Origin of the sequence: Deinococcus apachensis DSM 19763, assembly GCF_000381345.1 — a bacterium.
Taxonomy (GTDB): Bacteria; Deinococcota; Deinococci; order Deinococcales; family Deinococcaceae; genus Deinococcus; species Deinococcus apachensis.
Window position 1 is genome coordinate 1 of record NZ_KB906415.1, and the last position, 55,535, is coordinate 55,535.

At 69.2% G+C, this 55,535-nt stretch carries 53 protein-coding genes, 2 tRNA genes, 2 other RNA genes and 1 pseudogene (1 of these 58 running past the window's edge); 34 read left to right on the forward strand and 24 right to left on the reverse strand.

Features of this window, described 5'->3' with window-relative positions; all coding sequences use genetic code 11:
- Positions 1-298: 298 nt before the first annotated feature.
- Positions 299-412 (forward strand): annotated as a pseudogene (locus tag F784_RS26380) (IS4 family transposase); the annotation flags it as partial.
- 718 nt (positions 413-1,130) lie between these two features.
- Here F784_RS26380 and F784_RS0118440 read toward each other — a convergent pair.
- Together F784_RS0118440 and F784_RS0118445 are read right to left on the reverse strand one after the other, a co-directional pair.
- Complete coding sequence (locus F784_RS0118440) at positions 1,131-1,760, reverse strand: Hint domain-containing protein (protein WP_019588205.1); 630 nt, start codon at positions 1,758-1,760, stop codon at positions 1,131-1,133.
- Between the two features lie 586 nt (positions 1,761-2,346).
- Entirely contained in the window at positions 2,347-5,748 is a 3,402-nt protein-coding gene (locus F784_RS0118445) for an ATP-binding protein (protein ID WP_019588206.1), read from the reverse strand.
- A gap of 330 nt (positions 5,749-6,078) precedes the next feature.
- Between F784_RS0118445 and F784_RS0118450 the strand changes: the two genes are divergently transcribed.
- Complete coding sequence (locus F784_RS0118450; RefSeq protein WP_026332581.1) at positions 6,079-6,867, forward strand: TIM barrel protein; 789 nt, start codon at positions 6,079-6,081, stop codon at positions 6,865-6,867.
- 183 nt (positions 6,868-7,050) lie between these two features.
- Here the strand turns inward: F784_RS0118450 and F784_RS0118455 are convergent, their stop codons facing one another.
- Complete coding sequence (locus F784_RS0118455; protein WP_019588208.1) at positions 7,051-7,503, reverse strand: hypothetical protein; 453 nt, start codon at positions 7,501-7,503, stop codon at positions 7,051-7,053.
- Positions 7,504-7,635: 132 nt separating this feature from the next.
- Here F784_RS0118455 and F784_RS0118460 point away from each other — a divergent pair, with 132 nt between their 5' ends.
- Together F784_RS0118460 and F784_RS0118465 are read left to right on the forward strand one after the other, a co-directional pair.
- On the forward strand, positions 7,636-7,842 hold the full coding sequence (locus tag F784_RS0118460; protein WP_169405709.1) for a helix-turn-helix domain-containing protein: 207 nt from the start codon (positions 7,636-7,638) through the stop codon (positions 7,840-7,842).
- A gap of 2 nt (positions 7,843-7,844) precedes the next feature.
- Positions 7,845-9,047, forward strand: a complete 1,203-nt coding sequence (locus F784_RS0118465) for a tyrosine-type recombinase/integrase (RefSeq protein ID WP_019588210.1) — start codon at positions 7,845-7,847, stop codon at positions 9,045-9,047.
- Positions 9,048-9,142: 95 nt separating this feature from the next.
- On the opposite strand, the gene F784_RS0118470 is transcribed toward F784_RS0118465, so the two are convergent.
- The 3 genes from F784_RS0118470 to ssrA form a co-directional block, all read right to left on the reverse strand.
- A tRNA-Leu gene (locus tag F784_RS0118470) sits at positions 9,143-9,228 on the reverse strand.
- Positions 9,229-9,296: 68 nt separating this feature from the next.
- On the reverse strand, positions 9,297-9,488 hold the full coding sequence (locus F784_RS0118475; protein WP_019588211.1) for a hypothetical protein: 192 nt from the start codon (positions 9,486-9,488) through the stop codon (positions 9,297-9,299).
- Positions 9,489-9,570: 82 nt separating this feature from the next.
- Positions 9,571-9,918: a transfer-messenger RNA gene (gene ssrA, locus F784_RS25565) on the reverse strand.
- Between the two features lie 135 nt (positions 9,919-10,053).
- Here ssrA and F784_RS26385 point away from each other — a divergent pair.
- The gene (locus F784_RS26385; protein ID WP_157465360.1) at positions 10,054-10,503 is read left to right on the forward strand and encodes a hypothetical protein; all 450 of its coding nucleotides are present in this window, start codon (positions 10,054-10,056) and stop codon (positions 10,501-10,503) included.
- A gap of 25 nt (positions 10,504-10,528) precedes the next feature.
- Here F784_RS26385 and F784_RS0118485 read toward each other — a convergent pair whose 3' ends face one another.
- The 6 genes from F784_RS0118485 to F784_RS0118510 all read right to left on the reverse strand — a co-directional run bounded on the left by F784_RS0118485 (position 10,529) and on the right by F784_RS0118510 (position 16,979).
- Positions 10,529-11,260 (reverse strand): PHP domain-containing protein, encoded by a 732-nt coding sequence (locus F784_RS0118485; protein ID WP_019588213.1) that lies wholly within the window; start codon positions 11,258-11,260, stop codon positions 10,529-10,531.
- Between the two features lie 2 nt (positions 11,261-11,262).
- Complete coding sequence (locus F784_RS0118490) at positions 11,263-12,207, reverse strand: diacylglycerol/lipid kinase family protein (protein WP_019588214.1); 945 nt, start codon at positions 12,205-12,207, stop codon at positions 11,263-11,265.
- 53 nt (positions 12,208-12,260) lie between these two features.
- Positions 12,261-13,184 carry an endonuclease/exonuclease/phosphatase family protein gene (locus F784_RS0118495; protein WP_026332582.1) on the reverse strand — a complete coding sequence of 308 codons (924 nt, stop codon included), beginning with the start codon at positions 13,182-13,184 and terminating at the stop codon, positions 12,261-12,263.
- Positions 13,185-13,216: 32 nt separating this feature from the next.
- Positions 13,217-14,278 carry a spore photoproduct lyase family protein gene (locus F784_RS0118500; protein ID WP_019588216.1) on the reverse strand — a complete coding sequence of 354 codons (1,062 nt, stop codon included), beginning with the start codon at positions 14,276-14,278 and terminating at the stop codon, positions 13,217-13,219.
- 124 nt (positions 14,279-14,402) lie between these two features.
- On the reverse strand, positions 14,403-16,112 hold the full coding sequence (hflX, locus tag F784_RS0118505; RefSeq protein ID WP_019588217.1) for a GTPase HflX: 1,710 nt from the start codon (positions 16,110-16,112) through the stop codon (positions 14,403-14,405).
- Positions 16,113-16,889: 777 nt separating this feature from the next.
- A tRNA-Ser gene (locus F784_RS0118510) sits at positions 16,890-16,979 on the reverse strand.
- Positions 16,980-17,073: 94 nt separating this feature from the next.
- On the opposite strand from F784_RS0118510, the gene murJ reads away from it, so the two are divergent.
- Positions 17,074-18,657 carry a murein biosynthesis integral membrane protein MurJ gene (murJ, locus tag F784_RS0118515; protein ID WP_083939274.1) on the forward strand — a complete coding sequence of 528 codons (1,584 nt, stop codon included), beginning with the start codon at positions 17,074-17,076 and terminating at the stop codon, positions 18,655-18,657.
- A 387-nt stretch (positions 18,658-19,044) separates the two neighbouring features.
- Here murJ and F784_RS0118520 read toward each other — a convergent pair whose 3' ends face one another.
- Complete coding sequence (locus tag F784_RS0118520) at positions 19,045-19,293, reverse strand: hypothetical protein (protein ID WP_019588219.1); 249 nt, start codon at positions 19,291-19,293, stop codon at positions 19,045-19,047.
- Between the two features lie 303 nt (positions 19,294-19,596).
- On the opposite strand from F784_RS0118520, the gene F784_RS0118525 reads away from it, so the two are divergent.
- Positions 19,597-20,106, forward strand: a complete 510-nt coding sequence (locus tag F784_RS0118525) for a hypothetical protein (protein ID WP_019588220.1) — start codon at positions 19,597-19,599, stop codon at positions 20,104-20,106.
- Between the two features lie 115 nt (positions 20,107-20,221).
- Here the strand turns inward: F784_RS0118525 and F784_RS26390 are convergent, their stop codons facing one another.
- Positions 20,222-20,464, reverse strand: a complete 243-nt coding sequence (locus tag F784_RS26390; RefSeq protein WP_157465362.1) for a hypothetical protein — start codon at positions 20,462-20,464, stop codon at positions 20,222-20,224.
- A 23-nt stretch (positions 20,465-20,487) separates the two neighbouring features.
- On the opposite strand from F784_RS26390, the gene F784_RS0118530 reads away from it, so the two are divergent.
- A complete protein-coding gene (locus F784_RS0118530) occupies positions 20,488-20,715 on the forward strand; it encodes a hypothetical protein (protein ID WP_019588221.1) in 228 nt (75 codons plus the stop codon).
- A 419-nt stretch (positions 20,716-21,134) separates the two neighbouring features.
- Here F784_RS0118530 and pilC read toward each other — a convergent pair whose 3' ends face one another.
- Positions 21,135-22,355, reverse strand: a complete 1,221-nt coding sequence (pilC, locus tag F784_RS0118535) for a type IV pilus assembly protein PilC (RefSeq protein ID WP_019588222.1) — start codon at positions 22,353-22,355, stop codon at positions 21,135-21,137.
- Positions 22,356-22,430: 75 nt separating this feature from the next.
- On the opposite strand from pilC, the gene F784_RS0118540 reads away from it, so the two are divergent.
- The 4 genes from F784_RS0118540 to gatA all read left to right on the forward strand — a co-directional run bounded on the left by F784_RS0118540 (position 22,431) and on the right by gatA (position 25,951).
- A complete protein-coding gene (locus F784_RS0118540; RefSeq protein ID WP_019588223.1) occupies positions 22,431-23,078 on the forward strand; it encodes an L-threonylcarbamoyladenylate synthase in 648 nt (215 codons plus the stop codon).
- Positions 23,075-23,605, forward strand: a complete 531-nt coding sequence (scpB, locus tag F784_RS0118545) for an SMC-Scp complex subunit ScpB (protein ID WP_019588224.1) — start codon at positions 23,075-23,077, stop codon at positions 23,603-23,605. The genes F784_RS0118540 and scpB overlap by 4 nt, the downstream gene beginning before the upstream one ends.
- Before the next feature lie 89 nt (positions 23,606-23,694).
- Positions 23,695-24,456 carry a DUF4388 domain-containing protein gene (locus F784_RS0118550; protein ID WP_019588225.1) on the forward strand — a complete coding sequence of 254 codons (762 nt, stop codon included), beginning with the start codon at positions 23,695-23,697 and terminating at the stop codon, positions 24,454-24,456.
- Between the two features lie 34 nt (positions 24,457-24,490).
- Positions 24,491-25,951: an Asp-tRNA(Asn)/Glu-tRNA(Gln) amidotransferase subunit GatA gene (gatA, locus tag F784_RS0118555; RefSeq protein ID WP_019588226.1), complete on the forward strand. Its 1,461-nt coding sequence runs from the start codon at positions 24,491-24,493 to the stop codon at positions 25,949-25,951.
- A 24-nt stretch (positions 25,952-25,975) separates the two neighbouring features.
- Here gatA and F784_RS0118560 read toward each other — a convergent pair whose 3' ends face one another.
- Complete coding sequence (locus F784_RS0118560; RefSeq protein ID WP_040383556.1) at positions 25,976-26,848, reverse strand: alpha/beta fold hydrolase; 873 nt, start codon at positions 26,846-26,848, stop codon at positions 25,976-25,978.
- 28 nt (positions 26,849-26,876) lie between these two features.
- The gene (gene truB / locus F784_RS0118565) at positions 26,877-27,809 is read right to left on the reverse strand and encodes a tRNA pseudouridine(55) synthase TruB (protein ID WP_019588228.1); all 933 of its coding nucleotides are present in this window, start codon (positions 27,807-27,809) and stop codon (positions 26,877-26,879) included.
- A gap of 78 nt (positions 27,810-27,887) precedes the next feature.
- On the opposite strand from truB, the gene F784_RS0118570 reads away from it, so the two are divergent.
- The 4 genes from F784_RS0118570 to rnpB all read left to right on the forward strand — a co-directional run bounded on the left by F784_RS0118570 (position 27,888) and on the right by rnpB (position 30,780).
- Positions 27,888-29,096, forward strand: coding sequence for an MFS transporter (locus tag F784_RS0118570; RefSeq protein WP_019588229.1), 1,209 nt, complete (start codon positions 27,888-27,890; stop codon positions 29,094-29,096).
- 64 nt (positions 29,097-29,160) lie between these two features.
- Positions 29,161-29,532 (forward strand): hypothetical protein, encoded by a 372-nt coding sequence (locus F784_RS0118575; protein WP_019588230.1) that lies wholly within the window; start codon positions 29,161-29,163, stop codon positions 29,530-29,532.
- Positions 29,529-30,299, forward strand: coding sequence for a pseudouridine synthase (locus F784_RS0118580; protein ID WP_019588231.1), 771 nt, complete (start codon positions 29,529-29,531; stop codon positions 30,297-30,299). Before F784_RS0118575 ends, F784_RS0118580 begins: the two co-directional genes overlap by 4 nt.
- Before the next feature lie 49 nt (positions 30,300-30,348).
- Positions 30,349-30,780: RNase P RNA component class A (rnpB, locus tag F784_RS24885), an RNA gene on the forward strand.
- Between the two features lie 93 nt (positions 30,781-30,873).
- On the opposite strand, the gene F784_RS0118585 is transcribed toward rnpB, so the two are convergent.
- A complete protein-coding gene (locus tag F784_RS0118585) occupies positions 30,874-31,227 on the reverse strand; it encodes a DUF423 domain-containing protein (RefSeq protein WP_019588232.1) in 354 nt (117 codons plus the stop codon).
- Positions 31,228-31,606: 379 nt separating this feature from the next.
- On the opposite strand from F784_RS0118585, the gene mraZ reads away from it, so the two are divergent.
- The 7 genes from mraZ to F784_RS0118625 all read left to right on the forward strand — a co-directional run bounded on the left by mraZ (position 31,607) and on the right by F784_RS0118625 (position 38,512).
- Entirely contained in the window at positions 31,607-32,035 is a 429-nt protein-coding gene (gene mraZ / locus F784_RS0118590) for a division/cell wall cluster transcriptional repressor MraZ (RefSeq protein ID WP_019588233.1), read from the forward strand.
- Between the two features lie 5 nt (positions 32,036-32,040).
- Positions 32,041-32,934, forward strand: coding sequence for a 16S rRNA (cytosine(1402)-N(4))-methyltransferase RsmH (rsmH, locus tag F784_RS0118595; RefSeq protein ID WP_019588234.1), 894 nt, complete (start codon positions 32,041-32,043; stop codon positions 32,932-32,934).
- A complete protein-coding gene (locus F784_RS0118600) occupies positions 32,931-33,290 on the forward strand; it encodes a hypothetical protein (protein ID WP_019588235.1) in 360 nt (119 codons plus the stop codon). The genes rsmH and F784_RS0118600 overlap by 4 nt, the downstream gene beginning before the upstream one ends.
- Positions 33,281-34,633: a peptidoglycan D,D-transpeptidase FtsI family protein gene (locus F784_RS0118605; protein WP_019588236.1), complete on the forward strand. Its 1,353-nt coding sequence runs from the start codon at positions 33,281-33,283 to the stop codon at positions 34,631-34,633. The genes F784_RS0118600 and F784_RS0118605 overlap by 10 nt, the downstream gene beginning before the upstream one ends.
- A 423-nt stretch (positions 34,634-35,056) precedes the next feature.
- Positions 35,057-35,875, forward strand: coding sequence for a hypothetical protein (locus F784_RS26675; RefSeq protein ID WP_169405710.1), 819 nt, complete (start codon positions 35,057-35,059; stop codon positions 35,873-35,875).
- Positions 35,876-36,151: 276 nt separating this feature from the next.
- Entirely contained in the window at positions 36,152-37,324 is a 1,173-nt protein-coding gene (locus F784_RS0118620) for an ABC transporter permease (protein WP_019588239.1), read from the forward strand.
- A 159-nt stretch (positions 37,325-37,483) separates the two neighbouring features.
- Positions 37,484-38,512 (forward strand): DUF4384 domain-containing protein, encoded by a 1,029-nt coding sequence (locus tag F784_RS0118625; protein ID WP_019588240.1) that lies wholly within the window; start codon positions 37,484-37,486, stop codon positions 38,510-38,512.
- 53 nt (positions 38,513-38,565) lie between these two features.
- Here the strand turns inward: F784_RS0118625 and F784_RS0118630 are convergent, their stop codons facing one another.
- Both F784_RS0118630 and F784_RS0118635 read right to left on the reverse strand, forming a co-directional pair.
- Positions 38,566-39,150, reverse strand: coding sequence for an NUDIX hydrolase (locus F784_RS0118630; protein ID WP_019588241.1), 585 nt, complete (start codon positions 39,148-39,150; stop codon positions 38,566-38,568).
- Positions 39,147-39,779, reverse strand: a complete 633-nt coding sequence (locus F784_RS0118635) for a MazG family protein (RefSeq protein WP_019588242.1) — start codon at positions 39,777-39,779, stop codon at positions 39,147-39,149. The genes F784_RS0118630 and F784_RS0118635 overlap by 4 nt, the downstream gene beginning before the upstream one ends.
- A 161-nt stretch (positions 39,780-39,940) precedes the next feature.
- Between F784_RS0118635 and F784_RS0118640 the strand changes: the two genes are divergently transcribed.
- The 8 genes from F784_RS0118640 to F784_RS0118675 all read left to right on the forward strand — a co-directional run bounded on the left by F784_RS0118640 (position 39,941) and on the right by F784_RS0118675 (position 48,846).
- Entirely contained in the window at positions 39,941-40,420 is a 480-nt protein-coding gene (locus F784_RS0118640; protein WP_019588243.1) for a hypothetical protein, read from the forward strand.
- 62 nt (positions 40,421-40,482) lie between these two features.
- Positions 40,483-41,205, forward strand: coding sequence for an SDR family oxidoreductase (locus F784_RS0118645; protein WP_026332584.1), 723 nt, complete (start codon positions 40,483-40,485; stop codon positions 41,203-41,205).
- A 135-nt stretch (positions 41,206-41,340) separates the two neighbouring features.
- The gene (locus F784_RS24875) at positions 41,341-41,967 is read left to right on the forward strand and encodes a TMEM175 family protein (protein WP_019588245.1); all 627 of its coding nucleotides are present in this window, start codon (positions 41,341-41,343) and stop codon (positions 41,965-41,967) included.
- Between the two features lie 30 nt (positions 41,968-41,997).
- Complete coding sequence (gene smpB, locus F784_RS0118655) at positions 41,998-42,429, forward strand: SsrA-binding protein SmpB (RefSeq protein ID WP_026332585.1); 432 nt, start codon at positions 41,998-42,000, stop codon at positions 42,427-42,429.
- Positions 42,426-43,805, forward strand: a complete 1,380-nt coding sequence (locus F784_RS0118660; RefSeq protein WP_019588247.1) for an N-acetylmuramoyl-L-alanine amidase — start codon at positions 42,426-42,428, stop codon at positions 43,803-43,805. The genes smpB and F784_RS0118660 overlap by 4 nt, the downstream gene beginning before the upstream one ends.
- A complete protein-coding gene (locus F784_RS0118665) occupies positions 43,802-44,344 on the forward strand; it encodes a GerMN domain-containing protein (RefSeq protein WP_019588248.1) in 543 nt (180 codons plus the stop codon). The genes F784_RS0118660 and F784_RS0118665 overlap by 4 nt, the downstream gene beginning before the upstream one ends.
- Before the next feature lie 12 nt (positions 44,345-44,356).
- Entirely contained in the window at positions 44,357-47,662 is a 3,306-nt protein-coding gene (locus F784_RS0118670) for an AAA family ATPase (protein WP_019588249.1), read from the forward strand.
- Complete coding sequence (locus F784_RS0118675; RefSeq protein WP_019588250.1) at positions 47,659-48,846, forward strand: MFS transporter; 1,188 nt, start codon at positions 47,659-47,661, stop codon at positions 48,844-48,846. Before F784_RS0118670 ends, F784_RS0118675 begins: the two co-directional genes overlap by 4 nt.
- A 9-nt stretch (positions 48,847-48,855) precedes the next feature.
- Here F784_RS0118675 and F784_RS0118680 read toward each other — a convergent pair whose 3' ends face one another.
- From F784_RS0118680 to F784_RS0118690, 3 genes are all read right to left on the reverse strand, one after another.
- Complete coding sequence (locus tag F784_RS0118680; protein WP_019588251.1) at positions 48,856-49,305, reverse strand: type I phosphoribosyltransferase; 450 nt, start codon at positions 49,303-49,305, stop codon at positions 48,856-48,858.
- Between the two features lie 106 nt (positions 49,306-49,411).
- Positions 49,412-52,144, reverse strand: a complete 2,733-nt coding sequence (locus F784_RS0118685; protein ID WP_019588252.1) for an AAA family ATPase — start codon at positions 52,142-52,144, stop codon at positions 49,412-49,414.
- The gene (locus F784_RS0118690) at positions 52,141-53,331 is read right to left on the reverse strand and encodes a metallophosphoesterase family protein (protein WP_040383564.1); all 1,191 of its coding nucleotides are present in this window, start codon (positions 53,329-53,331) and stop codon (positions 52,141-52,143) included. Before F784_RS0118690 ends, F784_RS0118685 begins: the two co-directional genes overlap by 4 nt.
- Here F784_RS0118690 and F784_RS0118695 point away from each other — a divergent pair.
- The 3 genes from F784_RS0118695 to F784_RS0118705 are packed head-to-tail and all read left to right on the forward strand — an operon-like array spanning position 53,330 to position 55,238.
- Positions 53,330-53,719, forward strand: coding sequence for a hypothetical protein (locus F784_RS0118695; protein WP_157465364.1), 390 nt, complete (start codon positions 53,330-53,332; stop codon positions 53,717-53,719). The two genes, F784_RS0118690 and F784_RS0118695, sit on opposite strands and share 2 nt — an antisense overlap.
- Positions 53,716-53,985, forward strand: a complete 270-nt coding sequence (locus tag F784_RS0118700) for a hypothetical protein (protein WP_019588255.1) — start codon at positions 53,716-53,718, stop codon at positions 53,983-53,985. The genes F784_RS0118695 and F784_RS0118700 overlap by 4 nt, the downstream gene beginning before the upstream one ends.
- A gap of 20 nt (positions 53,986-54,005) precedes the next feature.
- On the forward strand, positions 54,006-55,238 hold the full coding sequence (locus F784_RS0118705) for an MFS transporter (protein ID WP_019588256.1): 1,233 nt from the start codon (positions 54,006-54,008) through the stop codon (positions 55,236-55,238).
- Here the strand turns inward: F784_RS0118705 and F784_RS24880 are convergent.
- A protein-coding gene (locus F784_RS24880) for a helix-turn-helix domain-containing protein (protein WP_019588257.1) crosses the window boundary here: on the reverse strand, positions 55,210-55,535 show its 3' end. The gene runs 328 nt beyond the window's last position; the window shows 326 of its 654 coding nt (coding positions 329-654); its start codon lies beyond the right edge, outside the window; it ends in the stop codon at positions 55,210-55,212. The two genes, F784_RS0118705 and F784_RS24880, sit on opposite strands and share 29 nt — an antisense overlap.

Below are 55,535 nucleotides of genomic sequence, written 5' to 3' on the forward strand. Positions count from 1 at the left end.
TGGAGCGTGTTGGCGACGCTCAGGAGTTCTCCGGTGGGTCGGATGACGACATCCAGGCGAGCCTGACAAACGTCGATGCCGACGAACAGTTCTTCGGACATACGAACCTCCTGGGGACGGTCCAGTACAGCCCGGCCTTGCATACGAGGTGGACTCCGTCAACCGTTCGGGCTTGGACTGGGGGGCCAGCACGGTGACCCAGCTACAGGACGGTCTCGAAGATCGACGGTGTTTACGGCCTCCCGTGCTGCGTCCCGGTTCAGTTATAGCCCCGGCCTTATACAACGGTGTTTCTGCCATGAAACCACCGAGGAGCCGACCTCCTCACGATACGTTGCAGACCGTCTTGCGGTTTGCCTTTCCCCTGGATGCTCGCCGCCTGGCTGTTCTGGTTGCGCTGGTGTTGGCGATATATACGTGACCCTCGGTCAGTGACCAGAGGGCGGTCCCGTCGAGATGCTGAACCGCGAGCACCGCCCGCCACTTGCGTTCCTCCGGGTTCAGGTCAGCCCATGCACGGGCACTATCGAGCGCTCTACCCCGATAGGTGTCGAGAGTGAGCGTCATTTTAAAACTGGCCGTTTGAAGTAATAGTTCTGAATACTGTTCGCTGTTCCTTCTCCAACCACAGAAATAAGCTCCCACCCACTTTGCCCCAGGTAGTTGAAAATAGAGTTCATCTGTAGATCAGCTCGTTCGTTAGGAGAAAGTGGTTTGCCACGTAATACAAAGAGAAAGTCATCCATAGTCTGCGCAGTTTTATTATTCTTACTGTCGCTCCAATGGAAAATTCGAGCCGTAGAAAGCCGTAGAATCAGTAACAATAGTAGCTGTCCTATACTCCCACTTCTGAATATGCCCAACTTGACCGGTAGCAGTAGAGGCAAGAGCTAGGGTCAGGGCAGCAATCGTGACTAGTTTCACACCCCTATGCTAACATCAGTTAATGGGTCGTCAGCTTCGGTCTGTCACACCCGCTTCTCGTTTTCATCAATCCTCTGGCCACATCTACCCTGACAGACTCTCGTTGACGACCCATTAATGGGCTGTCAGGGCTCCTTCCCCTTCGGCCGTAGTTGCCGCCAATGGGAAGTGACAGACCCTTGTTGACAGCCCACTAGAGGCTCGCGTCAGTCTTGCTTGTCCTGCAGGGTCACTTGCAGCTTCATGTCACCCACCAGAATGCCATTGGCGAAATACGTGTGGGTGTACGTATTAGCCTTCGCGTTCCCCGAACTGGTACCGAGCAGCAAGTTGTACACCTTCCCGGTGTACTGCACCTTCGCAATACGCGTAACACGCGAAGGACCTGTGTCAGAGATCAGCACGTCGCCGACATGCAATGCGGAGAGCGTCACCACGCCGCGATTACGTGTGACAATGGGATGATCGTCCGTGCCAATCAGGCGATGCTGCTTGTCGTCCCGGACCTCATAGGCCTGCTGATCATTGCGGGAAGCGTACGTACGTACCACGTTCGCAGACACGAATGCCGGTGAAGTGCGAGCGCGTGTGCTGGCCAAGTGGTACTGTTCGTTGGCTTGTGCAGTTACACGAGCACCGATGCGGATGGATTGGATGCTGGCGCTGGTACCGTTTGCGAGGACGATCTGTGTACCTTCCGCAACGCACGCGTAGTACACGCCATTGTCTGGCGGATCAATGTAATGTCTTGCGCCGAGGGCCGGACCAGCCGTCAAGACCAGCAGGCTCAAAGTAACGGTCTTCTTCCCGAGGAGCGTCTGCTTGAATGCCTTCATAACCGCCTCCTTCTATGAATTCTGAGTGTGTGCGTGAACATCTCCTCCCGTGAGAGTGGTCGTCGAAGACTGGAGTGTTCTTGGTTGCTCATCAACTCGTCTCCAGTAGGCTTCTGCCTCAAGTTACAAACTGACCGCACGCAGTGAGGAGCGTCCCCAGCAGACCAGTCGTCAGGACGGCCGGAGCCTTGATGTTCCAGCAGGGGCTGACATGAGATTCCGACAGACTGACTCCTTGGCAAACGAGAAGGCGGGTAGACGCGGTGCCGGGACGTGCGGTGAACGGAGCTACATCACCTCTCCTTCCTGGTCGGTGGACGGCCTGGAACACGGGCGCTGCGCTAGGGACGCGCTGGCGGATCTGCTCGGGTTCTGCCCAGGAGCCCAGGGGCGCGCGGCATTGAGGATCGGCGCAGTGTAGGGCGAGGACGCCGCGGATCGCCACCGGGGAAGGACTTGTGCCTTGCTGCCGCTTCCCCGACCGATGTGCGCAGTGTGCACGGCGGGGCGTCTAGCAAGCGTCTAGCCGTGTAGGCACGAAAAAAGCTGCCGCGAGGCAGCTGTGACTTTCGGCGGCGCTCCTACTTCAGGACGAGCTGAGGACGTCTGAACTCACCGATCCCAGGACTTCCCGGCTGAAGGGAAGGTCGAGGTAGGCGGCGCGCAAGCCCTCGTCGGGGATGGCCTCCACTTTCCGCCGCAGGGCTGCACGGGCTTGCCCGGCGTACTGCGCCGCCTCGTCGGCGTGTCCGTGTGCCAGGGCCACCCGGGCGAGCGTCAGGAAGTAGCGGTCGTGGTCCTCGGGGCGCATCCGAGCGGGGTCGAGCGTGCCCAGCTCCCCCGCAACCTCGGTGGCGGCAGGCAGATCGCCGCTGCTGAGCAGGACGGAGGCAAGGTGACACAGGGCGAGCGTCAGCCCCGAGAGCAGTCTGTCCGCCCGGAACAGGGCCGCAGCCTCTTGCAGGGTGCGTTCCGCCGCCTCGTACTTTCCCAGGCCATGTTCCGCTACGCCTCGCCAGGCCAGGGCCCAGGGGCGGGCCCGGGCGTCCGACTCCTGTTCGGTCAGCGCCAGTCCCTGCTCGGCGAGGGTGCACGCCAGCGAGTACTCCCCCAGCGCGCAATGGGCCTGGGCCGCCGTAACCAGATAGACGGTGCGGTAGGTGTGGTCGCCCGTTTCCTGGGCCAGAGCATTCGCCCGGGCCAGCTTCTCCAGCCCGGCGCGGTAGTCCCCCAGGAACAGGTCGAGGCATCCCAGGTTGAAGAGGACAGCGGTCTCGCCCTGCTTGCGGCCTATCTGACGGTAGAGTTCGCCTGCCCGGACGTAATGAGCTTGCCCCTCGGCGTACCTCAGCAGGAGGATCGAGCTGCTGCCCAGATGCGTCTCAGCCGTCGCTTCAATGTTGCGGTCAAAGAGCGCCAGTGCGACCTCTCGGTGCCGCCGGGCGTACTCATACTGCGCCTCGTCGTCCTCGCGCGCTTCGGCCAGCATCAGGGCAATATCGTATGCGGTGGCCAGCTCCTGGGGGTTGCGGCTCGCCTCCGCCAGTTCCAGGGCCGAGTCGAGCCGGGCTTGGGCCGCGTCCAAGTGTCCGCGCTTAATCTCTACCAGGGCTTCGAGTTGCAAGCATGACAGCGCATCGTTCCGCCTCCCGAGTGCCTCAAAGGACGGCCGCGCTGCCCGCAGCGCCTGCATGGCGGCGTGCTGCTCTCCCCGAACGTAATGCCAGCGGCCCTTGAGCAGGGCGGCGCGCGCCGCCCACAACGGGGCGCCCTGCGCCAGCTCTTGAAGCTCCCGGATCAGTTCGGCCGCCCGCCCCGGTTCTCCCACCCGGCGGTGGTAGGGAATGCGGCGGAACAGTGCCTCCCGCCGCGCCTCCAGGCTCCCCCACTCCTGGGCGCACTGGGCGAGTGCGGCCAGATCGGCTTCCCACTCGCGCAACTCGCCGCTCCGCCTCGTCACCTCCTCGCGCAGCGCCAGCAGCTCGAAGCGACCCGGGACGTCGTGGGTGAAGGTCAGGGCCCGGTCGAGGAAGTGCAGCGCCTCGTCCGGCGCCCCCACCGCGACGGCCTCCCTCGCCGCCGCCAGGTAGTGCCCCGCCGCCCGCTCCCCCTCCCCGCCCAGGTCGAGATGCCGGGCCACGGCGGCGGCGCTCCCTGCCGGAAGCCGCTCCTCCAGCGTGAGCCCCGCCCGGCGGTGCAGCCTGCGCCGGACATTCGCGTCAATGCCCGCATACACGCTCTCCTGCACCAGCCCATGCACGAAGGCGAGGTGTCCCCCGAAGGCTTCGCGCAGGAAGCGCGCCGAGAGCAGGTCGTCCACGGCGGCGTAGAGTTCCCCCTCCGGCCAGCCGCTCACGTCGCCGAGGACGTCGACCACGAAGGTGGGGCCCAGCACGGCGGCCACATCCACCAGGGCGCGCGGCACTGGACCCAGGCGCTCCAGCCGAGCCCGCACCGTCTCGCCGAGGCCCCGCGGGAGACCCACCTCGCCTCCCCGGCGGGCCTCGAACGTCAGCTCGGTGAGGTACAGCGGTAATCCCTCGCTGCGGGCGGCGACGAGGCGGGCGAGGTCCCTGGGCAGGTCGCGCCCCACCGCGGCCAGGGCTGACTCCGGGTTCAGGCGCGCCAGGGCGAGGGACTGCGCGGCCTGTTCCTCCCGCAGACGCTGGCGCAGCGCCCGCAGCGGGTGGCCGGGGGCGAGGTCATCGCGGTGGGTGGCGAGCAGCAGGGTGCGGGCCGGGGCGGCGCGGGCCAGGAACTCCACCAACCCCAGTGACGCCTCGCTCGCCCAATGCAGGTCCTCGAGCACGAGGAGCACCGGGCGGGCCTGGCCCAGTGCGGCGAGCGCACCGGCGACGGCAGCGGCCAGCCGCTCGCGCTCCCGCTCGGGGGGCAGGGTGGGCAGCTCGGGCAGCCCCGGGTGACGCACGCGAATGGCCGGGATAAGGGTGGCGAGGGCGGGGAGCCAGTCCTCCGCGCCGGGCAGGTCCAGCAGCAGCGGCGCGGCCGTTCCCAGGGCATCCGCAAGCGCCTGGTGGGGCCGGGTTTCGGGCGAGGTCGTTCGGCCTACAAGGACCAGGGTCCCCTCCGCCTCGGCCTGCAAGGCGAGTTCGCGCGCCAGCCGGGTTTTGCCCACCCCGGCCTCGCCGCCCAGCAGCAGGGTCTGTCCGGGGCCGCTCCTCACCCGGCGCCAGGCATCCTTGAGCGCCCCGAGTTCCGCCTCGCGGCCCACCAGCGGCAGTTGCCAGGGGTCCCCGCGCTCGGGGGGAGTGGAGGGCACGAACAGGTCGAGGAGTTCGCCGCGCCGCAGGCGATCGTGCAGCGCCGCTGTCTCCGGCATTGGCGGGATACCCAGTTCCGCGTTGAGGACGGCGCGAAACTGCTCCAGCACACTGAGGGCGACCGCACGGTTGCCCCTCCCGGCGTGCAGGGTGGCGAGTTGCCGCACCATGTCCTCCCGCAGAGGATCGGCCGCGAGCAGCCGTTCCGCGTAGAAGATCGCCCGCGGGTAATCGAGTGCGGCCCGGTAGCGAGTGACGAGAGCGCTCAAGTTAACGAGATGACCGGCGCGCAGCCGTTCGCGCTCGTAAAACACCCACTCTTCATCCAGACCTTCGAGCAGGTCCCCCCGGTACAGGGCGGCGGCCTCCTCCAAGCGGTTCGGGTCGCGGCTGAGCGCTTCGAAGGCGTGGACGTCCAGCCAGCTCTCGCCCGCGTGCCAGCGGACGAAGGTGGGGTCAGCGCTGAACCACTCGCCCGGCGGCAGCGCCCCGCGCAGATAGTGCAGGTGACGGCGCAGGTTGGCGCGACCCTCACTCGTGGTCGCGTCCGGCCAGAGGGTCACCGCCAGCGCCTCCCGGCTGACAGGAGCGTCCCCCGACAGGGCGAGGGCTGCCAGGAGCGGCAAGGTCCGGGGTGGGGCGCGAAATGCGAGCGCCCGGCCGTCGTGGGTCAGGCGAAAGGAACCCAGCAGGTGGATCTGGAGCATGCTCGCCTCCGTGGGGCGCGGGGGGCAACGGATGAACCGAAGGGGAGCGCAAGACGTCTCCAGGGTACTCCTGGACGGTTGTCGCACCTCAACCTGGGCGCGGTCAATTTCTCCAGCAGGCGGCTGGACCGCCTCCCGCCAACCCCAAGACGCCGTGAACTAGTTGCCTCGCCGAATGAGGGGCGCACTCCCTGAGTAAAGGGTGACAGTGAGGGTGTGATGCTGCCCCAGTGTCAACCGAGCTAACAGCGGGTGAGGTCGCGGCCTGTCTGGGTGTCAAAGCGGGAATGCTGCGCCGGTATACCCTCGCGCTGGAGGCCTAGGAGAGTCATGAACCTATCCGTCTGTATTGAGATGATCTTCCAGGAAGAACACGACTTTACCCGGCGCATCTACAAGAGCGCTGCCGTGGGCCTGCCGAACGTCGAGATGTGGAGATGGCGCGACAAGAATCTGGACGCCATCGAGCGCGCTCTTGGCGAGACCGGGGGGCATCTCATGTGCTTCGTAAGTGAGCCGGGCGGGCGACTGGTGGACCCCGCCACGCACGCAGCCTTCCTGCAAGGTCTGCGCGACAGCATTCCGGTCGCCCGTCGCTTCGGGACACGTAGCCTGATCGTGCTCTCGGGGGACACCTTGGACGGCGTGCCGCGCGAGGAACAACACGCGGCGGTGCGGGACGCGCTCATCGCCGCCGCACCTATCGTGGAGGATGCGGGCATCACCCTCAACCTCGAACCGCTCAACACTCGCGTGGACCATATCGGGTATTTCCTGGACAGCACTGCCGAGGGACTCCAGATCGTCGAAGAGGTCGCTTCTCCAGGAGTCAAACTGCTGTACGACCTGTACCACTCCGTGGTGATGAACGAGGACCCCCGTGAGGTCCTGCAGGGTCGGATTGACCTTGTGGGGCACGTCCACCTCGCCGATCACCCGGGGAGGCATGAACCGGGCAGCGGAGATGCCCTATTAGAAACGTACCTGGCGTGGCTGCAGCAGCAGGGCTACGAGGGCTTCATCGGTCTGGAATATCTTCCGACCGGTGACAGCACTGCGGCACTGGAATCTACAAAGGTACTGGCAAGCCGCGCGTCTGCTGTCCTTCCTCAACATTGAGCCCCTATAGCCGTGGGACGACCCGCGCTTTCCTACTGCCCGTGGTATGCATTTCCCGTTTGCCAGTAATCGTTTTTCCTGCGCTGGGCGCAATCTTTTTACTGGCAGCCCACTTTTGCCAGAAATCGCGTTTGCCAGTAAAACCCGCCCTGTTAGGGGCGGGAGCTGTGAGGGCGCTGGACTTCAGGCGGCGGTGCTATGTGTGTGCTGCAAGAAGTGCCACACCAGCCGGGCTTCCTGTTGCGTGAGGGTGGCAAGGCTGAACACGGGTCGATCCAGCGCGACCCCCGCGAAGCCGTAGTGCTCCCCACTGGGGATACCGGCGTGGCTCATCAGGCGGTGAAGCTCGCACGCGCGGCGCTTCCCGATGGTGGGCACGATGCGCTGTTCGCTGAGCAGGGTGACGCGGCCCTCAGCCTTCGCCCAGTTGAGGAGGCTGACGGCTTCCACTTCGCTAACCTCGCAGCCGTTCACCTGGGCGACGATAGGGAGGAGCTGGCCGCGAGGGCTGCGCCCACCGGAGAGGGTGACAGTACGGGTTCCCAGGTAGACGCGGGCGCTGCTACCCTCGCCGTAGCTGCCGTACAGGGCAACTTCCCAGGTGCGGGTGATGGTGACGGGGCTGGTATCCTTCATGGTGCTTCCTTTCGACTGCTCGGGGGGAGTCAGATGGGGCGGCGCTCTTAGCGGGGATGCCGCCCTCTCTGCTGCTTGAAATATATCACTATCTGATTTATTATGTCAATGGGTGATATACGTATGATCGGAATGAACGAACAGGTACGGCAGGCTGTCAGGGAGCGCATGAAGGCCCAGGGCATCACGCAGGTTGAATTGGGCGACCGCATTGGTATGGCACAGCCGAACGTGCAGCGCCTCCTGGCTGGACGAGTGGGCGCCGTGCCGGAGAGCTGGCAGAAGGTACTCGACGAACTGGGGCTGGAGCTTGTGGCCGTGCCCAAGAAGGACGGCTGAGCATGGCGAAGCGGGCGAACGGAGAAGGCACCCTGAGCCGCCGCAAGGATAAGAACGGCAAGACAGTGGGTTGGCGCGCGGCGGTCACGGTCGGCACGAAGGCAGACGGTAAGCCCGACCGTGTATGGGTCAGTGGCAAGACTCAGGAGGAAGTGCGCGAGGGGATGCAGCGCGTTGTGAGCGAGCACAACAGCGGGATGCTTGCCAGAACGCAGGGCATCACGGCCGCCGCTTACTTGGATCAGTGGATAGACCATGTGCGCGGGCGGCTCAGGCCCAAGAGCGAGGCCGATTACCGGCGCGTGGTGGAGAAGCGCCTCAAGCCGAATCTGGGGAAGCTGGCCCTCGATAAGCTCAGGCCGCTGGACGTGGAGCGCCTGGTGCGGACAGTGCGCGACGAAGTAAGCGCGAGTGAGGCCAAGCGCACGCTGACCATTCTCAGCATGGCCCTTGGGCAGGCGGTGAAGTGGCAGATGTTGCCCCGCAACGTTGCCAAGGCCGTAGACGCCCCGAAGGTCGAGAAGAAGGAAATGATGGTATGGGAGCCGCGCGAGGTGGTGCGCTTCCTCGCCCATGCCCAGACTCACCGGCTGTACGCCTTCTTTCACCTCGCCCTGGAAACGGGAATGCGCTGTGGGGAGTTACAGGCGTTGCGCTGGGCGGACGTAACGGAGAGCAAGGCCCACGATCCCAGCGCAGGCGAGACGGTGCGGCGGGGGGTGGTGAACGTGCGGCAGACCGTGACGGAGCTGGGCGGCGTCATGACGTTCGGCCCGCCCAAGAGCCGCGCCTCAAAGCGCCGCATTCACATCACGGCGGGCACGCTCGACTTACTCGACGCCCACAAGCGGCGGCAGGCGGCGGAACGTGCCGCGCTGGGGGAGGGGTGGCAGGATACTGACCTCGTGTTCACGACGGAATTGGGAGCTGCGGTGGACAACGGGAGGCTGCACCGCGTCTTCAAGCCCCTTGCGGAGGGAGCGGAGGTGCAGCGCATCCGCATTCATGACCTCCGGCATACCGCGATCACGGCCATGATTCGGCGGGGCTACGGTCCTAAGCTAGTTGCTGACATTGCAGGCCATGCCGACCCCGCCTTTACTCTGCGCGAGTACGCCCACGTCTGGGAAGAAGAGCGCAGGGAATTCGCACCCAGCGCGGCTGAATTGTATGGCAGCTTGCCCCGGATAGTCGGCGTAAACTGAGTAGTTGTGACACGGTTGTGACAAAAGCGGAATCGCCTTATGGGGCGCAAGACAACAGGAATGAAAAAACCCCGCTCCAGTGCGGGGTTTCCTCCTGGTGCCGAGAGCGGGACTTGAACCCGCAAGGGCTAGGCCCGGCCGATTTTAAGTCGGATGCGTCTACCGATTCCGCCATCCCGGCCCGGGCGGAGTATAGCAGGCGGCTGGAACGGCGTTTCCCAGAAGGGGCGAGGTCAGTAAGGACTCTGCTTACGCCGACAGGCGCACGGCAGACCTCACGGTCCCCGGCGAATCGTCCGTTCCCTTGAGTTCCCGAACCTCGGCAAGAAGACCTTGAATGGTGGCCGCGTGGGTCTCCGTGGAGTGCCGCCCCTCCACGAAGCTATTCAGCGTGTCCGCAAAAGCCTTGAGGATCTCTTGCAGACGTTCTTCCTTGGACATGATGAAGGCTACTTCATCTTCCCTTACAAAAAGCGTACAGGGAGAGCAGATGAAAAAACCCCGCCTGTGGGGGCGGGGCAGGTGGTGGAGGTGGGCGGAGTCGAACCGCCGTCCAAGAGTCCGTTCAGCGTGCGTCTACGTGTGTATCCCGCTCTTTGATTGTCGGGTCTCGGGCCACCAGCGGGCGGGCTTCCCTTGACCTTAGTTCCATTTATTTTCGCCCGTGGCTACGGAACCTCACCGGGGCTAGCCTTCTTTTGGTTCAGTTCGCGCCGCGCCAAAGGCCGGGCTAGACGGTCACTGTCTCACTTAAGCAGCGAGAGAAAGGTTCTGGTTGCCAGTTAATGGCTTTGCCGTTTGTTTACGAGGCCAACGGCACCTCGACACGCAACAGCGCCTTCAGTTCCCCTGTCGAAACCGGGTCACCCCCAGCGGTAGAACACCGGATTTCTCCGGCGACCAAAAAGATAGCAGAAGGCGGCGGCGGGGATATTGAGCTGACGCACGATGTTGGCTCATCTCTCGGAGAGGCTCAGGAGTAGCCGACCGCAACTGATGTGGCAGATTGAACATCAGGAGAAAAATGCTGCCATCAGATCTGGAATTTGTCGGTGTGCTGCCCGAAGTCGAGGGTCGAGTTTTGAAGGGCTTCCGCATTGAGGGCATGATCCAGGACGGAGTTCAGGAAGGTCGCTGCCACATCGCGTACTGGCAAATGGAGGGCCAGTGGTGGCGGACGTTTGCGGAAGGGTATGCGCTTCACATCCGTGGTTGGGACGAGGAGCCCGCCTCGTGGGATGGTGGGCCTGAATGCCTCTACCCAGTGACAGAAGTCGCGCAGGCATGCTATGGAGTGCCCCTGCATCGGCTCGAGATATTTGTACTCAACGACTGTCCGGCGTTGCGACTGGTGCTGGAGGACGGCAGGGCTATCGAATGCTTTAGCGACGAGCAGGGCTTCTCTTGGAACTATGCAGTCCTGCGTTATCCAACTGGTTCGGCTAGTCCACTCTGAGCACGACCCTCTGGCAGCCCTGCGTCTACCCCTCTCGCCGGAACCGCCCGTTCAGCGTCCGCCACTGCTTGCGGCCGTAGGCGTAGACGGGATGCGTCCACTTTCCGGCGACGACGCCCTCCCGCAGCGCCGCCAGGAGGTCCGCGGGCGAGGAGATCACGCGGAAGGGCGTCTCCACCCACGCTTCGCCGACGTCGCGCAGGGTGTGGGCGTCGCTTCCGGCGCACACGGGGAGGTTCCGTTCCCGCGCCCAGGCCGCCGCCACCAGGTTCCAGTGGTGGCGGGACACGCGCGAGTTGAAGGTTTCGACGATGTCCACACTGTCCGCGATGCGGCGGGTGGCCTCGGGTTTCAGGCGGTAGCGCTTGAGGGGGTCGAAGCCGTGCTGGAGCATCACCAGGCCGCCCTGCGCCTTGATCTCGGCCACGGTCTCCTCGGGGGCGAGGCCGGGCGGGATGCGTTCCCGCAGGAAGAGGCCGATCAGCTCGCCCTCCGAGGTCGTGACCTCCTCGCCGGGGATGATGCTGAGGCGGTCGTCCAGCCCCAGGTCGATGACGATGCGCGCGAGTTCGGGGCCGCCGCGCTGCTGGTCGTGGTCGGTCACGGCGATCACGCGGGTGTTCGTGCGGAGCATCCAGGCGGGGATGTCGCGCAGCCGGGTGCGGCAGTCGTGGCTGACCTCGGTGTGGGTGTGAAGGTCTATCCGCATGACCTGCACGCCCTCGCGGAACACCAGGTTGTTGGGCAGGGGACGCATCCTCAACCCTCCTGACCTTTCGGCACGAGGACCGAGAGGGCCCCGGCCCAGACCTCTATCCGCACCGTTCCTGAACCTCCCGGCCGCGCGGGCCGCACCTCGCCGTCCACGTGGAAGGCCTGCCCGACGTAGGGAATCTCGATGCGGCGGGCGGGGTCGTTCTGAACGCTGGCGAGTTCCTCGAAGTTGTCGCGGGCGAGGGCGGCGACGTAGGCGAGCAGGCCCTCGCGGCCCCCGGCGTCCACCCGGATTACGTTCAATGCCCCGTCACCCGGGTCGGCGCTGGGGGCGAGCTTCAAGCGGGGTCCGGTCGCCCGCGTGTTCATCACCTCCGCGAGCATGCAGGCCATCTCCGGCTGGGGCTGTCCGTCCAGCTTAAGGGCCAGTCCCAGCGGGGTGAAGTTGCCCAGCGCCGTCGTCAGGGCCGCCAGCGCCCGCAGCGGGCTCTTGCCTCCCTCCGGATCGTACTCGGCCAGCACCTCGGCGAAGGCGCCGCAGCCGCACGCCTCCAGGAAGAGGTCCTCACCCCAGGGCGCCGTGACGCGGCCCAGGTCGAGGGGAATGGCCTTGCCCCCCACATAGTTCGCCAGCACGTCGAGCGGTTCGCCCTCGATGCCCAGCGTCCGCCCGATGTTGTTCGCCGTGCCCAGGGGAATGATGCCCAGCCGTACGCCCGCCCGGCCCGCGAGGTGCAGGGCCGCCGCCCGCACGGTGCCGTCGCCGCCCGCCACGAAGATGGTGCCGCGCACGTTCTGGAGGGCTGCCTGGAGGTCCGCCTCGTCGTCGGTCGCGCGGTAGACCGGGCGGTAGCCCTGCCGGTACAGCGCCTCCACCAGCAGGTCTGGGCTGGCCCTGGTGCTGCCGCCCGCCTTGCTGTTGTAGATCACGGTGGCGTCGGTCACGTCCGTGCCATTGACCGGGGGGGCAGGCGGGGAGTCGAGGGTCATATCAAGACTGTAGTCCTTCGTGCATTAAGCGCGACAGTAGGACAGTGGGGGATTCAGCGGTACTCGACGAGCAGGGGGCGGTGGTCGCTCCCGGAGTCCGGGAGCACCTGGGTGCGGGTGGGGGTTAGGCCACGGGCCAGGAGATGGTCGATTCGCAGGAACAGGCCGGGGAAGGTCCAGCCGGGGCCACGCCCGGCGAGGTTGTGGGCGTCCTGGCCGACGCAGCCCTGGATCTGGCGGTAGAGCCTGCCCCGCGGCGGGGTGTTGAGGTCGCCGCCGATCAGCACCGGGTCCGGCAAACGGGACACCAACTGACACAGCCACACCACCTGCCCCACCCGCAGCCAGTCGCTGTACCGCACGTCATCCCAGTTCCTTTCCAGCACGCTGGAGACGAACACGGGATCGAGGTGGACGTTCACCATCCGCAGCGTCTGCCCGCGCCACCGCACCCCGGTTTCCAGCACCGTTCGGCCGCTGCCGGGCAGGGGAAGCTCCCGATTCTCCAGCACCGGCAGACGGCTGAAGGTCAGCACCTTCTGTCCCGGCAAGGGGGTGTAGCCGGGAAGCCCGTTGCTGAGCGCCTCCCCGAAGCCCCGCGGCACGAAGTTCGCCTCCTGAAGCAGGATGATGTCCGGGTTGGCTGCCCGCAGGGCGCCCGCCACCTGATCCGCTGTTCCCAGCATTCCGTGGGCCACGTTCCAGGTCACGACCCGTAGTGAACCGCTCTCCTGCGGCCGGGCGTGCAGCAGCCCTGCCCCGCCCACCGCGAGCAGAGTTCCTACCAGCGCCACCCCCCGCCCCCGGCGCCGACACAGCGTCCAGGCCAGCACCAGCGGCGCGGGCAGCAGCCACACCAGCGGGGGCGCGTAGGCCAGGAGCAGCGTGGGCACTGTCCGCTCGCCGACGAGCTCGCCCAGCGCCCAGACGAGCGCGACCGCGAACAGGTACGACCAGGCGAGCCGGGAGCGCCACATCACCGCCAGTGTGTCATGCCCGGGCTCCCGGCTCAGAAGGCGTACCGCACCCGGCATTCGGGCAATTCCCGCGCCAGCAACTCGGTGAAGCGGGCCACCGCCTTGCCCTTGAAGCCGTGGCGGTAGCGGATGTTCTCGCCGCCGTACTCCGAGCGCTTGTTCTCCTGCCAGGCGGGGCGCCACAGCAGGTTCTCGGCTTTGGGATGCCAGCCCAGGTTGACCTCGTGCAGCGCGGCGTTGTGGGTCAGGAAGATCACTTCCGCCGCAAGCTGCGCCTTCGCCTGCTCGGAAAGCGAGTCCCGCACCTCCCGCAGCAATTCCGTGTAGTCCGCCGTCCAGCCCTCGTAGACCACCACGGGCGAGAAGTTGAGGTGGACCTCGTACCCCGCCTCCACGAACTCGTCGATCGCGGCGATACGTTCGCGGATGAGCGAGGTCCGCACGTCGAGCACCCGGGCGATGGGGCGCGGCATCAGCGAGAAGCGGATGCGGGTCTTGCCCTGCGGGTCGTACTCCAGCAGGTCGCGGTTCACGTACTTCGTGGCAAAGGACGCCTTGGCGTTGGGCAGCGTGCGGTACAGCGCCACGAGGTCGCGCACATTGTCCGACAGCAGCGCGTCCACGCTCAGGTCACTGTTCTCGCCGATGTCGTAGACCCAGAGGTGGGGGTCCACCTGGTTGGGCCCCGGCTTCGGTCCCAGCTTCTCCGCGTGACGGCGGAGGGCTTTGACGGCGTCCTCGATGTTCACAAAGGTCGTGATGGGGTTGGCGAAACCCTTGCGCCGGGGCACGTAGCAGTAAGCGCAGGCGAGGGCGCACCCATTGGCGAGGCCCGGCGCTATCCAGTCCGCACTCCGTCCGTTCTCGCGCAGGGTGAAGGTCTTGCGGACGCCCAGCACAAGCACCTGCCGCTTGATCCTCACCCAGTCCTTCACCAGCCCTGCGTTGCCGTGCAGTCCGGGAATGTTCCAGTGGGACGGCACCTCGGTCCGCTCGGCGTCGGGGAACCGCGCCAGAATCTCCCGGCCCCGGGCGTACTCCTGCGCCCCGGGCTCCAGATAGATGTGGCGGATGTCGAGCGGCGAGTGGGTCATGGCTGCAGTCAAGCGCGGAAGGCGGAGGAGGTCTGTAGGCTTTGCCCACCACGAAAAAGGAGTCCCCAGCACCAGGATGGGGACCCCTCGCTTTCTGACTGCTGAACGCTGACGGCTGACCGCCCTACCGGTATTCCGCCGCCCGCTCGCGCGCCTCTTCCCGCGAGGCGAATTCCTGGCGCTGCACCTGACCCACCGCATCGGCCAGCGCCTCCTTGAGTTCCGTCAGGCCGAGGCTCTTCAGGGCGCTTACGGGGATGCCGCCCGTGCGCTCCGCCTCGCGCTCCAGAACGTCGGGGTCGGCGGCCTCGGCCTTGTTCAGCGCGATTACGGTGGGCATCTCGCGGAAGCCCAGGTCCTCCAGAATGCGGTTCACCGCGTCTAGGCGGGTATCGGCCCCGGGTCCCGCCACATCCACCACGTGCAGGAGCACGTCCGCGTCGCCGATCTCCTCCAGCGTGGCGCGGAAGGCGCGGGTGAGATCTTTCGGCAGGTCGCGGATAAAACCCACCGTGTCGGTGAAGATGACCGGCCCGATGCCCTCGATGAAGCCCTGGCGGCTCGTCGGGCGCAGGGTGGCGAAGAGCTTGTTCTCGGCCAGCACCCGGCGCGGCTCCTCGGCGGCGTGGGTGAAGGCGTTGAGCAGGGTGGACTTGCCCGCGTTCGTGTACCCGACGATGGAGATCACGGGCACGTCGTTGCGGGCGCGGCCCTTGCGGCGCTCCTCGCGGCGGACGGCGACGCTCTCCAGTTGTTTCTCCAGGAACGAGAGGCGGTCGTTGATGCGGCGGCGGTCCAGCTCCAGCTTCGTCTCACCGGGGCCGCGCGTGCCGATGGCGCCACCCGCCGCGCTGCCCGCCGAGCCGCCGATGCGCGAGAGCTGCGCGCCCGCACCCAGCAGCCGCGGCTTCATGTACCGGAGCTGCGCGAGTTCGACCTGGAGGCGCGACTCGACGCCCTGCGCGTGCAGCGCGAAGATGTCGAGGATGAGCTGGGTGCGGTCCAGCACCTTGAGCCCCGTCGCCGCCTCAATCTCGCGCGCCTGGGCCGGGCCGAGTTCCTGCCCGAAGATCAGCAGGTCGGCGTCAAGGTGGTAGGCCTTGCTCGTGAGTTCTTCAAGCTTGCCCGCGCCCACCAGGGTCCCGGCCTTGAGGTGGCGGCGGTAGACGAGTTCCTTGTGAACGACCTCGGCGCCCGCCGTCCGTGCGAGTTCCGAGAGTTCCTCCAGTCGCTCCTCGGCGTCGAACTCGCCCTGGTCGATCTGCACCAAGATGGCGCGCTCACGGTCCTTCTTCGCCTCGCGGGTGCGGGCGGCGCGGGCGATTTCCTCCTCCAGCGCCGAAACCTGCGCACCCAGGTCGAAATCGTCGATCTGGAAGGACTGCACCGGGTCGAGGACGCGCCAGTCCTCCTCCTCGCCGACCGTGCCGGGAGGCGTGAGGTGCGCGGTGTGGACGAGGCCGGGCTGGCCCTCGTTCCGAACCTCAATGGCGCTGACCGCGTCCAGCCGCTTGAGGAACAGCGTGGAGAGGTCGCCCTTGCTCAATACCCCGCCGCGCGGGTGGGTATGGAGCAGGTGAAAGCCCGCCAGCCGGTGCTCGCCGAGACGAAGATCGGGCAGTTCGGCGCCCTTGGCATCCGCGACGGAGACCGAGATGACGCGTCCCCGGCGGTCGATCAGAACGCTGACCTCGCGCCGGATGTCGTCCGACAGCTCGGCGAGATTGCGCGCGAGTTCGGGCGACCCAATCCGCCCCGGCTCAATGCGGCGGCGGTACAGGTTCCCGAGGGCTTTCAGTTGAGCCGGGCGCAGGCCCGACGTGTTGCCATGCACTTTATCGATAGAGGGTCACTTCCTTCGAGGGGTTGTGAGAGGGGAGAAACATAGTCCAGGCCACCCGGAGAGGCTCCGCGCGGCAGTGGGGGAACGCCTTTGCATTGCCCCCAGCCTAAGTCGGAGCCGCGCAGAAGAGGTGTGCCTTTACTTAAGAAACTTGATCACAGTACGCTCGGTTTACCACAAAGGCGGCGCTGGGGCATCGGCCGGGTGGCGTAGCGGGGTAGGCAGGAGTGCTGTTGGAAGGGGTGGGGGTGGCGGCGAGCTGCGTTCGGCAGGGGCCTCCCTGGTTCTCCGTACACTGCTCCCATATGGGCTCCCGATGGCTGGCTCCAGCCTAAGAGGACTCTGACCCTCTGAGCGTATGATTCTCTCGGCCCTGCTCTTGCTTCTCGCGGCCGTGTGGCTCGCCCGGAGGGGGTTGCAAGCCGCGCCAGGCTCTCCTCGGCGCGTCCGCGCTGCAAGGTGGGCGGCGGGTCTGAGCATCGCGGGAGCAGCGCTCTTATTGCCTTCGTACGTGCTTGCCTTCGCGGTCGGCCTGGGAAACCTGCCTGACGGAGCGCTGGACTGGCCCAGCTTGCTCATCCCTGTGCCTCATAGCCTTCGGAGTGGTGGCCCTGGTCCTGGCCCGATCCGGATGGCAGCGCGGCCTGATCGTCGTCCTGGCCCCGCTGGCCGCGCTGCTCGTGGTGGCGGTGTGGGGGAGGCAATTGGGCCTGCAGGTGACTCCAAAAGGACTCCACCCCCGCCCATTTGGGTCAGGGGTGAAGCAGCTGGCGAAGAGGGTGGGATTCGAACCCACGGTAGCCTTGCGACTACTTCGGTTTTCGAGACCGACCCATTCAACCACTCTGGCACCTCTCCGCGTGTGGTTGCTTCCGGCGTGGCCGGTGGGCGCCCAGAAATATAGCACAGGGGCAGAGGCTTGGGGAGGGGGGAAGGCGCTAGAGTTGGGCGCGTGACCGTCCCGCCCGCCGCCCCTGATCCCGGCCTTTCACCGCAGGGCCCCGCTTCGCCTGCCCCGGCATCGGCCCCGCGCCGTTCCCTCCGGGCGAACACCCTGATCGTGATGGCGGGGACGCTAGGATCGCGGCTTTCGGGGATCGTGCGGGCGCAGGTCATGGCCCTGTTCGGAAACACATTGCTTGACGCCTTCCTGATCGCCGTGAGGGTCCCGAACCTGCTCCGGGAACTGCTGGCGGAGGGTGCCCTCGTCAACTCCTTCATCCCCGTGTACAAGACGCTGGATGACGTGGGGCGCAGGCAACTTGCCTCGGCCTTCAGCGGGGTGCTGATCGCCGTCAACCTGCTGCTGATGGCCCTGGGCATCCTGGCCGCGCCGTGGATCGTGGACCTGCTGCTGGCGGGCTCGCCGAACGTGGACCGGGCGCTGGCGGTCTATATGACGCAGCTCGTGATGCCGTTCCTGATGCTTATCAGCCTCGCGTCGGTGGCGATGGGCCTGCTGAACGCCGACGAACACTTCCGCGAGAGCAGCTTCGCCCCGGTCGCGTTCAACCTGGCGGGTATCGTGGTGCTGCTGCTGCTCCCGGACACGGCAACCTGGCTGGCCTTCGGGTGGCTGCTCGGCGGCGTGGCGCAGCTCGTCGTGCAACTCCCGGCGCTGCGGCGCTTCGGGCTCCTGCCCACCCCCGCCCTGCGCGGGCACCCTGCGCTCGGCCGGGTGCTGCGGCAGATGGCCCCCTTCACCCTGACGGCGGGTGCGCGGCAGTTCCTGAACCTGTACGTCACGCGCCTGCTCAGCAACGCCCAGCAGTTCCAGGCGGGCACCCAGTCCGGGTACTTCTATGCCGAGACGCTGTTCACCACCGTCAACGGCCTCTTCGTTGTCTCGCCCGCCCTCGCCCTCTTCCCGCGCTTCTCACAGTATGCCGCCGAGAAGAACTGGGCTGAGTTCCGGTCCCTCACCGTGCAGGCGATCCGTACCACTACCTTCCTGGCCGCACCCATGAGTGCCCTGCTCGTCGCGCTCGCGCCCTATGCGGTCAGCCTCTTCAACCTGCGCCCGGGCTTCGACGTGCCCCGCTTCCAGGCGGGGACGGGCATCCTGACCGGCTGGGCGCTCGCCCTCGTGCCCTGGGCGGTCGTGACCATCCTGCTGCGGACCTTCTACGCCCGCGAGCGGACGCGCGTGGCCGTCCTCGTCAGCGCGACGGGTTTCGTGGTGGAGGTGCTGCTTTACCACCTGCTGGTGCCCGGGTTCGGCCTGATCGGTTTCGGGCTGAGCACCACCGTGAGCGGTGTGCTGATGGCCTCTGCGCTGGGCTGGATGTATCAGCTCAAGCTCGGTTTTCCCACATTCGCCGTCCTCGCGCACCTGGGTCGGATCGTGCCGCTGGCCGTACTGGCCGGAGTGGTCGCCTGGCTCGTCTCGCGGGTGCTGCCCGCCCCCGGCTTCATCGTTCCCGGGGTGTTTGGGCTGTCGGTGGCGGGGGGTATTGGATTGGGCGTGTATCTCGTGGGTGCCCTCGTCCTGCGGCTGCCCGAGGTGGCGGGGGTGCTACGGCGGCTGAGGCGGTGAGAGCTGTCGACCTGACGGCCGGGCGGATTGTATGAGCGTGGGCGGAATCAGGCGGTCATCCGACAACGGTTACTGTCGATCCAACTGCAGCATGTCGGCGGGGCTTATCGGGCTGAGAATGTCATCCTATTGCCGAATCAGCGACAGGTGAGCGGCCCTTGTCCTTGCTGGAACGTGAAAAAGCCCTTCTCTTCGGAAGGCTTTGGGTGCTGCTGACTCCTCACTGGAGATTGACAAAGTTGTACAGCACGTAGATTGTTGACACCAGCCCCCGATGGACATCGTGTTCATCGGGGGATTTTTATTCATGTCACCACCCCTCTGCCGCGGATATTTGTCACCGCCCCAGGCTGATGCCCGCGCTCCGAGCAGAGTGGATGGTGCTGGTCACCTGCGCGGCCGCCGCCTTGCCCGGTCCGTCGGCTGGAGGATCGCCGCCTTTCCGACTTCCCGGGCGACCCGCCCCGCAGCCTCGCGGGCGGACGCGGGCCGCCGCAAGTTGTCCTGAAGCTGCTCCTCCTGAGTCTGGTTCCCCTCAGCCTCCTCACGGGTCGCCCCGGGGCGGCTCGGCTGGGCCACCAGGGCGTACAGCAGTTCGCGGACCACGATTCCGAGGTCCTTCAGAACCCGCCGCATAGCGCGAGTGTGGGGTGCCCGGCAAGGAGCCGGATGAGCGGGTGTCGGGGCTCGCGCTCACAGACACACTTCAGCGGCAGTCATTGAAGATGCCCGGCCTCCGCAAGGGACCCGCGGCCGCTCTGCGCGGGGCAGGCGGGCGCCCGGCGAGGCGGTGGCGGTGAGGCACGAACTGAAGGAACCGTGAGTTCTCGAACAACGCTTGCTGTGCCGGAACGCGCCCTCTGGCGTGACATTCTGCAGCTGCGAATAGGCGGACTCTCCGCTTTTCAGGGAGATCATCCCGCCACCGGAGGCAAGAAGATGACAGCGATTCAACGAACGGTCCAGGGTCTGAAGACGACCGCCCAGCGCCGTGATGGCCGCGCCGTGCGCGAGCTGGCCAGGGCGGCTGCCGCGCTCGCCGAGCAGCAAAAGGAGATCGGGAAGCAGCGCGCGGCGCTGCTCGAGCTTCAGCGTGAGCTCGCTGAGCTGAAAACGGCGCGCTCGGGGCGCGGCTTTCCCTGGGGCCTGCTGCTGCTCGCTGGCGGCGCGTACACCCTGTACCGCACGAACCCCGCGGTACGCAACCAGGTTCAGGAGCTCGCCCAGAAGGTGGGGTCGTCCGATATCACCTCGCAGGTGAAGTCGGCGGTGCAGACCACGCTGGGCGGCGCCGGGAACGCGGACCAGGCCGCGCCCCAGCGCGTGGTTGACGGCGTTCCCGAGCGCCCCCTGGCGGTGATTGAGCAGGTGGCGCACGACCTGACCGCTGACGACGTCGCCCATGCGCGCGAGGCGGGCCAGCGTGACGGCAGCGCTGAGCTGAGCTGAGTCCCACCCACCCCTGCCTCCCGGGCAACCGGGGGCAGGGGCAGCGTTTGCCGCGCGGCGCTGGCCAGAAAGCACAGGCACCTCCCGAAGAAGGCGCCCGTGAAGGGGGAGGGGCTCAGCTGGGCTGGCTGGGCCCTGCTCGCGCCGGGCCTCCTCGAGCGTCTGCCCGCCCTGAGCGCAGCCAGCCCGCGAAGTCCGTCTCGTGGTCGGGGTCCTCGCGCTTCCAGCGCGCCTGGTGCGCGTTGACCGCGGCGTCGTGCCGCTCAGCCTGGTGCAGCTTCTGGGCCGTGTGTTCTTTACGCCGCTGGTTTGCGGGCGCCGTCTTGCGGACCTGACGGCCCTGCTCTTCCTGGTGCACGTTGCGGGGATCGCGGCGCTGGCGTGGGGCCCTCGGAGCTGGGCGCCCTGGTGTTCGTCCTGCTTTACGGTGCCAGCAATGGGGCGATGACCATGGCGCGGGCGCTGCTGGTGGGCGAGGTATTCGGCGCGGAGCGCTACGGACAGGTGAACGGCTGGATTGCCATGTTGGTCGCGCTGGGGCTGGCGCTGATCGGCGCTGCAGGGTTGGTCCGGAGTGTTCCTGGAGCCCGGGTCGCCGATGGCCCCTGAGCCCGTGCGCGTCCCCAGGGGGTGGCGGCGGGAGCTTCAGAGAGAGGCGGGAAGGCCCTCCCGGAACTTTGGAGAACGCTGCCGAGAGCAGGGCAGTGTGCAAGAACGAAAGGCTCGCCCCGAAGCGGTCTTTTTCGGGCCCAACGTGGATATACATTGGCGTCCCCGAAACGGCCACACCCGGGGAGAAGATTGGCAATATACAGCGCACATTGCCAGACTTTCTTGAAGTGCTGTAAGACGATGATTTTCAGAGGCTATGAATCAAGATAGTTTGCCAGTTTCTGAAGCTGTTGCCTGAGCGCCAGACATTTCTCTCGTCTGGCATGCAAAAAGGAAAAGGAGCGCGGAAGGGCGCTCCTTTTCCTGCTGGCAATGAATGCTGGTTTTTGGCAAACTATCTCGGATTCCTACAAAACTTACTTGCTGAGCTGCCCGATGATGCTGAACATAGGCAGGAACATCCCCGCGACAATCGTGCCCACGATGCTGCCCAGGAACACGATCATCAGCGGCTCGATGGCGGCGGTCAGGCTGCTCACGGCCTCGTCCACCTCGCGGTCGTAGAAGTCGCCGACCTTGGCGAGCATGTTGTCGAGTGCGCCCGTCTCCTCGCCGATGGCGACCATGCTGACCACCATCGGGGGGAACACCCGGCTGGTGGCGAGGCTGGCGCTCATCTGGTCGCCCACCATCACCACGTTCTTGGCGTTCTCGATGGTGTCCTCCACAATCGCGTTGTTCGCGGTGCCCTTGGTGATCTCCAGGCTCTCGATGATGTTCACGCCGCTGCTGATCAGCAGGCCGAAGGTGCGGGCGAAGGAGCTGATCGCGCTTTTCTGTAGGAGGTTGCCGAACACGGGCAGGCGCAGCTTCACGTCGTCGATCACGTGGCGGCCCTGGGGCGTCTTGTAGTACCAGCGGTAGGCCACCACGATCAGGGCGACGAAGCCGATGATCAGCAGGCCCGAGTGCTTCAGGAAGTCCGAGACGGCCATCAACACGCGGGTGATCAGCGGGAGCGGCGCGTTGAGCTGCGCCAGAATGCCAGCGAACTGCGGCACGATGGTCGTCAGCAGGAAGTACGTAATGCCGATGGCGAACACGAGCACCACGACCGGATACGTCAGGGCGCTCTTGATCTTGCCGCGCAGGGTGAGTTCCTTTTCCTGGAAGGCGGCGATGCGCTCCAGAATGGCGTCCAGCGTCCCGCTCGTCTCGCCCGCGCGCACGAGGTTGATATACAGCCGGTTGAAGACCTTGGGGTGCTTGACGAGGGCCTCGCTCAGCGGCGTGCCGCTCTCCACGTCGGTGCGGACGGCTCGGATGATGGTCTGGAAGGCCTTGTTCTCGATCTGCTTTTGCAGGATCGCCAGCGCCTGCACGAGCGGCACACCCGCGTTGATCAGCGTGGCGAGCTGCTTGCTGAACACCGCGACCTGCTTCAGGTTGGGGGGCCGGTCGGTCAGGCCGGGGATCTTCACGTCGGCGTTCATGCCCGTCTTAGGAGGCTTGATCTCGACGATCAGCAGGTTCTTGGCGCGCAGGGCGTCGCGGACCTGACCGATGGTGTCGGCCTCCATCTGGGACTTCAGGACCTTTCCAGAGCGGTCCCGGACGCGATATTCGTAGACCGGCATAGGGCGAGTTATAGTCCGGTTCGTCTTGCGTTCTCCTTACATGGGCGGCGCGGGACCTGAACGGGTGAGGGGCGCATGAAGGAACAGTCACACAGCGCGGGACAGGTGGGGGGCGCGGTCGCGCGGGCTGCGGCCCTGCTCGCATCGGGGGACGTGGTGGGCTACCCCACCGAGACGGTCTGGGGTCTGGCCGCTCGCCCCGACCAGCCGGGGGCGGTGGCCCAGCTGTATGCCCTGAAGGGCCGTGACGGTGGAAAGCCCGTGCAGATCTCCTGCGTGGACGCGGAGACGGCGCGAGTTCTGGCCCGAGGGGGAATGGCCTTCGAGGCCCTGGCCCCGCTGTGGCCCGGCCCGCTGACGCTGGTGCTGCCCGCGAATGAGGCCTGTCCGCCCGCCCTGGCCCCCGGGGGATGGGTCGGCCTGCGGGTGCCGGACCATCCGGTCGCGCTCGCGCTGCTGCGGGCCTGCGGCGGCACGCTGGCGACCACCAGCCTCAACCCCAGTGGGCAACCCGCGGCCCGGACCCTCGCCGAGGCGCGGGCGTATGGTCTGGCCACGCTGCTCCTCCCCGACGGGGGCGTTCCGGCGCGGGGATTGGCGAGCACCGTCGTGCGGCTCGACCCGGATGGGGACCGGTTGGAGGTGCTGCGCGAGGGGGCGCTCCCCGAGGAAGTGCTGTGGGAGCGGCTGCGTACCCTGGGGGTTCTCGGAGGAGGAGCGTGACGCCCTCTCCCCAGGCGCTGATCGGGGCGGCTCTCCTCGCGGCCGGACGGCCCGTCACCCGGCGCGAGATCGCCGAAGTGCTGGGCCTGCCCGAGGAAGCTGCCGCCCGCGCCCTGACGGCCTTTGCCGACACCCTGAGTGCAGTGGGGCTGGGCTTCGAGGTGGAGGCCGTGGCGGGGGGCTACCGCCTGGTCGTGCCGCCCGCCCTCTCCGCCCACCTGGCTCCCCTGCTCGCGCCGCCCCCACTGCCCCCGCTGAGTGCCGCCGCGCTGGAAGTCCTCGCCGTGATCGCCTACCGCCAGCCCGTCACCCGCGCCGAGATCGAGGCGATGCGGGGCGGCAGCGCGGGCACGGTGGTCACCCTCCAGGAGCGCGAACTCGTGAAGGTCGTGGGCCGCAGCGACGCCGTGGGACAGCCACTGCTGTACGGCACCACCGAACGCTTTCTGCTGGAGTTCGGCCTGACGGGCCTGGACGACCTTCCGCCGCTGGAGGGCGCGGACTTCTCCCACCTGCTGCGCGGCTGAGGACCAGGCCTTGAGGCTTCGGTGGGGTGGCTTGCCCGCGGCGGGAGTCTGTGCCAGAAAGGAGAGGTAGCCTCCCCGGTGCCCCCACCATGACCCAGAGCACGACCAGCCTCGACCCCTTCGACCCCCTGGAGCTGCTGCGCCTGCTCGCCGAGCGCGGCAGCACCGGCGTCTTCGCGGTGACCCACCCGGCCGGGCTGTTCCAGGCGTGGCTGGAGGGGGGCCGGGTCCAGCACCTGCACTTCGGGTCCGAGCGGGGGGCGGAGGCCCTGGCCCGGCTGCTGGGCGATCCGGTCGGCCAGTTCCACTTCGAGGCGGGCCTGCGCTGCCCCGACCCCATGCTCGACACTTCCCTCGACGAACTCGTGCTGGAGGCGCTGGACGCCCTGCCGGAGGGCGGGCTCAAGTTCGGGGGTCCGGCGCAGTTCACCTCCCCGGAGCGGATAGGCCGCCTGAACTGGACACCCGCCGAGCGGGAGGTGCTGCGGCAGATCCGGGCCGGGCGACCCCTGTCGGAGCTCGCCGAGGACCCGCAGGCGCGGCGCCTGATCGTGAAGCTCTGCCGCATGCGGCTGCTCGCGCCGCGCGCCTCGCGGGTCGCGCGCCTGACCGTCGGGGTGTCGCGGCAGGGAGCGGGAGCGGCCCTGGTGGACCTCCAGATTCACGGCCGCTGGCAGTCGGGCGCGGCGCGGCCCCTGACCCAGGTCGCCGTGCGCCGCGAGGACGGCAGCGTGGTCACCCTCCCCGTGCGGGGCCAACCCGGTCTCGGCCCGCGCCTGCTGCTGCCGCCCGAGCTGCTGCTGCACACCGGGCTGCGCGGCGGGGAAAGCGTACTCGTGCGGCCGGGATAAAGGGGACGGGGGTCTCTTCGCTACACTGTCCGCCATGCCGGACGCCCCTTCCGCCGCCACCGACCTCGCCCGCGCCGTCCTGGCCGGGGAAACAACGCCGCAGGCGCTGCTGGACGCCGCCCGCGCCCGTGTGGAGGCGGCCCGCGACCTCAACATTCTGGTCAGCCTGAATGACCGGGCGGACGAGCAGGCGGGGCGGGTGCAGGCCCGGCTGGACACGGGGGAGACGTTGCCGCTGGCGGGGATTCCCGTCATCGTGAAGGACAACATCAACGTGACGGGCACCCGCACGACCTGCGGCAGCCGCATCCTGGCGAACTACGTCTCGCCCTACGACGCGACGGTGGTGGAGCGCCTGGCGGGTGCCGGGGCCGTGATCGTCGGCAAGGCGAACATGGACGAGTTCGCTATGGGGTCGAGCACCGAGACCAGCGCCTTCGGCCCCACCCTGAATCCCTGGGACCCGGGGCGGGTGCCGGGGGGAACCAGCGGCGGGAGTGCCGCCGCTGTCGCGGCGAACCTGACCCCGGTGGCCCTGGGCAGCGACACCGGCGGCAGTATCCGTCAGCCCGCCGCCTTCACGGGCGTTTATGGTCTGAAACCCACGTACGGGCGTGTCAGCCGCTACGGCCTCGTCGCCCATGCCAGCAGCCTCGACCAGATCGGCCCCTTCGCCCGCTCGGCGGCCGACCTCGCGCTGCTCATGAACGTGATCGCCGGGCACGACCCGCGCGACGCGACCAGCCTGGAAGCCCCCCCGGCCTTCCGCCCGGGCAGCCCGGACGACCTGCGGGGCCTGCGGATCGGCGTGATCCGCGAGAGCCTGCGCGGCAACACACCCGGGGTGGAGGCCGTGCTGAACGCGACCCTGGACGCCCTGCGCGGCGCCGGGGCGACCGTCACCGAGGCCAGCGTTCCCTCCGTCGAACACGCCATCGCCGCCTACTACCTGATCTCCATGCCCGAGGCGAGTTCCAACCTCGCCCGGTACGACGGCATGGTGTACGGCGAGCGTGTGCCCGCCCCCGACGTGGCGCACAGCATGACCCGGACCCGCGAGGAGGGTTTCGGCCCCGAGGTCAAGCGCCGTATCCTGCTGGGCACCTACGCCCTGTCGAGCGGCTACTACGACGCCTACTACTCCAAGGCGATGCGGGTGCGGCGCCTGATCGCGCAGGACTTCGCCCGGGCACTGGAGGGGGTGGATATGCTCGTCACCCCGACCAGCCCCTTCCCCGCCTTCCGCCGCGGCGAGAAGACGAGCGATCCCCTCGCCATGTACGCCGCCGACGTGGACACGGTGGCAATCAACCTCGCGGGCCTCCCGGCGCTCAGCGTGCCCGCCGGGTTCGAGACGGTGGGGGGCGTGAGGCTGCCCGTCGGGATTCAGTTCATCGCGCCCGCCCTTCAGGACGAACGCCTGGTGACGCTGGCAGGCGGGCTGGAGGGGATCGGGGCCGTGCGGGCGGAGCTGGCGCCTGGATACGGCGGCTGAGGCTCCCACTCTGCCCGGGGGTGATCAGGCCAGGGCGCGGCGCAGGAAGTCCCGGACCACTCTCAGAAAGGCCTCCGGTTCCTCGACGAATGGCATATGACCGCTGCGCTCGAAGATCTGGCCCTCCCCGCGCTGGACGCGGGCCGCGATGAGTTCGCCCGCTTCCGGCGGGCAGGTGCGGTCGTGCCGTCCGGCGAGGGCGAGCAGCCGCCCGGTCACCCGGTCCAGGCGGTCCTCGACCTCGATCCCGCCGTATCCGGCCACGCTGAACTGCCGCAGGACGTCGGGCGCGTAGCGGGGGGCGGCGGCCTCGACCCTCGCCTCGTACTCGGGGATGCGGGGGTCACGGGGATCGGCGAAGTGCCACGGCATCTGCTCGTGCATCAACCGGGCGAAGTCCGCCTCGGTCTCCACGTCCGCCTCGCTCGCCCAGGAGGCCTGCACCTGCTCGCGCAACTCGGGGGGCTCGAACGCCGCGAGGCGCCCCGGCAGCCCGTCCAGCCAGCGGGCGGAACCCAGGCCGCAGCAGACGACCGTGGCGGCGGCCTCGCCAGGCTGCTCGACCGCATGTTGCAGCGCCACAAAGGCTCCGAAGGAGTGCCCGAAGACGGCGTAGCGCCGGGCTCCGAGGGCGCGGGCGGCGGCGCTCACGTCGGCGGCCATCTGGGGGAGCGTCCACGTCGCCGGAGGCACGTCGCGGTCGCTGCGCCCCTGCGCCCGGCCGTCGAGCAGCACCAGCCGCACGGTGTCCGTCAGCGGGTCGAGGTAATCCGCGAACTCGGTGTGGTCCAGCCCCGGGCCCCCGTGCAGGACGATCAGCGGGGGCAGATCTTCCGAGCCACGCAGGACGGCGTGCAGCCAGGTATCCCCCACGTCAAGCCGACGGATTTCATCCATCCCGCCAGTGTAGGGGCCTTCGGAACCGTCACGCCCACGCCCGCACCACCCGCAGGGCCTCCCCGTCCCCATCCACCAAGGCGACGAGTTCCCCGCCCAGGGTGACGACGTGCCGTCCCACCGCCCCGGACCTCGGCCGCTTGCCCTGCCGCAACTCCCGCGCCAGCCGCTCGTCCGCCTCGATGCGCGGGAAATGGAGGGCGGCGAGGTCGGGAATGCCGGACGCCTCCGCCAGTTGCTCCATGCTCACGGCCTCGGCGAGGTCGTAGCGGCCCACCCGGGTGCGGACCAGTCCCGCGAGGTGAGCAGGGCCGCCCAGTGCCACCCCCACGTCCCGTGCGAGCGAGCGCAGGTACGTGCCGCTCCCCACGCTCGCCCGCACGAGCAGGGTGGGAAAGTCGCCCAGCGGCCCGGGGAGGGTGAAAGTCCGGCCGATTGGGTCCGGCCGCCAGCCCCCAGCACCGGGCGAGAAGGTCCGGGGAGCCTCCCGCACGCTGCCGTACACGCCCAGCAACTCCAGCGAGTGGATCACGACGTCCCGGGCGGGCAGGTCCAGTTCGCCCCCGGCCCGGGCGACGGCGTAGGCCCGCCTCCCACCGATCTGCACGGCGCTGTACTGCGGGGGAACCTGAAGCTGCGGTCCCAGAAATCCGGCCAGCACCGCCCTCACCTCTTCCTCTCGTGGCGGGGAGACGGGCACGACCTCCGCCAGGGGCCCCTCGGCGTCCAGGGTCGGCGTCCCCGCACCCAGGCTGATCCAGGCGAGGTAATCCTTGGCGTCGGCCTCCATGAACTGCACGAGCTTGGTGGAGTCGTCCACACACAGCACGAGCGCGCCGGTCGCCAGCGGGTCGAGCGTGCCCGTGTGGCCCACCCGTTTCGTGCCGCGGGCACGCCGGGCCCGGTTCACCACGTCGTGAGAGGTCAGACCCAGCGGTTTGTCCACGGCGATCACCGGCATAGGAGGGCAGGGTAGCAGGGGGCGGGGGAGTGTGCCGTCCCCCGTTTCGCGCCGGGAGGCAGCGGGCATACTCCCCGCATGACCCCGCTCTCGGTCCTGCGAACGCGCCCCCTGTTCGCGCGGCTGTGGCTGGGAGCGCTCGTGTCGGGCCTGGGGGACAACCTGAGCTGGCTGGCCCTGACGTGGTTCGTGCTGGAACGCACCGAGCGGGGCGCGGCGGTCGGGGCGCTGCTGCTGTGTTTCGCCCTGCCCGCCGTGGTCACCGGGCCGCTGTGGGGCCGGGCCCTCGACCGCTGGCAGCCGGGGCCGCTCATGCTGCTCGACACCCTGGCGCGGGCCGTGTTGATCGGCCTGATCCCCCTGCTCGACACCCTGGACATTCTTCAATGGTGGATGGTCCTGGTGATCGCCGCCCTGATGGGTGCCCTCGCCCCCGCGACGGGTGTGGGCGTGTGCCTCCTCATCCCCGCGCTGCTCGCCGACGAGGAGCTGGAGCCGGGCAACGCGGCCTACGGCCTCACCGGGCAGATTCCTACGGTCTTCGGCCCGGCGCTCGCGGGTCTGCTGGTCGCGGCCTGGGGGGCACCACGGGCCCTGCTGGTCGATGCCCTGACATTCCTCTTCATGGCCGGGGTGCTGCTGGGCCTGCCCCGGCTGCCGCGTGGGCACCACACGGCGAGCAGGCCGCAGGCGAACATCCGGCAGGGCTGGTCCCCGGTGGTGTGGGCGGTCCTGGGCCTGACCACCCTCTTTTCCTTCGTGTACGGCCCGCTGGAAGCGGCGCTGCCCGTGCTCGCCCGCGAGAGCCTGGGGACGGGCGCCCAGGGGTACGGGGCGCTGTGGTCCGCCCTGGGAGTGGGGATGGTGGTCGGGACCTTCCTGGTGGGCACGCTGGGCCGGGCATTCCCCGTGAGCCTGGTGCTCGTGGGCATCATGGCGCTGTGGGGGCTGGTGGTCATGGGATTGCCCCTCGCCTGCGGCGTTGGCCCCGCGCTCGCGGTCATGTTCGCGGGTGGGGTGATCTGGGGGCCCTACACGGCGCTCGAAACCACCCTGCTCCAGCGCAGCGTGCCCACGGGGCGACATGGGCGCCTCTTCGGGCTGCGGGCCATGCTGCTCGGTCCCGCCGCACCGCTGGGCACAGCCCTGGGCGGGCTGCTGCTGCTCGGTCTGAGCGCGGGGTGGGTGATCGCGCTCTCGGGCCTCGGGTGCCTGCTCGGCGCCTTCCTGGCCCTGCCCTGGCTGCGGCGGGGAGAGCTGGGGGCGGGTGCGGAACCGGTGGGCTAAGCCGCAGGTTCTCCTCCCAGGCTCTGCCGTGCCTGGCCCGCCGCCCGCGCGTACACTGCGGGGCGTGTTGCGCGCCGCCTTCTGGCTCACCGCCCTGGTGTTCCTGCCCGCCGGGCTGTTCCTGTATTTCCTGTCCCCGGAGGTGGCCTCCATCGTCGGCGTCTCCCCGCTGTGGCTGGCGCGGGCGGCGGGCGGGCTGCTCGTCGCCTGGGGCGCGTTCCTGGTGGCGGCGGGCCTTCGTCCAGACAGCTTGAGCGCTGTCGCCCTCGCGGGGGGCAACCTCCTCACCGCCGCCGCGCTCGTGCCGCCCGTCCTGCGCCTGGGGGACGCCCTGCCCGCCCCCGTGCGGACGGCCCTGCTCTCCCTGGCGGGCGTCCTGACCCTGACCGCCGTCCTGGGCATCCTGATCGCCCCCGCCCGCCGGAGCCGCCTGTGACCGGGGAGCGGGGTGGGGGAGAGCGCCTCCAGAAACGGCTCGCCCGCGCCGGGGTCGCCTCCCGCCGCGCCGCCGAGGAGCTGATCACCGCGGGTCGGGTGACGGTCAACGGCGAGGTCGCCACGCTGGGCCGCACGGTCCTGCCCACCGACGAGATCCGGGTGGACGGCTCGCTGGTCGAGACGGAGGCGCTGGAGAAGGTCACCTTCCTGCTGCACAAGCCCGCCGGGTTCGTCACCACCGCCCGCGACGAGTACGGCCGCCGCAACGTGCTCTCGGCCATGCCGCCGGTGCCCGGCCTGCACCCGGTGGGTCGGCTCGACAAGGACTCGGAGGGCCTGCTCCTCCTCACGACCGACGGGCAACTCACCCTGACGCTCACCCACCCCCGCTACGGCCACGAGAAGGCCTACCGCGCCTGGACCCACGGGGAGCCGACCGAGACGGAGCTGCGCGCCCTTGAGGACGGGATCGAACTCGACGACGGCCCCGCCCGCGCCCTGAGCGCTCGCCCCGCCCGCGGCGGCGCCTTCGTCACCCTTCAGGAGGGCCGCAATCGCCAGGTGCGCCGCATGCTGGACGCCCTGGGCTACCCGGTCACCCGCCTGCTGCGCTACCGGGTGGGCGGCCTATGGCTGGGCGACCTCGACCCCGGCGAGTACCGCGAGCTGACGGGGCGCGACCTCCACGCCCTGCTGAACCCGGCGCAGGTGCCCCGCCACGCCTGGGAGCGGGCCGAGCGGGAGACGCTGGGGCGGTGGGGGTAGGTGGGAAAGGGGCCATCTCTTTCCCCCACGCCTTTGCTAGACTGCCCCCGCGGGGAGGTCCACGGTCGCGCCCCACGGCTCCTCTTCGGGGCTGGGGGTGAGGAAAGTCCGGGCACCGCAGGGCAGGATGCCAGCTAACGGCTGGTCGGCGAGTCGAGCGCCCGCGTGAGCGCCACGTCAGGTGGGAGGCGGCGAAGCCGAAGGACAGTGCCACAGAAACCAGACCGCCACTCCCACACGGCCCCGGCGCGGGCGGGGGTGGTCAGGGTGAAACGGTGCGGTAAGAGCGCACCAGGCCCCCCGGAGACGGGGAGTGCTGGTAAACCCCATCCGGTGCAAGACCCGACAGCGCGGTAGGAACGGCCCGTTCCCGTGACCGCCAGGATGGTCGCTTGAGGCGCGCGGCGACGTGCGTCCCAGAGAGATGACCGTGCCCCACGCGAGTGGGCGACAGAACCCGGCTTATCGCCTCCCCGCACCAGGAACAGCCCGCCATCCCGAATAGAGGTGGCGGGTTTCGTCTGTCAGTGGTAGGCCGTGGGGAAAATCCCCCTTCCCACCCACCGCCCACCCCCTACGGCCTCCGGGCGTCGAGTGCGGCCACCACGAACCCGGCGATCAGCAGCAATCCGCCGATGGGCGTAATCGCGCCGAGCCACCACTGTCCGCTCAGCACCAGGAGGTAAAGGGTGCCGCTGAAGATAACCGCCCCGATGAGCAGGAGGGCCGGGGCGCGGCGCTGGGCAGGCTGCGTCCCAAGGGCGAGCAGCGCGAGGGCCGCATACATCTGATACCGCACGCCCGTCTCGAAGTTGGCGAGCAGGGCGGGGTCGAGGCGGGCGCGCAGGGCGTGGGCCCCGAAGGCACCCAGGGCCACGCCGAGCGCCGCGAGCACTGCTCCGGCCACTGTGGGGTGAAGGTTCCGCATGACGGCCAGCCTAGGGGTGGGGAAGTGGGGAATTGTCCCGGCCCGGGGTGGGAGAGAGCACCAGCTTCCCCCACCGCTCCCATCAGGAGCCGACTCTCGAAAAAGGGCGTCTGTAGGCCCACTTTTCCTGCTGCTACCTCTTGCGTCAGACCTGACCTGGCCCTCCCTCCGGGGGGCCCAGGTGGGGAAAGGGGAGAGCTCGGCGGGGCAAACGTGGGGAATTGTGGGAATCGGTGGTAAAAGGTGGGCGGGGCTGTTACACTCGCGCTAACAGCCCAGACCCGCGTCCACACGGCGCGGGTGGGCTGCTACATATGTCTGCCTTTCCGGCCCGCCCAGACGCGGGGCGGTGGGGGAGTCATGTGGGGAAGAGGAGCGTTTGCCGTTCGGAGAGTACCCCTACACCATAGACGACAAGGGCCGCGTGGTCATCCCACCCGCCTTTCGGGAGTTTGTGGAGGACGGGATGATTCTCACACGCGGCATGGAGGGCTGCCTGTACGTCTTCCCGCTCGCCTCATGGCGGCGCGTGGAGGAGCAACTGGAGGGCCTCCCGCTCACCGACGCCCAGTCGCGGGCGTTCGTGCGCTTCTTCTATTCCGGCGCCAACAAGGCGCGGCTGGACAACCAGAGCCGCGTGTCGATCCCGCAGACGCTGCGCTCGTTCGCGGCCCTGGACAGCGACGTGATCGTGGCGGGCGCTCCCGGACGGCTGGAACTGTGGAATCCCGGGCGCTGGGAGACCGCCATCCAGGCCGTGCAGGACGACCCCCCCAAACCCGACCTTCTCGCCAACTTCGTGGCGTGACAACAATGAACACTGCTCCTCCCGACCTGCCCCCCCCGGATTCCCTCTCCCACACCCCGGTCCTCGCCGCCGAGGTGGTTGAAGCGCTGGCCCCCGCCCCCGGCCGCCTGATCGTGGACGGCACCCTCGGCGGCGCCGGACACACCCGGCTGCTGCTGGAGGCCGGTGCCCGGGTCATCGGCATCGACCAGGACCCCTACGCCCTGAACCGGGCCCGCGCCCTCGAACTTCCCAACCTCACCGTGCTGGAGGGCAACTACCGCGACATGCGTGACCTCCTGTCTGACATCGGGGTGACCCAGGTGGACGGTGTGCTCCTCGACATCGGCGTGAGCAGCTTTCAGCTCGACGACGCCGAGCGCGGGTTCTCGTACCACACCGAGGCGCCGCTCGACATGCGGATGAGCCGCAGCGGTGAGAGCGCCGCCGACGTGGTGAACACCTCCCCCGAGGAGGAACTCGCCGCGATCATCTACGAGTACGGCGAGGACCGCCACTCGCGCCGCATCGCCCGCGCCATCGCACAGGCGCGCGAGAAAGCGCCCATCGAGACCACCGTGGGGCTCGCGGACATCGTCAAGCGGGCGTACCCCGGCTTCTCGAAGGGCATTCACCCCGCCCGCCGGACCTTCCAGGCCCTGCGAATCCACGTGAACGACGAACTCGGCGCCCTGCGGGACGGGCTGGAGGCGGCCGAAGCCCTGCTGGCGCCGGGGGGCCGCCTCGCGGTGATCTCCTTTCACTCGCTCGAAGACCGCATCGTGAAGCGCTTCCTGCGGGGCAGCGCGACCCTTCGGCCCCTGACCAAACGCCCGGTGGAGGCCTCAGAGGCTGAGCAGGCCGCCAATCCCCGCGCCCGCAGCGCGAAACTGAGGGCCGCCGAGAAGGTGACCCCATGATCCTGCCCCGCTTCGACCTGAGCACCGCGACGTGGCGGGCGCGCGCCATCCGGTACGTCGTCATCTACCTGCTGCTGGCGCTGGCGCTGGTCATGGCCCGCTACCTGACCCAGGACGTGCGGCCCGAGCTGCGGGCGGCCCAGAAACGGGAGGCGACCCTGACCACCCAGCGGGACGAACTCGAACTGCGCGTCCAGGCCCTGGGGAACCCCCAGCGGATCAGCGACTGGGCGCTTCAGAACGGGATGCGCCGCTTCGCCGAAGCCTCCAAGACCAGCGCGCCCATCACCGGAATCCCCGCCCCCAAGCCCCTGCAACCCCACACCACCCTGGAGGTGACGACCGAATGGAAGTGAAGATCCACCGCCGTTCCCGCCTGATGCAGTTCATCGCCCTGGTGCTGTTCCTGACGCTGGTGTGGGCCTACGCGCAGCTCGAATGGGGCGTGCCGCAGGCCGTCAAGCGCAGCGTGGTGCAGTCGCGCGGGACCATCACCGCCGCTGACGGCACGGTGCTGGCCCAGAGCGTGAACGGCAAGCGGGTTTATCCCCAGGGCACGCTCGCCGGGCAGGTGGTCGGGCTGATGGGCGCGACCGAGGGCCTGGAGGGGCTGGAGGCCGCCTACAACCGCACGCTGGAGGGCGGCCAGAACCTGAAGCTCACCCTGGACCCGGCCGCGCAGGCCGCCGCCGAGGCCGCGCTCGCCAAGGCCGTGCCCGAGCACCAGGGCCAGTACGGCTCGGTGGTCGTGCTTGAAACCCGCACCGGGCGCATCCTGGCCGCCGCGAGCTACCCCCCCTTCGACCCCAACCAGTGGCGCGACTACAGCCCGGAAACCCGGCGCAACCGGCCCTTCCTCGACGTCTTCGAGCCCGGCTCGACCATCAAGGGTCTGGTCGTCGCGGCTGCCATCAACGAGGGCCTGACGACGCCGGAGACCAAGTACGACACGCCCATGCGCCGCTACGTGGGCGGGCGCTGGGGCAGCACGATTGGGGACGCGGTCGCCCACCCCGGCCACCTCACCACCCGGCAGGTGCTGCGCTACAGCAGCAACGTGGGCATGAGCCACATCGTGGAGCACTTCCCCCCCGAGCGGATGCGCGGCTACCTCAGCCATTACGGGTTCGGGAGCTACGTGGATATCCCTACCGTGGTCACCAGCACGGGCCAGCTTCAACCGCTGCGGAACTGGGACGATCTCGTGCGGGCCACCAACGCCTTCGGCCAGGGCATGAGCAGCACGACCCTGCAACTCGCGGCGGCTTACAACACCCTGGCGAACGACGGCCGCTACGTCTCGCCCCGCCTGGTGGAGGGTGAATCCGCGGGCGAGCGGCGCGAGGTGCTGCGCCCCGAGACCGCCCGCAAGACCCGCGAGATGCTCCAGGCCGTGATTGAGGAGGGTATTCCCCACGCTGCCGGAATCAAGGGCTACGCCCTGGGCGGCAAGACGGGCACCGCGCAGGTCTCCGAGGGCGCCAAGGGCTACGCGAGCAACCTGTTCGACAGCCTCTTCGCAGGCTTCTTCCCCGCCGACGCGCCCCGGATCACGGTCGCCGTCATGGTCCACGGCGCCAAGGTCGAGTATCACGGCTCCATGCTCGCCGCCCCGATCTACCGCGAGATCGCCTCCGACATCATCTCCCGCTGGGCCGCCGCCCCCCGCGAGGAGAAGCAGCCCGAGGAGAAGAAGTAAGAGCTTCCTGAGAGTCTGATGTCAGGCGGAGGGGGGAGGAACTCGCCGGAGCTCTCTCTCCCCTCCGCTTTCCACATCTGACTGTGGCGACGGTGACCCTGGAGCTCAACCGATGAGGAGATTTCGCTGGAATTCGGCCCAATCTCGCTCCTGTGGGTGCTATATCCGATGAGAAAATAAATGAGACCATTAGAGTTGGCCTCATGGTGGTGTTCCGCCCTGGGCCGACGTTTTTGCTGCTGAAGGTTATCCGTAGAGTCTGAACTCCCAGGTTCTTATGAGAGGATAACGAAAAGCTCACACAGTTTACGCACGGTGCTTGATTAAGCTCACAAGCTAAGGGGGTCGGTGACCTGTGTCTGCCCGGCCTTCAAACCCACCTTGATCGCCGGGCGCGCCGCGTGGGCGCCCGCAGGAGAATGCATGCCTGTGACGCTCACCCGCTGGATGCGCGCCATCCTGCTCACTACCCTCGGTACCGCCAGCGCCACCCCGGCGCTTCCCTCCCCCAGTGTGGCGACGCAGGCCGTGCGCGAGGCGCTGACGCCCAACCTTCCCGCTCCCGCCCCGGCGCGGAGTGAGCCGGTGGCCCGCGCCCCCCAGCCTGCCCAGCGAGTCGTCCGTCCGGTTCAGACTCCGACGGCGCGTTCAACGCCCACGCAGACTCCCGCCGCACGGCCAACAGTCACCCGGGCAGCAGGCCAGGCTGCCCGCTCAGTGCAGACGGCAACCCGGCCTGCTCCTGCTCAGGCGGCCCGCCCGGCTCAGGCTCCGGTGGCCCGCCGCGCGCCAGCCCAGCCTGCCCGCCCAGCCCAGACCCAGGCGACCCGTGCCCCGCAGGCCCAGGCGTCTACAAGCCGTGCCCAGAACATCCAGCAGTTGCAGTCGCAGGTGAACCGCAACACGACCCGCACGGGCCGCAGCGCCATCGTCCGGGCCACCGCCTACAACAGCATGCCGGGGCAGACCGACTCCACGCCCTTCATCACGGCGACGGGCACCCGCACCCGTCCCGGCGTGGTGGCCCTGAGCCGCGACATGCTGCGGATGTTCCCGTACGGGACGCGCATCACCATTCAGGACCTCAGCGGTCGGTCGAACGGCCTGTTCAACGGCCGGGTCTTTATCGTCGAGGACACCATGGCCGCCTACAAGACGGGCAGCCTCGACGTCTGGATGTCCTCCTACGGCGACGCGATCCGGTTCGGCGCCCGGCAGGTCCGCATTACGGCTGTTCGCTGAGCCGTTTTTCATCCTGTCCGCGTGGGCTGACCCGGGAGGTCGCCCGCGCGGTTTTCTGGTGTTGTCTCCCAGGTGAGTCTCGCCCGGGAGCGGGTTGTCGGAGGACCAGGGGTAGGAGTGACTTCGCCTCCGGCGCGGCCTGACTGCCCCGTTCGCCTGCGCCAAAGCCGCCTGGTCATAGCCCCCGAAGCGAATTTCCGCAGCGTCAAGAGCAAAGCCCTGTCCGGTCTGAGGGCGGCGCACCCCCTTCCTCCCCCTCTGGTATCCTCCGCAGACGTGCCCCGCCCTGTCCCTGACCTCGCCTGGACGCTGGCCCGCGCGCACCTGAGGCGGCGGCGGACCCAGAACCTCCTGACCGTCCTGGGGATCGCGGTGGGCGTGATGGTCCTGATCGCCGCGCTGAGCCTGACGAACGGCTTTACCCGCGCCCTGGTGGACGCCACGCTCCGCGCCAGCCCGCACCTGAGTCTGACGGCCTTCACCCCCTCGCCGCGCGACCCCGGGCTGGAGACCGAGATGCGCGCCGACCCCCGCGTGACCGCCTTCGTGCCCTTTCTGGGGGACAAGGGGCTGCTGACCCGGCCAGCGTCGGCGGGGCGGGCAGCGGGGGTGGACTTCACCACGCTGTTCGGCGTGACGCCCACGGCGGCGACTGTCCTGCGCCTCGCCCCCGAGGAGGGCACGCTTCTGCGAGCTCTGGGTCCGAACGAGGTGCTTCTGGGCGCGGCCCTGGCCCGCAGCGTCGGGGCCTTCACCGGCGACGAGGTGCGGCTGCTGAATTCCACCCAGCGCCGGGTGACCCTGCGGGTGAAGGGGGTCTTCAGCACCGGCAACTACCTGATCGACTCCGGCTACGCCTTCACCAGCCTGGGGACCCTCCAGGCCCTCCAGGGAACGACGAACATCAGCGGCTACCAGCTCCGGCTGCGCGACCCGGACAGTGCCCCGGCGGTGGGGGACGCACTCACCCGCATCCGGCCCTACACCTCCATCCCCTGGCAGAGCCTGTACGGCACGCTGCTCGACCAGCTCGCCCTGCAAAAGCGGGTGATCGCCTTCGTGGTGTTCCTGATCGTGATCGTGGCGGCCTTCGGGATCGCCAACGTGCTGACCCTCGCCGTGTTCGAGAAGACGCAGGAGATTGCCATCCTGCGCGCGGTGGGGGCCACACGCGGGGTGATCACCCGCACGTTCCTGATCGAGGGGGCGCTGCTCGGGCTGGGCGGTCTGTTGCTGGGAAATCTGCTGGGCCTGGGCATCAGCGCCTACTTCACGGTGCGGCCCTTTCAGCTTCCGGGGGACCTGTACTTCATCACGGCGCTGCCGGTGCAGGTGCGGGCGGGCGACCTGCTGTGGGTGAACGCGGTGGGCCTGGGAACCACGCTGCTCGCGGCCCTGATTCCCGCCCGCCGGGCGGCCAATGTGGAACCCGCACGGATCATCCGCTGAGCCGGTCTTCATCCGCCGCCTCTCCCGGAAATGTGAAAAACTTCGTGTCAGACGGACATCACCTTCCTGACGGTGGCCTGAAGCACCATTAACATTCACCCCCGGGAGGCTCATGGCCCGTCAAGTTGCCCCCCGTAACCTCTGTCTCGGAGGTACCACATGAAGAAGCTTCTGATGATCCCGGCCGCGATGCTGCTCGGCACCGCCGCCGCCGCCCCCAAGATCAGCGCCCAGAGCATTATCGTGAACCCCAGCCAGCCCGACCTGGCCGTGAGCGTTCGCGTCGACAAGGACTCCAGCGGCAACGCCACGCCCACCTACCGCACGGGCGAGAACATCCGCATCAGCACGACCGTCAACCGCGACGCCTACGTGTACCTGTTCAACGTGGACGCGAACGGGGAAGTGACCCAGATCCTCCCCAACCGCCTGAGCAGCAGCAACTTCGTGAAGGCGAACACCACGGCGGTGTTCCCCGCGCCCGGCGCCAACTTCAACTTCACGGTGGGCGAGGACGTGGGCCTGAACAAGGTGCTCGCGCTCGCCAGCCTGACCGAGCTGAACCTCGACCAGATCAGCTCCTTCAAGACCCAGCAGGACCAGTTCGCCACCGTGACCGCCAAGGGCCAGCAGCAGCTCGCCCAGGCGCTGAGCATCGTGGTGAACCCCATTCCCCAGAACAGCTGGGTGAGTGACACCGCCTTCTTCAACGTCGCGGCGCGCAACCCCGTTCAGACGGGCAGCCTGTTTGTGGGCACGAACGTCGCCAACTCGACCGTGATCCTGAACGGCCAGCGGCTGGGCAGCGCCAACACCACCTTCACGAACATCCGCCCCGGCTCCTACCCGGTGCGCGTGCAGGCCCCCGGCTTCCGCGACTACACCACGACCATCACCATCCGCGCGGGTGCCACCACCAACCTGAACGTCGAGTTCGCGCAGGTTGTCACTCCCGCCCCGGCCCCCGTGGTCAGCAACCAGTTCACCCTCTCCATCCGCAGCAGCGTGAACGGCGCCCGCGTGTTCGTGGACGGCCAGGAGGTCGGCACGATCCGCAACGGTGGCCTGTCGGTGGACGTGAACCGCGGCGCGACCGAGGTCGTGCTGATCGCCCCCGGTTACCAGACCTTCGTGGGCCGCTACAACGTGACCCGCGACGCCCAGATCACCATCACCCCCACCCGCTGAAGTTCAGCCCAGACCAGAGCACCCCTGCCCGAGCGGCGGGGGTGCTCTCCTGTTCACGGCCCGTGCTGGAGGAGGTCGTGCAGCACCCGCGCCGTCATGCCCCAGATGTCGTGGCCGCGCCAGGGGTAGCGGTAGAGCGGCACCTGCTCGCCGCCCGGCAGGGTGCGAACCTCGCGGACGACGTCCAGGGCGCGCAGTTCTCCCAGGGTGGGCGTGATGATCTGCGCGACCTCGGCCGTCAGCGTCAGGCGTGGCTCGGCGGGCACGCGCGCCAGGACCGGCGTGACGTGGAAGCCGACCGGCGTGAACACGTCGTCGAGCTCGCCCAGCACCGTGACCGTGCGGGGGTCCAGGCCCACCTCCTCCTCGGCCTCGCGCAACGCCCCCTGCACGGGCGTCTCATTAGGGTCGAGGCTGCCGCCCGGAAAACTGATCTGGCCCCGGTGGGTGGGAAGTTCCGCCGAGCGGACGGTGAGGAGCACGCGGGGATCACGCTCGCGGGTCAGCGCGACGAGCACGGCGGCGCGGCGGTACTCGGGCAGGTTCAGCGGCGTGCGGGACCGGCTGCCCACCCAGAGGGCCCAGGGATCGTCCAGGGCGGCGTCGAGCGGGTCCGGTTCGCCTCCCGGGGTCGTCACGCGCCCGCCTCCGGGTCCGGCAGGGCGGCCAGGAAAGCGTGGGTGTGTTCCCGCAGCGCCACCTCCGGGTCCACGCCCAGCGACCAGGCCCAGGCGACGACCGCCGAAAGCACTTCCGCCACTCCCTGTGTCGTGTCGGGGGCCTTTTGAAGAGTCGCCCCCACGTCCTCCCGGCCCGTCTTCTCCCGCCTGGCGAGCTTCTGTGCCTGAGTCTCCCGCGCGAGCGCCCCCAGCGCGGCGGGCACCCGGTCGGCGGCGCTGCGGGGGCGGCCTCCCCGCTCGGCGGTCTTGATCACCTCCCAGTTCGTCACCACCTCGTCCGAGCCGGAGACCTGCACCGCGCCGAACACATGGGGATGCCGCCGCACCAGCTTCTCCACGATGCCGCGCTCCACATCCGGGTAGCCGAAGGTGCCCTCCTCCTCGGCGATGACCGAATGGAAGGCGACCTGCAGCAGCACGTCCCCGAGTTCGCCCGCGAGGGCGGCAGGGCTTTCGCCCACCGCATCCACGGCCTCGGCGGCTTCCTCGAGCAGGTAGGGGCGCAGCGACTCGTGGGTCTGCTCGCGATCCCAGGGACACCCGTCGGGGGCCCGCAGGCGGCGCAGCGTCTGAAGCAGGTCTTGCATTAGCCCATGCTAATCGCCGGGGCGAAGAAGTCGGTATCCGGACGAGGATTTGCCCGGCGTACCTCCGGAGTGGGGAAGGATCGAGTCCCCGGGCAAAGGTCCAGCAGGCCGCTCACGCCCGCTTCACCGTTCGTCAGACACGGTGTGTTGAACTGTGCCTCATGCACAGATTCCTGACCCCTCTCCTCCTGACCACGTTGCTGGGCGTAAGCATCGAGGCCCGGGCCGCCGCGCCCACTCGGCCATCCCAGGCCACCTGGACCGCCTCCAGGCTCGCCACCGCCAAGTACGCCATCCTCGACCCGCGTATAGAGGGGAATCCGAACATCGTGAACGGGGAGCAGCGAGCCGGGATTCTGGCGGCCATGAGGCGGGACTCGGCGGGGGCGATCAAGCGTCGGTATCCGAACGCCACCATTGTGACCGATCTCCAGACCCCCGGCGTGGTCCGGGTGACGCCCGTCCTCGTCACGCCGAATGCCCTGGTTCCCTGGGCCAAGCTCACCGCCCGGCTCCAGTTCGACCTGGGCGCGGGTCAGATCGTCACCCTGGACGACCAGTTCGGCCTCCTGACCCTCTGGCAGCAGCAGGGCCAGGCCGCCAACTACACCTACGACAGGCTCGTTCAGAGGATGCCCTGACCCCAATTAAGCGCCCCTTCACACGCCCCGGCCCACCTGTCGGGGCGTGTTAGGTTCGCCCCATGACCCAAAGCGAGTCACAGTCCGCATCTCGAAAAAGCGCCTTCGTGACGGGCGCGAGCAAGGGCATCGGTTTCGCGGTGGCGCGGGCTCTGACGGGGGCCGGGTACGCGGTGACCCTCACCAGCCGCCGCCAGGCCGAGGTGGAGGCTGCCGCCCGGGAGATCGGCCAGGGCGCCCGAGGCGTGGTGTGCGACGTGCGTGACCCGCAGGCGCTTCAGCAAGCGGTGGACGCCCACGTCCAAGCCTTTGGCGGCCTGGACGTGCTGTTCGTGAACGCGGGCGTGGGCAGCTTCGCCAACATAGAGGACCTGACCGTCGAGCAGTGGCGGGAGGTGATCGACACCAACCTCAGTGGCGCCTTCTACACCATCAAGGCGGGGATTCCCGCCCTTAAACGCCGGGGCGGGTACATCTTCACCCTCTCCAGCCTGGCGGGGCGCAACCCCTTCGCGGGCGGCGCGGCGTACAACGCGAGCAAGTTCGGGCTCAACGGCCTGTCCGAGGTGCTGACCCTCGACCTGCGCCAGCACGACATCAAGGTGACGCAGATCATGCCCGGCAGCGTCGCCACCCATTTTGCCGGGCACACGCCAAGCGAGGCCGACGCCTGGAAAATTCAGCCCGAGGACATTGCCCAGCTCACCCTCGATCTGCTGGAGATGCCTGCGCGTACGTTACCCAGCCGGATCGAGGTCCGGCCCAGCAAGCCGCCAAAGCGGTAGGAGGAAGGCTTTGCCCGGGGGCCGGGTTCTGAAGCCAGGGCGCTCGCCTCCAGAATTCTCCCCGGCTGGCCCCGTGGGTCACCGAGGGGGCCAGGCCGCGTTCGTTCCCGCACCTCCAGGCTTAAGATGGCCGGTATGGCTGAGCTGCCTCCCGGTCCACAGGACGTGCCTGCCAGCCGCGTCCACAGCCTGAGTGACGGCGTTTTTGCCATCGTCATGACCCTTCTAGTGCTGGAGCTGCGGGTTCCGGAACAGGTGAGAGGATTGGGGCAGGTGGCCCGCGACGCCCGGCTCGCCGGGGAACTGGTGACGCTCGCGCCGCGCCTGGTGATCTACGCCTTCACCTTCATCATCGCGGGCCTGAATTGGCTCAGCCACGTGCGCTTCCAGAGGTACGTCCGGCGCACAGACCAGGGCCTGGCTCTTCGGAACGTCGTCTACCTGATGCTGGTGTCCCTGCTGCCCTTCTCGTCGGGCCTGATCGGCGCCTACGGGGATACGCCCGCCGGGGTCGCCACCTACGCCCTCAATCAGGTGCTGATCGGCGCGGCCTTTCTGTGGATGCTGCGCCACGCGGTTCAGCACGGGCTCATGGCTCCGGACTGGCGGGCCCAGCGGCTGGGGGAGCGTGCCCTCGTGAACCTGGGCGGGTTCGTCCTGATGGCCGTCCTGGCCTTTGTTCGCCCCTCGCTGGCGTGGCTCGCGCCCTTCGCCCCGTTTGTCGGCCGCCTGCTGCACCGGGCCGTCCGGAAGGCCTGGTAGGGCACCGGCCCCCGAACACGGCCTGCTAGAATGCCCCGCGTGTACACGAACCGCCGCGCCCATCACGAATATGAGCTGTTGGACCGCTTCGAGGCGGGCATCGCTCTGACGGGCAGCGAGGTCAAGAGCGTCCGGGCGGGCGGCGTGGACTTCCGGGACGCCTTCGCGCGGCTGAACAACGGAAATATCGAGCTGGAGGGCCTGTACATTCCGACCTACACCGAAGCCACGTACAACAACCACGAGCCCCGCCGCACCCGCCGCCTGCTGCTGCACCGCGAGGAGATCGGCAAGCTGAGGCGCGCGCTGGAGCAAAAGGGCCTGACGCTGGTGCCGACCAAGCTCTACCAGAAGGGCCGGGTGTTCAAGGTGGAACTCGCCCTGGCCCGCGGCAAGAAGTTGCACGACAAGCGCCGGGCCGAGGCGGAAAAGGTCGTCCGGCGGGAGCTGCGCGAACTATGAGGCGGGCGGGAAGGGGACGCTTCTCCCGGCCGCTGCTGCTGTCGGCGGCGCTGCTGTGCGCCGGGCTGGCGGGAGCGCAGATCGCCCTGGGTCGGCTCAACCTCGCCGGGCAGCAGGTGCAGTCCATCACCCTGTACGGGGCGGAATACGCGCGCGAGGACGTACTGGAAGGCCTGGTGAGCGTCACGCGCGACGGCCCGGTGGCCCGGGTGGAGGGTTTTGGCCACACGCTGCTGCTCCCCATCGACGAGGATCAGCAGCGGGCGACGACCGACTTCAACACCGTGCAGCTCGACACCGAGCGGGTGCGGGCACGCTCGGCGACCCTGGTGAATGGGAACCTCTACCTGCCGCTCGACACGCTGGCGCGGGGGCTGGGCGCCACCTACGAGGTGGGCAACTTCAAGGTGGTGCCCGCGACCCTCCAGGGCGTGAGCAGCCGCGCGGGCAAGGACAGCGACCGCCTGGTCCTCGACCTGACGCGTGACGTGCCGGTCGTGGACGAGCTGCGCGGCACGACGGTGACCGTGACCCTGCGCGGCGCCCGGGGCGAGGCGAAGCGGTACACCACCCGGGGAGCCTTCGTTCCCCAGGCCGAGGTGACCCGCAGCGGCGACGACCTGCGGCTGACCTTCGCCCTGCCACCCGGCAGCGGCTACCGGGTGTACCGGGTGGTACGCCCGGGTGGAGCCCGGCTGGTGGTGGATGCGGGGCCGGGGGTGCCCTACACCAGCCCGGCGCTGCTGGAACGCCTCTCGCGGCCCCTGATCGTCCTCGACCCCGCCCGCGTGACCGGGCTGGGCCGCGACGTGACGCTGGAGGTGGCCCGCCGCTCGGCCGAGCTGCTCAACAAGGCGGGGTGGCAGGTCAAGCTGACCCGGGACGCGCAGACCGCGCTGGGCCTGAACCAGAAGCTGTCCCTCGCCCGGCGCAGCGACGTGTACCTTGCGCTCGACCTGGGCCGCTTCCCCGGCAGCCCGCGCGGGGGCGTCACCGTGTACGAGCCGACGGGAAGTTCGTCGGCGCAGATCGTGAACGCCGTGCGGGGCGGGGCGCAGGCCCCCTACATCGACCTGGCAGTGGGGAGCGGCGGCGGCACCCGGCGCCTGAGCGAGCTGCTGCGTGGTGAGCTGAAGGGCGGGGGCGTCACGGCCAAGGCCGAGAACATCTCCCGCACCCTCACGCTGGGCGAGGCCCCGCAGGCCGCGCTGCTGCTGGAGATGGGCTGGACCAGCAACGCCGAGGACCGCGCCAAGCTCGGGGTCGACGAGCGGCTCCAGGCGATGTCGGTCGCGGTCGCGCGCTCCATCGCCACGTACCTCACGGCGCGGGCGGCGAACGCGGGCCGGGCCCCGGCGGGCGGGGGGCGCCAGTGAGGCGGCTCTTTTCCCTCTTCAACGTGGTGAGCGCCGCGCTCCTCGCCGCCGCGGCCTACGCCTACCAAGAGGTGCAGCGTCCCCCCCAGGTGACCGCCCCGCCCCGGCTGGAGCTGGAGGAAAAGCGCGACGTGAAGGTCAAGGTGTACTTCAGCGACGCGCAGGTCCAGACCCTGAAGCCCGAGACCCGCATCGTGCAGGTCATCCAGGAGAACCCCGGCACGCTGGCCCAGGCTGCCCTCAATGTCTGGGCGTCGGGACCCCAGGCCTCCGGCTCGCTGCGCCTCGTCCCCGAGGGCACAGCGGCGCCCAAGGTCTGGGTGCGTGGCGCGCACTACTACGTGAACCTCCCGGCGGCGTACGGGAAGCTGCGTTACGGCACGACCGGCGACCGGATGCTGCTGTGTACCCTGGCCCGCACGCTGCTGGAAACGCGCGGTCAGGACGTCACCTTTCTGGTCGACGGCAAGAACGTGGACACCTTCGGGCACCTCGACGTGCGCGAGCCGTACACCCGGCAGGACTGCGCGGACCAGTAGCCCCTCGGCCCCATGCTCCAGAGCATCACCCTCCAGGGCTTCAAGAGCTTCGCGGACCGCACCCGGCTGGAATTCGGGCCGGGCGTGTGCGCCGTCATCGGCCCCAACGGCAGCGGCAAGAGCAATGTGGTCGAGGCGATCCGCTGGGCCACCCACCAGGCCCGGGCGCGCGAGTTGCGGGCGGGGCGCGGCACCGAGCTGATCTTCCACGGGAGCGGCGGCAAAGCGCCCCTCGGGCTGGCGGAGGTGCAGGTCGAGCTGCTGACGGGGGAGGGCCGGGTGAACGTCACCCGCCGGGTGTACCGCGACGGGACCGGCGAGCAGGACCTGAACGGCCGCCCCGTCCGCGTCCGCGACGTGCAGGGGGCGCTGCGGGGCACCGGGCTGGGGCCGGGCGGCCTCGCGGTGATCGGGCAGGGCGAGGTGAGCGGCGTCGTGCAGGCCGAGGGCCGGACGCTGCTGGGCTATGTGCAGGAGGCGGCGGGGCTGTCGCGCGCCGTCACCGCCCGCCAGGAGACGGAGGCGCGGCTGCGCGAGGCGGCGTTGTCTCTGGAGCAACTCCGGCTGGTGCAGGGAGAGCGCGCGGCGCACGTCGAGCGGCTGGAGCGGGCGGCCCGTGAGGCCCGCGCCTACCGCGACCTGACCGCCCGAATCCTGACCCTGGAGGACGCCCTGAGGCGTGAGCGTCAGGCGGCGCTGGCCCGCGAGATCGCCTCCGCCCGCGCCGAGGCGGAGGGGCTGGAGGCCAGAAGTACGGGGCTCGCCGCCGAGGTGCAGGCCGCCGCCGCCCGGGTGGAGGCTGCCCGCGAGGCGGTCCTGGAGGCCCGCTCCCGCGCCGACGCTTTCGCCGGGGCGCTCGACGCCCTGCGCGCCGCCCGCGATGCCCACGCCCAGGCGGGCCGCTACCGTGATCACCTGAACGAGGAGGCCGAGCGGCTGCGCGCCGAACTCGCGGCCCTGCCCCAGAGCCCGCCCGCCGGGGCCGCCCCCGACCTCCCCGCGCTGGAGGTTGCTGTGACTACGGCGCGCACTGAGGCGGAGGCCGCTGAGCGCCGCGCACGCTCGCTGGACGCCGAGTTGACCCGCGCCCGAGAGGGGGCCGCGCGCGCTGCCCAGGCCGCCGCCCGTGTCGACGCCAGCCGGGAGACCCTGGGCGCCGAGCTGGAACGCGCCGAGGGCAACCTGGAGGACGCGCGGGAGGCGCTGGCCGCCGCCCATGAACGCTTGGCTTCCGCCGCCCACGCCCGCGAGAAGGCCGAGGCCGCCTACACCACCCTTGCCGCCCGCCGCACCGACATGCAGGCCCACGAGCGGCACCTCCAGAATGAACTCTCCCGCCTGAACGCGAGCGTGGCCCCCCTGCGCCGCGAGCGCGAGCGGCTGGAGGGGTCCCTCGACTCCTACGCCCGCTACGGCGAGGGCGCCCGCAACGCCCTGCGCCTCGACCACCCCGGCATCGTGGGCTCGGTCGCCGACCTTCTCACCGTTCCCGCCAAGTACGAGACGGCGGTCACCGCCGCCCTGGGCCGCCGCCTGGAGCAGATCGTCGTCCACACGGGTGAGGATGCCCGGCACATCATCGACGAACTCAAGCGGGTGGGGGGCCGCGCGACCTTCCTCCCCCTCGACCTGATCCGTGCCCGGCCCCGCCGCGATGGCGCCCTGCTGCGCGAGGCGGGTGTGGTCGGCAACCTCGCCGACCTGTGCCCGACCGACCCGCCGCTCGTCGGCGAGGCGATCCTGGCGGACACCCTGGTCGTGGAGGACCTGCGCGCCGCCAACCGCCTCGCCCGCGCGCACCCCAACCGGCCCCGCCTCGTCACGCTGGAGGGCGAGCTGCTGGAGGCCGGGGGCGCGATCACGGGCGGACGGCTGCGTGACGCGGGCTTCAGCATCCTCGCCGACCAGCGCCGCTTGCAGGAGATCAACGGGGAGCTGGAGGACGTGGACCGGCAGACTGCCCGCCTCGCCGCTGAGTTGAAACGGGTGCAGGGCGTCCTGACAGGGGATGCGGGCGAGCACGACACGCTCCTCGCCGCCCGGGAACGGGCCGCCCGCGAGGAGCGCGAGGCCGAGCGGCGCGTGACCGAGCTGGACGCGCAGGTTCGCAGCTTGAGTACCCACCGCGACCGCCTCCTCGCCCGGTTGTCCGCCGAAACGCCCGCCCCTGCGGTCCAGCCGGAAGGGCCGCTGGCCGACCCCGCCGAACTCGAAGCCGCCCTGCTCGCCGCCCGCACCGCCGCTGAGGACGGGCGCGGACGGGAGCGGGCGGCGCTCGAGGCCCTGGCGCTTGCCCGCGAACTCGACGCGGCGTGGCGGGCCTTCCGCACTGCGCGGGCACGGGCGGGAGACCTGCGCGAGCGCCTGAACGCCAATGCCGAGGCGATGACCGCCCAGGAGGCCCACCTCGCCACCGCCTCCGCCGAGGTGGGGCGCCGTGAGGCCGCGCTGGGCACCCTCGACGAACACGAGCTGTACCGCGCGGAAAAGGAACGGGACGCCGCCGCCCAGGCGTACACCTCCCTCATCGGTGAGCAGAACAAGGTCCGCGCCCGGCTGGAGGACACCCGGCTCCTGATCGCCCGCCGCGAGGGCAGTCCGGAGCCCATCCCCGAGGGATGCAGTCCGCCCGGCACCCCACGTGAATGGACGGCAGAGCTTAACCGCAGCCGCGCTGACCTCGAACGCCTGGGTCCTATCAACGCCCGCGCCGAGGCCGACCACGCCGCCGAGAGTGCCGAGCTGGAGCGCCTCAGCAACGAGCTGAACGACGCCGAGGAGGCCGCCGCCGAGTTGCGCGGTCACCTCTTGGAGCTGGAGACTGCTGAAGGCCTCGCCACCCGCGCCGCCTTCGACCGGGTGACCGCCGCCTTCCGGGAGTACAGTGCGGAGCTGCTCGGCGGTCAGGGCGAACTGGAACCCGAACACGACGAGGCGGGCCGCCTCACCGGGCTGCGCCTCGCCGTGCAGCCGAAGGGCAAGCGCACCCGCTCGATGACGCTGCTCAGTGCGGGCGAGTGCACGATGGCGGGCCTGGGCTTCCTTTTCGCCCTGAACCACGCCGGTGGGGAAGGGAGTGCCGGGGGTCTCCCCCTCGCCGTCCTCGACGAGGTGGACGCGCCCCTGGACGAGGCGAACATCCGGCGCTTCACGGCCTTCCTCGAACGCTTCTCGGCACGGGGAGCGCAATTCCTGCTCGTCACCCACCAGAAGGCGACGATGGAGGTGGCGAACGCGCTGTGGGGCGTCACGACCGACCACACCGGGGCCAGCCGCGTGCTGAGCATCCGCCAGGCGGAGGAGGCCGTGGCGCGGTGAGGACCAGCCCGGCCAGACTGGAGGAGCGGCGCTTCGGGCGGGACGCCATGACCTGGGCGGCCTACCTGCTCCTGGGCTACTTTGGCTTCCTGATCAACGTGCTGGGGCCGTTGGTGCCCTTCCTGCGCGAGAAGCTGCACCTCACCTATGCCCAGGCGAGCCTGCACACGAGTGCCTTCGCCGTCGGCCTGCTCGTCGCCAGCGTCACGGCCGACCGGCTGGCCGCCCGTTTCGGGGACCGGAGGCTGCTGTGGGGCGGCGCGGCGGGAATGGCGGTCGGCGCCGGGCTGCTCGCGGTCGCCCCCACCTTCGCCCTCAGCGTGCTGGGCACCCTGATCATGGGCACGCTGGGTTCCCTGACGCTCGTGCAGGTGTCCGCGGTGCTGGCCCGGCGCCACGGGGAGGGGCGCGGCCGCGCCTTCGCCGAGGCCAACGCCATCTCCAGCCTGTGCGGCGTGCTGGCCCCGCTGGCGGTCGGGGGCGCAGTGGCGGCCGGGCTGGGCTGGCCCGCCGTGCTGTGGTTCGCGGCGGCGGCGCTGGTGGCGCTTGCCCTGCGCTTTGGCCGGGTGACATTTCCGGGGCGAAGCGGTGGGGGAGAGAGGTCGCGCATCTCCCTTCCCGCCCGCTACTGGCGCTACTGGGCTCTCCTCCTCCTCGTCGTGGCGGTGGAATTTGGGGTGGGTTTCTGGGGAGCGGATTTCCTGCGCGTCGTGGGAGGCTTCACGCGGGCGGCGGCGGCGACCAGCGCGGGCGCCTTCCTGCTGGCGATGCTCATCGGGCGGGTGGCGGGCGGGGCGCTCGTGTCGGTGTGGCCCGCGCCCCGTGTGGTTGCCCTTTCCCTGTTGACCGCTCTGCTGGGCTTCCTGCTGTACTGGCTGCCGGATTTCACGGTCACCCGCGTGCTGGGCCTCTTCGTCACCGGCCTGGGGATTGCGAACCTCTACCCGGCCCTGCTCACCCTCGCGGTGGGTACCGCCCCGGGGCAGGAGGATGTGGCGAGTGCCCGCGCCGCCCTGGCCTCGGGCCTCGCCATCCTGCTCGCCCCCTTCGCGCTGGGCGCCGTGGCTGACGCCTCCTCGCTGTTCCTGGCGCAGATTGTCATTCCCGCACTGCTGGTTCTGGCGGGGGCGGGATTGTGGTGGGTGGAGCGGCGGGAGAGGGTGGGGGCGCCGCCCAATCCCTGAGTTCCCGGCCTACTCCCTGATTCCGCGAACCATCATGGGAACGCCCGTCTGGCACAGCGGGCACCCGTCCGCCGGGAACGTCTGGAAGGGGGCTTCGGTCAGCGTCACCAGTCGCTCGCCGCGGAGAGAGTTTCGGCTGAGCCAGGCACTCACGCCTAGGACCGGATGCTCCTCCCGCCGCAGGAAGGCGAGGACAGCCCGCGAGATCGTGCCCGTGCAGACGAGGTCATCCACGTACACGACCCGCACGCCGGATTCGGGAACGTGCATGCGGTGCCCACTGATGTCCGTGCCCGTGAGGGGATAAGCCACCGGGAGCTGGAGGTGACGGGCCACAAAGGAGGCGAGGACGGCGCCGCAGGCGGGGGCACCGGTCAGCAGTGTTGCCTCTGGAAAAGTGGCCTGGAGAGCCTCGGCCTGCACGGCGGCCACCTCGTCCAGCCCCGCCGGATCGCGCATCAGCTCGCCCTTCTCGATCCCGCCGTCCGCGTGCAGCCATTGCGGAAGACCGTGTGCCCCCGCCGCAACGCACCGCGTTCTGCCAGCAATTCCAGGAGGTCCACCCTCACCCGTCCAGCCGCTGCACGCTGCTGCCCGCCACGCTCTTGGTGACGATCAGACGGCTGGGCAGCCGCTCGGACAGGCTCTCGACGTGTGTCACCACGCCGACCATGCGGCCCTGCGTCCGCAGGTTCTCCAGCGCGTTCGCCACCGCCTCCAGCGCCTGTGGGTCCAGGGTGCCGAAGCCCTCGTCCAGGAAGAGGGCCCCCAGAATCTTGTTCCCCGCCAGGTAGTCACTCAGCGCGATGGCGAGCGAGAGGCTGGCGAGGAAGGTCTCGCCGCCGGATAAGGTCTTGACTGCCCGCGTCTCGCCCGCGTTCCAGAGGTCCTGCACGACGTACTCCCCGTCCTCCAGCGCCAGGCGGTAGCGCCCGTCGCTGATCTCGTGCAGCAGCGTGCCCGCGCCCGTGAGGAGTTGCGCCTCGACCTCCGCCAGAAGGTACTGCTGGAACTCGTTCGCCCGCAGGGTGTTCGCCAGTGTCTGCCAGGTGTCGAGCCGCGCGGCGAGGTCCTTCGCCTGGGTCTCGATCTCGGCCTTGCGGGTCAGCCGTTCGCGGGCGCTGCGCTCCTGCTCGGCGAGGCGCCCGGCCCGCTCGCGCGCCCCACTCAGCGCCGCGTCCGTGGCGATCAGGTCGCGCTCGGCCTGCCGGAGCTGCGCGGGATCGAAGGGCTCCACCCCGAGCTGGCGCTCCAGTTCCGCGAGCTGTGCCCGGAGCTGCTCGACCTGCGCGGCGTGGGTCCGTGCCGCCTGCTCCAGCGCGGCGATGTCGGCCTCCGGCAGCGCGGCGGCGCGGGCCTGGGCAGCGTCGAGGCCAAGGGTGGCGAGCGCGCCGTCCAGCGCCTCCTGGGCCTCCCTCGCCTCCTGCGCCCGGCCCCCGGCTGCGGTACGCGCGGAGTTCAGGGTCGCGCTCGCCGCCGCATGGGCACTTTGTGCTCGGGCGAGGGCGGCTTGTGCCTCGCTCAGCCTTGACCGGACGGCCTTGACCTCCGCGAGCAACCTTGCCCGTTCCCGCGCCGGGTCTGGTCCAGCCGTCCGCACCTGCCTCGCCAGGCCCGCCAGCAGCCGCAGGGCGAGGTCATGGGGGTCACCCGTGATGTTGCCCTCCAGCTTTCGCAGGTCGGCCTCCCGCCCCTTCAGCGCCTCCTCCCAGTCGGCGACCTCGGCGCGTTTGGCCTCGATGGCCTTCTTGCGCGCGGCGAGTTCGGCCTTGAGTTCCAGATAGCGTGTGCGGCGCTCGGTCAACGTGCGGTCGAGGGCCGTGACGCGCGCCTCCAGCTCCTCCAGGTTGACGGCGGGAGCGGCGGGCAGCGCCCTCACCGGCTGCTCGCACAGGGGGCAGGGCTGGCCGAGGTGCAGGTGGGGGCGATAGGCGGCCAGACCGGCCTGTTCCCTCGCCGCCGTCAGTTCGCCCTTGGCCGCATCTAGTTGGGCCTTGGCCTCCTTACCCTCGCGCTCCACCCGGCCCCATTCCAGCGTCTGGTCGGCCTGAAGTTGCTCGTCGGCGGCGAGGCGGCCCCTTTGCGCGGCCAGGCCCGTCTTCTCCGTCTCCAGTTGGACCCGCTCGCGGCGCAGGGTGTCGAGCTTCTGGGCGGCCTCCCGCGCGGCGAAGTGGGCGTCCTCGTCCCAGGGCAGGGGAGAGGCGTGAGTGGTCTGGGGCGTGCCCCCCGCGCGTTTCAGGCGGGCCGCGTCCGCCTCGGCCTCGCGCAGCGTCTCTGCCCGGGCTTCAAGGTCGGGGATGCGAGTCTCGGCCTCCTGCACGGCGGCCAGGGTGACTTCCGCCGCCTGAACAGCGCGCCGGGCCTGGGCCTCTGCCTCCCCGGCGCGCCGGGCCTCCTCCGCCTCCCGGGTCGCCGCGATACGTGCCCGCTCGGCCGAGTCGAGCAGGGGCAGGACACCCGCCACCCGCCGCGCCCGCTCAGCCCGCCGCGCCCCCTCCCGGACGCCCTCGGCCCGGCTTTCTAACGTGGTCAGGCGCCGCCGGGTGTCCTCCCGGGCGCTCCACACCCGCTCCAGACCTTGCAGGCGGTTGACCTGCCCCTGCAACCTCTCCCGCGTGTCCGTCAGCCGCTCGGCCTCCCCGTCCACGGCCTCCCGCTCGGCGCGCAGGGCTTTGATGGCCTCGGGGGAGACCTGGGCGTACTCGCCGTCCAGCAGCGCGTGGAGGCTCCCCAGCGTGTGCTTGTACTCCCGCGCCCGGTCCCCCGCGAAGGCATGCATGGCCTTGACGTGTTCCAGCCCCATCAGCTCGCCCAGCAGCGCCTGCCGCTCCTTGCCGGTCCCGTGCAGCAGCCGCGAGAACTCTCCCTGCGGCAGCAGCACGCTCCGGGCGAAGGTCCTGAAATCCAGCCCCACCGCGCGGCGGATGCGGTCGTTCACCGCCTTCGTGCCCCCGTCGCTGAGGTTCACCCAGCGCTCGCCCTCGCGCCGCTCCAGCCGCACCTCGTTCTCGGCCTGCCGCCGCCCTTTGGAGCGCGCGACCCGGTACGTCTCGTCCCCGACCTCGAAGGTCAGGCTGACGGACAGACCCCGCTCGCCCTGCGAAATCAGCGCGTCTAGCCCGGTGCCGCCCAGCCGCGGCGTGTTCCCGTACAGCGCGAAGGTCATCGCGTCCAGCAGGCTCGACTTGCCGCTGCCCGTCGGCCCCACCAGCGCGAACAGCTCCAGGTCGCCGAAATCGAGTGCCACGAACTGCCGGAAGGCGGTGAAGCCCTGGACCTCGAGCTTGAGAGGCCTCACGCCACCACCTCTTCTTCCGCCTGCCCCCGCGCCGCCTCGTCGGCCTCCCGGAAGGCGGCGCGCAGGTCGGCGGGCAACTCGCCCCGGCGCTCCTGGTGGAAGCGCTCGTACAGCTCGGTCAGGCTCAGGCCCTCGCGCTTGAGGCTGGGCAGCGCGAGGTCGTCCTGCACCGCGTCGAGTTCGACGGCCAGCGTGTTCGGCACCAGGCGCAGCACCCGGTCCTTCAACCCCGGCAGGGCGGTGCCCGAGGGCGCCTGCACGACCACCTTCACCAGTCCGGTAAAACTCGTGAGGGAGCCGAGACGCGACTCCACCTGCTCCAGCCCCACCCGCACTGTCCGCAACTCTCGCCCGCTGCTCAGCGGAATGGGGGTGACGCGGGCCGGGCGCCCGACCTCCACCTCGACCAGATTGACCTGCTTCTTCTCGCCGCCCTCGCCGAAGTCGAGCTGGATGACCGAGCCGGGGTAGTGGGCGAGCGGCATCTCGCTCGACTTCTGCGGCTTGTGGACGTGCCCCAGCGCCACGTACTGCGCCCCCGCCGGAAGTTGCAAGGGCGAGAGGGTGTAGGCGTTCATCAGGTCGAACTGCATGGTGCGCTCGGAGCCGCTGGGCACGGCACCGTCCATCGTCGCGTGGGCCATCAGCATGTTCACGCTGTCCCCCCGGAAGCCCTCGGCCACCCGTCGCAGGAAAAAGCCCATTCCCTCGCGGTACTTCTGGCGCCAAGCGCCCACGTCGCCGCCCATAACGTCCGCCGCCTTCACCAGCCGCCGCTCGGACAGGAAGGGGAGGGCACCGACCGTCAGCCGCTCGCCGCCCCGCGTCTCGACCGTGCGGATCAGGTCGAGCGGATTGGCCGTGGGCTGCGCGACGAGTTGCACGCCCACCCACCCCAGCAGGCCCGCCAGCCCGTGCAGCCGTGCCGCAGAATCATGGTTCCCCGCGATCGCCACCGCCGGAATTCCCGCGTCGCGCAGCCGCAGGAAGAAGTCGAAGACGGCTCCTTCCGCCTCTGCCGAGGGGTTCACGGTGTCGAACAGGTCACCGGAAATGAGGACGGCGTCGGCCCGCTCACTCCTCGCCAGCCCCGCGATTTCGACGAGCGCCTCGTGAACCTCCGGCGTCCTATCAAAGCCCCTCAGATTCCGCCCGGCGTGGAAATCCGCCGTGTGAAGTACGCGCATGACGGAAAAATATAACATGGGGACGGGGTTGGCGGCGCACCGCGACTCCATGCCTCCCCTCCTGCACGGCCCCCTCCGCCCGGAGGACGACCTGCGGACCGAGGTCGAATCCGAGTTCCGGCGAGAGCATGTCGGCGGCTATGGGTACGGCCTGCACGGCGAGTCCCACGAGGAGGACGGGACGAGTGTGGCGCAGAGCCGCATCATCACGTTCGTGGTGATGCGGCTCTGCGACCTCTGCGACTACCGGGAGCGTTGGCTAGGCTCCTCGCAGTTCAAGCTTCACATTCCCGAGTGCCCCAGCTTCTTCTACCCGGATTTGGCGGTTTACCCCACGCCGAACGTGCAGGAGTGGTATGACGTTCCCCCCTCTTCCTGCTGGAGGTGATTGAGCCGCGCTCCAGCTTCGTGGACCGGTGCGTGAAGTACCACGCCTCCACCGCTCTCCCCAGCCTGCAAACGTACCTGATCGCCGAACAACACGAGCGCCACGTGTCCCTCTGCGGGCGCGAGGGCGGCGAGTGGGTCCTCACCGGGTACGAGGGTCAGGGCGTGATTCCGCTCCCCCGCCTGAACACGTCCATCTCGCTGGACGAGATTTATGCTGGCGTGTTCTGTCCCGCTACTCCATGCGCCCCCTTTCCAGGGGAGTAGCTCGCGGGGAAAGCTGGCGCATGCCTGATCCCCGCGCCGCACCGACGAGCCTCTGGAACCGCAACTTCCTGATCTGGTGGCTGGGGAGCGCGCAGAGTGCGTTGGGGAGTGCGCTGGCCGGAATCGCCACCAGCTTCCTGGTGCTGCACCAGACAGGCAGCGCGGGCGCAATGGGCGTGAATCTGGCGCTCTCACTGCTGCCCGCACTGCTCTCGCCCCTGTTCGGCACGCTGATGGACCGCCTGCCCGTGAGGCTTCCTCTGGTCGTCGGCAACCTGCTGCGCGCGGCGCTGCAACTCGGGGTGGGGCTCGCGGCCCTGCGCGGGCACGTGCCGCTGGAAGTCCTGCACGCGGTCGCCTTCCTCACCGGCCTGGTGGGCGCGTTCTATGGCCCGGCGAGCATGGGCGTGACCCCCCGGCTGGTGCCTCCTTCCGAATTGCAGCGGGCGGGTGGGCTGATGCAGGGCACTTCGCAGACCATGAACATGGTCGGGCTGGTGGGTGGGGGCCTCTTCGTCGCCCACTTCGGCAGCGGCGCGGCCCTGGTGTTCGATGGCGCGACGTTTCTGCTGTTCGGCCTGCTGCTGACCCTGGTGCGCTTTCCCACCGGGCGGGCGAAGGCGGCAGCGGAAACCTTCTGGCAGTCCTTCACCGGCGGACTAGGGTATGTCCGGGGCAGCGCCATGCTCGTGGGCCTGCCGCTGATCGCCCTGCTGATCAACGCCTCCTTCGCCCCCCTGGAAATGCTGTTGCCAAAGCGGATGATCGCGCTGGAAGCCGGGGCTGCCGGATACGGGCTGTTTTGGGGACTCGAACTCGCGGGAATAGCCCTGGGCAGCTTCGGGATCGCCTGGCTGGGGGAGAGGGTCAACCCTCGCCGCCTGAGCGTCCTGGGCCTGGCCGGGCTGGGCGCGGTGGTCGTCGCCCTCTCGCTCGCCGCGTCGCCTGGGCCGATGTATGCGCTGGCGGCCTTGATGGGTTTGACGAGCGCGATGACGAACCTCAGCATCAGCGTCCTCTTCCAGAAGCGGGTGGACCCGGTGTACTACGGGCGAGTCGGAAGCCTGCTCGGCATGGTGGGGATGGCGGGGCAGCCCCTCACGCTGCTGCTCCTCGCGCCGGTCGCCGACCGGGTGCCCATCTCGCTGGTATTTGCGGTGGCGGGAGTGGTCACGCTGCTGGGCGCTGTGGTGTGGGAGGCAGTGCTGAGGCGGGAGCCCGCCTCTATCCCTCCTCCAGCCGTCCCGGCGTGAGCAGCAGGCCCAGAAGGCAGGGCTCCGCCCCAGGGTCGTGGCTTTCCTGCTCGGCCACCCAGGCCCTCAGCTCCCGCAGCCGCCGGGAGAGTTCCTTCAGGACTTCGGGTTTCAGGTTGACCTGCGTGAACAGGCCGTAGCCCGACAGGTTCTCCTCCGTCCTTCCTGAGGGGGCCACGTACAGGCTGGGCTGGCCCTGCGCGTCCAGCCGGAAGAAAACGTCGTGCTCGGCTCCCCGCCCAAAGGTTCGCCCGTACTCCCCCGCCGCCGCGCGGGCATAGGCCGTCATGAAGGGCC

Bases quoted from the DNA above. Each gene is read 5' to 3' on its own strand.
- F784_RS0118440 (WP_019588205.1), bottom strand. From the start codon at position 1,760: ATGAAGGCATTCAAGCAGACGCTCCTCGGGAAGAAGACCGTTACTTTG.
- F784_RS0118445 (WP_019588206.1), bottom strand. From the start codon at position 5,748: ATGCTCCAGATCCACCTGCTGGGTTCCTTTCGCCTGACCCACGACGGC.
- F784_RS0118450 (WP_026332581.1), top strand. From the start codon at position 6,079: ATGAACCTATCCGTCTGTATTGAGATGATCTTCCAGGAAGAACACGAC.
- F784_RS0118455 (WP_019588208.1), bottom strand. From the start codon at position 7,503: ATGAAGGATACCAGCCCCGTCACCATCACCCGCACCTGGGAAGTTGCC.
- F784_RS0118460 (WP_169405709.1), top strand. From the start codon at position 7,636: ATGAACGAACAGGTACGGCAGGCTGTCAGGGAGCGCATGAAGGCCCAG.
- F784_RS0118465 (WP_019588210.1), top strand. From the start codon at position 7,845: ATGGCGAAGCGGGCGAACGGAGAAGGCACCCTGAGCCGCCGCAAGGAT.
- F784_RS0118475 (WP_019588211.1), bottom strand. From the start codon at position 9,488: ATGTCCAAGGAAGAACGTCTGCAAGAGATCCTCAAGGCTTTTGCGGAC.
- F784_RS0118485 (WP_019588213.1), bottom strand. From the start codon at position 11,260: ATGCGTCCCCTGCCCAACAACCTGGTGTTCCGCGAGGGCGTGCAGGTC.
- F784_RS0118490 (WP_019588214.1), bottom strand. From the start codon at position 12,207: ATGACCCTCGACTCCCCGCCTGCCCCCCCGGTCAATGGCACGGACGTG.
- F784_RS0118495 (WP_026332582.1), bottom strand. From the start codon at position 13,184: ATGTGGCGCTCCCGGCTCGCCTGGTCGTACCTGTTCGCGGTCGCGCTC.
- F784_RS0118500 (WP_019588216.1), bottom strand. From the start codon at position 14,278: ATGACCCACTCGCCGCTCGACATCCGCCACATCTATCTGGAGCCCGGG.
- F784_RS0118520 (WP_019588219.1), bottom strand. From the start codon at position 19,293: ATGCGGCGGGTTCTGAAGGACCTCGGAATCGTGGTCCGCGAACTGCTG.
- F784_RS0118525 (WP_019588220.1), top strand. From the start codon at position 19,597: ATGACAGCGATTCAACGAACGGTCCAGGGTCTGAAGACGACCGCCCAG.
- pilC (WP_019588222.1), bottom strand. From the start codon at position 22,355: ATGCCGGTCTACGAATATCGCGTCCGGGACCGCTCTGGAAAGGTCCTG.
- F784_RS0118540 (WP_019588223.1), top strand. From the start codon at position 22,431: ATGAAGGAACAGTCACACAGCGCGGGACAGGTGGGGGGCGCGGTCGCG.
- F784_RS0118550 (WP_019588225.1), top strand. From the start codon at position 23,695: ATGACCCAGAGCACGACCAGCCTCGACCCCTTCGACCCCCTGGAGCTG.
- gatA (WP_019588226.1), top strand. From the start codon at position 24,491: ATGCCGGACGCCCCTTCCGCCGCCACCGACCTCGCCCGCGCCGTCCTG.
- F784_RS0118560 (WP_040383556.1), bottom strand. From the start codon at position 26,848: ATGGATGAAATCCGTCGGCTTGACGTGGGGGATACCTGGCTGCACGCC.
- truB (WP_019588228.1), bottom strand. From the start codon at position 27,809: ATGCCGGTGATCGCCGTGGACAAACCGCTGGGTCTGACCTCTCACGAC.
- F784_RS0118570 (WP_019588229.1), top strand. From the start codon at position 27,888: ATGACCCCGCTCTCGGTCCTGCGAACGCGCCCCCTGTTCGCGCGGCTG.
- F784_RS0118585 (WP_019588232.1), bottom strand. From the start codon at position 31,227: ATGCGGAACCTTCACCCCACAGTGGCCGGAGCAGTGCTCGCGGCGCTC.
- rsmH (WP_019588234.1), top strand. From the start codon at position 32,041: ATGAACACTGCTCCTCCCGACCTGCCCCCCCCGGATTCCCTCTCCCAC.
- F784_RS0118600 (WP_019588235.1), top strand. From the start codon at position 32,931: ATGATCCTGCCCCGCTTCGACCTGAGCACCGCGACGTGGCGGGCGCGC.
- F784_RS0118605 (WP_019588236.1), top strand. From the start codon at position 33,281: ATGGAAGTGAAGATCCACCGCCGTTCCCGCCTGATGCAGTTCATCGCC.
- F784_RS26675 (WP_169405710.1), top strand. From the start codon at position 35,057: ATGCCTGTGACGCTCACCCGCTGGATGCGCGCCATCCTGCTCACTACC.
- F784_RS0118625 (WP_019588240.1), top strand. From the start codon at position 37,484: ATGAAGAAGCTTCTGATGATCCCGGCCGCGATGCTGCTCGGCACCGCC.
- F784_RS0118635 (WP_019588242.1), bottom strand. From the start codon at position 39,779: ATGCAAGACCTGCTTCAGACGCTGCGCCGCCTGCGGGCCCCCGACGGG.
- F784_RS0118640 (WP_019588243.1), top strand. From the start codon at position 39,941: ATGCACAGATTCCTGACCCCTCTCCTCCTGACCACGTTGCTGGGCGTA.
- F784_RS0118645 (WP_026332584.1), top strand. From the start codon at position 40,483: ATGACCCAAAGCGAGTCACAGTCCGCATCTCGAAAAAGCGCCTTCGTG.
- F784_RS24875 (WP_019588245.1), top strand. From the start codon at position 41,341: ATGGCTGAGCTGCCTCCCGGTCCACAGGACGTGCCTGCCAGCCGCGTC.
- smpB (WP_026332585.1), top strand. From the start codon at position 41,998: ATGCCCCGCGTGTACACGAACCGCCGCGCCCATCACGAATATGAGCTG.
- F784_RS0118660 (WP_019588247.1), top strand. From the start codon at position 42,426: ATGAGGCGGGCGGGAAGGGGACGCTTCTCCCGGCCGCTGCTGCTGTCG.
- F784_RS0118670 (WP_019588249.1), top strand. From the start codon at position 44,357: ATGCTCCAGAGCATCACCCTCCAGGGCTTCAAGAGCTTCGCGGACCGC.
- F784_RS0118680 (WP_019588251.1), bottom strand. From the start codon at position 49,305: ATGCGCGATCCGGCGGGGCTGGACGAGGTGGCCGCCGTGCAGGCCGAG.
- F784_RS0118695 (WP_157465364.1), top strand. From the start codon at position 53,330: ATGACGGAAAAATATAACATGGGGACGGGGTTGGCGGCGCACCGCGAC.
- F784_RS0118690 (WP_040383564.1), bottom strand. From the start codon at position 53,331: ATGCGCGTACTTCACACGGCGGATTTCCACGCCGGGCGGAATCTGAGG.
- F784_RS0118705 (WP_019588256.1), top strand. From the start codon at position 54,006: ATGCCTGATCCCCGCGCCGCACCGACGAGCCTCTGGAACCGCAACTTC.